The sequence below is a fragment of the Stenotrophomonas genospecies 3 genome (assembly GCF_054473855.1).
This window is the reverse complement of sequence record NZ_JBTMUR010000009.1, coordinates 1-56,863: the sequence shown is the minus strand read 5'-3', so window position 1 is coordinate 56,863 and position 56,863 is coordinate 1. Positions and strand designations below refer to the sequence as shown.

At 66.9% G+C, this 56,863-nt stretch carries 50 protein-coding genes and 1 tRNA gene (1 of these 51 cut by a window edge); 25 read left to right on the top strand and 26 right to left on the bottom strand.

Annotation, left to right across the window (positions count from 1 at the left end):
- Positions 1-141: the final stretch of a pyridoxal-phosphate dependent enzyme gene (locus ACX9OT_RS13220; protein WP_459002491.1), read on the top strand. It extends 822 nt beyond the left edge of the window; 141 of the gene's 963 nt are visible here — the last part of the coding sequence; its start codon lies off the left edge, out of view; its stop codon occupies positions 139-141.
- Entirely contained in the window at positions 126-770 is a 645-nt protein-coding gene (locus ACX9OT_RS13215; protein ID WP_277778732.1) for a YdcF family protein, read from the top strand. Before ACX9OT_RS13220 ends, ACX9OT_RS13215 begins: the two co-directional genes overlap by 16 nt.
- 256 nt (positions 771-1,026) lie before the next feature.
- Here ACX9OT_RS13215 and bioC read toward each other — a convergent pair whose 3' ends face one another.
- From bioC to ACX9OT_RS13185, 6 genes are all read right to left on the bottom strand, one after another.
- Positions 1,027-1,911 carry a malonyl-ACP O-methyltransferase BioC gene (gene bioC / locus ACX9OT_RS13210; protein ID WP_164080493.1) on the bottom strand — a complete coding sequence of 295 codons (885 nt, stop codon included), beginning with the start codon at positions 1,909-1,911 and terminating at the stop codon, positions 1,027-1,029.
- A 12-nt stretch (positions 1,912-1,923) separates the two neighbouring features.
- Positions 1,924-2,703, bottom strand: a complete 780-nt coding sequence (locus tag ACX9OT_RS13205; protein ID WP_277778699.1) for an SDR family oxidoreductase — start codon at positions 2,701-2,703, stop codon at positions 1,924-1,926.
- Between the two features lie 29 nt (positions 2,704-2,732).
- Positions 2,733-3,512 (bottom strand): pimeloyl-ACP methyl ester esterase BioH, encoded by a 780-nt coding sequence (bioH, locus tag ACX9OT_RS13200; protein ID WP_049461691.1) that lies wholly within the window; start codon positions 3,510-3,512, stop codon positions 2,733-2,735.
- Between the two features lie 17 nt (positions 3,513-3,529).
- A complete protein-coding gene (bioF, locus tag ACX9OT_RS13195; protein ID WP_049461692.1) occupies positions 3,530-4,753 on the bottom strand; it encodes an 8-amino-7-oxononanoate synthase in 1,224 nt (407 codons plus the stop codon).
- A gap of 67 nt (positions 4,754-4,820) precedes the next feature.
- Entirely contained in the window at positions 4,821-5,864 is a 1,044-nt protein-coding gene (gene bioB / locus ACX9OT_RS13190; protein ID WP_277778698.1) for a biotin synthase BioB, read from the bottom strand.
- 158 nt (positions 5,865-6,022) lie between these two features.
- Positions 6,023-7,429, bottom strand: a complete 1,407-nt coding sequence (locus ACX9OT_RS13185; RefSeq protein ID WP_277778697.1) for a hypothetical protein — start codon at positions 7,427-7,429, stop codon at positions 6,023-6,025.
- A 341-nt stretch (positions 7,430-7,770) separates the two neighbouring features.
- On the opposite strand from ACX9OT_RS13185, the gene ACX9OT_RS13180 reads away from it, so the two are divergent.
- From ACX9OT_RS13180 to ACX9OT_RS13165, 4 genes are all read left to right on the top strand, one after another.
- Entirely contained in the window at positions 7,771-9,111 is a 1,341-nt protein-coding gene (locus tag ACX9OT_RS13180; protein ID WP_277778696.1) for a chloride channel protein, read from the top strand.
- 85 nt (positions 9,112-9,196) lie between these two features.
- Positions 9,197-9,892 carry a ComF family protein gene (locus ACX9OT_RS13175; protein ID WP_277778695.1) on the top strand — a complete coding sequence of 232 codons (696 nt, stop codon included), beginning with the start codon at positions 9,197-9,199 and terminating at the stop codon, positions 9,890-9,892.
- A 58-nt stretch (positions 9,893-9,950) separates the two neighbouring features.
- On the top strand, positions 9,951-10,502 hold the full coding sequence (locus ACX9OT_RS13170; RefSeq protein WP_049461697.1) for an HdeD family acid-resistance protein: 552 nt from the start codon (positions 9,951-9,953) through the stop codon (positions 10,500-10,502).
- Positions 10,499-10,969 carry a SecDF P1 head subdomain-containing protein gene (locus ACX9OT_RS13165; protein ID WP_049461698.1) on the top strand — a complete coding sequence of 157 codons (471 nt, stop codon included), beginning with the start codon at positions 10,499-10,501 and terminating at the stop codon, positions 10,967-10,969. Before ACX9OT_RS13170 ends, ACX9OT_RS13165 begins: the two co-directional genes overlap by 4 nt.
- 51 nt (positions 10,970-11,020) lie before the next feature.
- Here ACX9OT_RS13165 and ACX9OT_RS13160 read toward each other — a convergent pair whose 3' ends face one another.
- From ACX9OT_RS13160 to ACX9OT_RS13135, 6 genes are all read right to left on the bottom strand, one after another.
- The gene (locus ACX9OT_RS13160) at positions 11,021-12,799 is read right to left on the bottom strand and encodes an MFS transporter (protein ID WP_459002486.1); all 1,779 of its coding nucleotides are present in this window, start codon (positions 12,797-12,799) and stop codon (positions 11,021-11,023) included.
- A gap of 152 nt (positions 12,800-12,951) precedes the next feature.
- Positions 12,952-14,079 carry an N-acetylglucosamine-6-phosphate deacetylase gene (nagA, locus tag ACX9OT_RS13155; RefSeq protein ID WP_277778693.1) on the bottom strand — a complete coding sequence of 376 codons (1,128 nt, stop codon included), beginning with the start codon at positions 14,077-14,079 and terminating at the stop codon, positions 12,952-12,954.
- Positions 14,076-14,852 carry a DeoR family transcriptional regulator gene (locus ACX9OT_RS13150; protein ID WP_049461721.1) on the bottom strand — a complete coding sequence of 259 codons (777 nt, stop codon included), beginning with the start codon at positions 14,850-14,852 and terminating at the stop codon, positions 14,076-14,078. Before ACX9OT_RS13150 ends, nagA begins: the two co-directional genes overlap by 4 nt.
- A gap of 33 nt (positions 14,853-14,885) precedes the next feature.
- Positions 14,886-16,220 (bottom strand): D-tagatose-bisphosphate aldolase, class II, non-catalytic subunit, encoded by a 1,335-nt coding sequence (locus ACX9OT_RS13145; protein WP_277778692.1) that lies wholly within the window; start codon positions 16,218-16,220, stop codon positions 14,886-14,888.
- 16 nt (positions 16,221-16,236) lie between these two features.
- The gene (locus ACX9OT_RS13140; protein WP_024958683.1) at positions 16,237-17,175 is read right to left on the bottom strand and encodes an ROK family protein; all 939 of its coding nucleotides are present in this window, start codon (positions 17,173-17,175) and stop codon (positions 16,237-16,239) included.
- A complete protein-coding gene (locus ACX9OT_RS13135) occupies positions 17,168-18,322 on the bottom strand; it encodes an SIS domain-containing protein (protein ID WP_005411499.1) in 1,155 nt (384 codons plus the stop codon). The genes ACX9OT_RS13140 and ACX9OT_RS13135 overlap by 8 nt, the downstream gene beginning before the upstream one ends.
- 322 nt (positions 18,323-18,644) lie before the next feature.
- On the opposite strand from ACX9OT_RS13135, the gene ACX9OT_RS13130 reads away from it, so the two are divergent.
- From ACX9OT_RS13130 to ACX9OT_RS13115, 4 genes are all read left to right on the top strand, one after another.
- Positions 18,645-22,004 carry a TIM-barrel domain-containing protein gene (locus ACX9OT_RS13130; RefSeq protein ID WP_277778691.1) on the top strand — a complete coding sequence of 1,120 codons (3,360 nt, stop codon included), beginning with the start codon at positions 18,645-18,647 and terminating at the stop codon, positions 22,002-22,004.
- Between the two features lie 133 nt (positions 22,005-22,137).
- Positions 22,138-25,113: a TonB-dependent receptor gene (locus tag ACX9OT_RS13125; RefSeq protein WP_277778690.1), complete on the top strand. Its 2,976-nt coding sequence runs from the start codon at positions 22,138-22,140 to the stop codon at positions 25,111-25,113.
- A gap of 65 nt (positions 25,114-25,178) precedes the next feature.
- Positions 25,179-26,534: a Gfo/Idh/MocA family protein gene (locus ACX9OT_RS13120; RefSeq protein ID WP_277778689.1), complete on the top strand. Its 1,356-nt coding sequence runs from the start codon at positions 25,179-25,181 to the stop codon at positions 26,532-26,534.
- A gap of 175 nt (positions 26,535-26,709) precedes the next feature.
- A complete protein-coding gene (locus ACX9OT_RS13115; RefSeq protein WP_277778688.1) occupies positions 26,710-27,417 on the top strand; it encodes a DKNYY domain-containing protein in 708 nt (235 codons plus the stop codon).
- A gap of 12 nt (positions 27,418-27,429) precedes the next feature.
- Here the strand turns inward: ACX9OT_RS13115 and ACX9OT_RS13110 are convergent, their stop codons facing one another.
- The 3 genes from ACX9OT_RS13110 to ACX9OT_RS13100 form a co-directional block, all read right to left on the bottom strand.
- On the bottom strand, positions 27,430-27,843 hold the full coding sequence (locus tag ACX9OT_RS13110; protein WP_033832463.1) for a DUF5615 family PIN-like protein: 414 nt from the start codon (positions 27,841-27,843) through the stop codon (positions 27,430-27,432).
- Positions 27,840-28,544, bottom strand: a complete 705-nt coding sequence (locus ACX9OT_RS13105) for a DUF433 domain-containing protein (protein WP_277778687.1) — start codon at positions 28,542-28,544, stop codon at positions 27,840-27,842. The genes ACX9OT_RS13110 and ACX9OT_RS13105 overlap by 4 nt, the downstream gene beginning before the upstream one ends.
- 137 nt (positions 28,545-28,681) lie before the next feature.
- A tRNA-Arg gene (locus ACX9OT_RS13100) sits at positions 28,682-28,758 on the bottom strand.
- A 149-nt stretch (positions 28,759-28,907) separates the two neighbouring features.
- Between ACX9OT_RS13100 and ubiA the strand changes: the two genes are divergently transcribed.
- The 3 genes from ubiA (at position 28,908) to ACX9OT_RS13085 (ending at position 32,035) form a co-directional block, all read left to right on the top strand.
- Entirely contained in the window at positions 28,908-29,801 is an 894-nt protein-coding gene (gene ubiA / locus ACX9OT_RS13095; RefSeq protein WP_049461703.1) for a 4-hydroxybenzoate octaprenyltransferase, read from the top strand.
- 372 nt (positions 29,802-30,173) lie between these two features.
- Positions 30,174-31,598, top strand: a complete 1,425-nt coding sequence (locus ACX9OT_RS13090) for a short-chain fatty acid transporter (protein ID WP_180862767.1) — start codon at positions 30,174-30,176, stop codon at positions 31,596-31,598.
- Positions 31,599-31,870: 272 nt separating this feature from the next.
- A complete protein-coding gene (locus ACX9OT_RS13085) occupies positions 31,871-32,035 on the top strand; it encodes a hypothetical protein (RefSeq protein ID WP_005414774.1) in 165 nt (54 codons plus the stop codon).
- 51 nt (positions 32,036-32,086) lie between these two features.
- Here ACX9OT_RS13085 and ACX9OT_RS13080 read toward each other — a convergent pair whose 3' ends face one another.
- Complete coding sequence (locus ACX9OT_RS13080; protein WP_049461704.1) at positions 32,087-32,713, bottom strand: YiiX/YebB-like N1pC/P60 family cysteine hydrolase; 627 nt, start codon at positions 32,711-32,713, stop codon at positions 32,087-32,089.
- A gap of 82 nt (positions 32,714-32,795) precedes the next feature.
- On the opposite strand from ACX9OT_RS13080, the gene ACX9OT_RS13075 reads away from it, so the two are divergent.
- From ACX9OT_RS13075 to ACX9OT_RS13065, 3 genes are all read left to right on the top strand, one after another.
- A complete protein-coding gene (locus tag ACX9OT_RS13075; protein ID WP_049461705.1) occupies positions 32,796-33,308 on the top strand; it encodes a hypothetical protein in 513 nt (170 codons plus the stop codon).
- Between the two features lie 73 nt (positions 33,309-33,381).
- Positions 33,382-35,220, top strand: a complete 1,839-nt coding sequence (locus ACX9OT_RS13070; RefSeq protein ID WP_049461706.1) for a M3 family metallopeptidase — start codon at positions 33,382-33,384, stop codon at positions 35,218-35,220.
- Between the two features lie 68 nt (positions 35,221-35,288).
- Positions 35,289-36,629, top strand: coding sequence for a TPM domain-containing protein (locus ACX9OT_RS13065; protein WP_223224683.1), 1,341 nt, complete (start codon positions 35,289-35,291; stop codon positions 36,627-36,629).
- Between the two features lie 3 nt (positions 36,630-36,632).
- Here the strand turns inward: ACX9OT_RS13065 and ACX9OT_RS13060 are convergent, their stop codons facing one another.
- The 3 genes from ACX9OT_RS13060 to ACX9OT_RS13050 are packed head-to-tail and all read right to left on the bottom strand — an operon-like array spanning position 36,633 to position 39,279.
- A complete protein-coding gene (locus ACX9OT_RS13060; RefSeq protein ID WP_049461707.1) occupies positions 36,633-37,304 on the bottom strand; it encodes a VOC family protein in 672 nt (223 codons plus the stop codon).
- A 54-nt stretch (positions 37,305-37,358) separates the two neighbouring features.
- Positions 37,359-38,438 (bottom strand): alpha/beta hydrolase family protein, encoded by a 1,080-nt coding sequence (locus tag ACX9OT_RS13055; RefSeq protein ID WP_149908932.1) that lies wholly within the window; start codon positions 38,436-38,438, stop codon positions 37,359-37,361.
- Positions 38,439-38,451: 13 nt separating this feature from the next.
- Positions 38,452-39,279, bottom strand: coding sequence for an AraC family transcriptional regulator (locus tag ACX9OT_RS13050; RefSeq protein ID WP_049461709.1), 828 nt, complete (start codon positions 39,277-39,279; stop codon positions 38,452-38,454).
- Between the two features lie 201 nt (positions 39,280-39,480).
- Here ACX9OT_RS13050 and ACX9OT_RS13045 point away from each other — a divergent pair, with 201 nt between their 5' ends.
- A complete protein-coding gene (locus ACX9OT_RS13045; protein ID WP_277778686.1) occupies positions 39,481-41,883 on the top strand; it encodes a TonB-dependent receptor plug domain-containing protein in 2,403 nt (800 codons plus the stop codon).
- Positions 41,883-43,184: an aminotransferase class V-fold PLP-dependent enzyme gene (locus ACX9OT_RS13040; protein WP_459002476.1), complete on the top strand. Its 1,302-nt coding sequence runs from the start codon at positions 41,883-41,885 to the stop codon at positions 43,182-43,184. The genes ACX9OT_RS13045 and ACX9OT_RS13040 overlap by 1 nt, the downstream gene beginning before the upstream one ends.
- 223 nt (positions 43,185-43,407) lie before the next feature.
- Here the strand turns inward: ACX9OT_RS13040 and ACX9OT_RS13035 are convergent, their stop codons facing one another.
- Genes ACX9OT_RS13035 through ACX9OT_RS13020 form a run of 4 tightly spaced genes read right to left on the bottom strand, consistent with a single transcriptional unit; the run spans position 43,408 to position 47,280 of the window.
- On the bottom strand, positions 43,408-44,922 hold the full coding sequence (locus tag ACX9OT_RS13035) for an aminotransferase-like domain-containing protein (RefSeq protein WP_277778684.1): 1,515 nt from the start codon (positions 44,920-44,922) through the stop codon (positions 43,408-43,410).
- A 9-nt stretch (positions 44,923-44,931) separates the two neighbouring features.
- Positions 44,932-45,531 carry a DUF6436 domain-containing protein gene (locus tag ACX9OT_RS13030; RefSeq protein ID WP_012481503.1) on the bottom strand — a complete coding sequence of 200 codons (600 nt, stop codon included), beginning with the start codon at positions 45,529-45,531 and terminating at the stop codon, positions 44,932-44,934.
- Positions 45,531-45,809 carry a hypothetical protein gene (locus ACX9OT_RS13025; protein ID WP_019336318.1) on the bottom strand — a complete coding sequence of 93 codons (279 nt, stop codon included), beginning with the start codon at positions 45,807-45,809 and terminating at the stop codon, positions 45,531-45,533. The genes ACX9OT_RS13030 and ACX9OT_RS13025 overlap by 1 nt, the downstream gene beginning before the upstream one ends.
- Positions 45,810-45,864: 55 nt before the next feature.
- Entirely contained in the window at positions 45,865-47,280 is a 1,416-nt protein-coding gene (locus tag ACX9OT_RS13020) for an aminotransferase-like domain-containing protein (protein ID WP_277778683.1), read from the bottom strand.
- A gap of 183 nt (positions 47,281-47,463) precedes the next feature.
- Here ACX9OT_RS13020 and cyoA point away from each other — a divergent pair, with 183 nt between their 5' ends.
- The 5 genes from cyoA (at position 47,464) to ACX9OT_RS12995 (ending at position 52,131) form a co-directional block, all read left to right on the top strand.
- Positions 47,464-48,369 (top strand): ubiquinol oxidase subunit II, encoded by a 906-nt coding sequence (cyoA, locus tag ACX9OT_RS13015; RefSeq protein WP_071227643.1) that lies wholly within the window; start codon positions 47,464-47,466, stop codon positions 48,367-48,369.
- A gap of 5 nt (positions 48,370-48,374) precedes the next feature.
- On the top strand, positions 48,375-50,351 hold the full coding sequence (gene cyoB / locus ACX9OT_RS13010) for a cytochrome o ubiquinol oxidase subunit I (RefSeq protein ID WP_006474876.1): 1,977 nt from the start codon (positions 48,375-48,377) through the stop codon (positions 50,349-50,351).
- Positions 50,348-50,983 (top strand): cytochrome o ubiquinol oxidase subunit III, encoded by a 636-nt coding sequence (cyoC, locus tag ACX9OT_RS13005; protein ID WP_459002471.1) that lies wholly within the window; start codon positions 50,348-50,350, stop codon positions 50,981-50,983. The genes cyoB and cyoC overlap by 4 nt, the downstream gene beginning before the upstream one ends.
- A gap of 1 nt (position 50,984) precedes the next feature.
- Positions 50,985-51,317 carry a cytochrome o ubiquinol oxidase subunit IV gene (gene cyoD / locus ACX9OT_RS13000; protein WP_006399830.1) on the top strand — a complete coding sequence of 111 codons (333 nt, stop codon included), beginning with the start codon at positions 50,985-50,987 and terminating at the stop codon, positions 51,315-51,317.
- Positions 51,318-51,459: 142 nt separating this feature from the next.
- On the top strand, positions 51,460-52,131 hold the full coding sequence (locus tag ACX9OT_RS12995; protein ID WP_049461714.1) for an SCO family protein: 672 nt from the start codon (positions 51,460-51,462) through the stop codon (positions 52,129-52,131).
- 181 nt (positions 52,132-52,312) lie between these two features.
- Here the strand turns inward: ACX9OT_RS12995 and ACX9OT_RS12990 are convergent, their stop codons facing one another.
- Genes ACX9OT_RS12990 through ACX9OT_RS12980 form a run of 3 tightly spaced genes read right to left on the bottom strand, consistent with a single transcriptional unit; the run spans position 52,313 to position 54,672 of the window.
- Complete coding sequence (locus ACX9OT_RS12990) at positions 52,313-52,906, bottom strand: S8 family serine peptidase (protein WP_006399785.1); 594 nt, start codon at positions 52,904-52,906, stop codon at positions 52,313-52,315.
- Entirely contained in the window at positions 52,906-53,367 is a 462-nt protein-coding gene (locus ACX9OT_RS12985; protein WP_459002468.1) for a proprotein convertase P-domain-containing protein, read from the bottom strand. The genes ACX9OT_RS12990 and ACX9OT_RS12985 overlap by 1 nt, the downstream gene beginning before the upstream one ends.
- Before the next feature lie 12 nt (positions 53,368-53,379).
- Positions 53,380-54,672 carry a S8 family peptidase gene (locus ACX9OT_RS12980; protein ID WP_459002466.1) on the bottom strand — a complete coding sequence of 431 codons (1,293 nt, stop codon included), beginning with the start codon at positions 54,670-54,672 and terminating at the stop codon, positions 53,380-53,382.
- A gap of 310 nt (positions 54,673-54,982) precedes the next feature.
- Between ACX9OT_RS12980 and ACX9OT_RS12975 the strand changes: the two genes are divergently transcribed.
- Both ACX9OT_RS12975 and ACX9OT_RS12970 read left to right on the top strand, forming a co-directional pair.
- The gene (locus ACX9OT_RS12975) at positions 54,983-55,423 is read left to right on the top strand and encodes a DUF2231 domain-containing protein (RefSeq protein WP_277778730.1); all 441 of its coding nucleotides are present in this window, start codon (positions 54,983-54,985) and stop codon (positions 55,421-55,423) included.
- Positions 55,416-56,726: a PQQ-dependent sugar dehydrogenase gene (locus tag ACX9OT_RS12970; protein ID WP_277778682.1), complete on the top strand. Its 1,311-nt coding sequence runs from the start codon at positions 55,416-55,418 to the stop codon at positions 56,724-56,726. Before ACX9OT_RS12975 ends, ACX9OT_RS12970 begins: the two co-directional genes overlap by 8 nt.
- The last annotated feature ends 137 nt before the right edge of the window (positions 56,727-56,863 follow it).

Genomic DNA, 56,863 nt, shown 5'->3' with positions numbered 1-56,863 from the left:
AAGCAGGTGGTCGAGCCGTCCTCGGCCACCGTGCTGGCTGCGGTGCTGGCGCAGCCGCAACGTTTCGCCGGACTGCGCGTGGGCCTGGTGCTGTCCGGCGGCAACGTCGACCTGCCAGCGCTGCGCTGGGGCGCGCCGTGAGCCGCGACCGGCAGCGGCCTCGCACCGGCCTGCTGGGCTGGCTGTGGCGGCTGTTTGTCCTGCTGGTGATCTGGCTGCTGGGCGTGACTGCCTGGATCGTCTGGGTCGGCGAGCGTGACCAGGCCGTCAAGGCCGACGCCATCATCGTGCTGGGTGCGGCCGCCTATGACGCCAAACCGTCACCGGTGTTCGAAGAGCGTATCCGGCATGGGCTGGACCTGTACGAGGCCCAGTACGCGCCGCTGCTGATCTTCACCGGCGGCTACGGTGGCACCGGTGCGCGTTTTTCCGAATCGCAGGTGGCGCGGCGTTATGCGCTGAAACATGGCGTGCCGGACGATGCGATCCTGATCGAAACCGCCTCGCGCAATACCGTGCAGAACCTGGTTGAAGCCAAGCGGCTGATGGACCAGCGCGACCTGCACCGGGTGATCATCGTCAGCGATCCGCTGCACATGGCGCGCGCGCTGCGCCTGAGCAAGGCGCTGGGCATCGATGCGCTGGCCTCGTCCACGCCCAGCACGCGCTTCCGCAGCTTCCACACCAGCTGGCGCTTCCTGGTGCAGGAAATCTATTTCTTCCACCGCGACCTGGTGCGCCCGCCGCTGAGTTCGCCGGCCAATACCTGAGGGTGCCGCTGCGCTCGCCGGGCATGGCCCGGCGCTACCCGGTTCACGTGCCGGCCCATACCCGCCTTTGGTAGGTGCCGACCTTGGTCGGCACACTGCTGGCGGCATCGCGATCTGATGGGGTGTGCCAACCAAGGTTGGCACCTACCAGAGCGATTCGCGTACGGCGTGGCATGCGGTAGTGCCGGCCGCTGGCCGGCAGATGCCCAGCATGGAATCATGAAGTTGCCGGCCAGCGGCCGGCACTACGGGACGATCAGCTCTGCTTGCGCCGGATCGGAATTGCCGACACCGGCACCGAGGCCACGTCATGCCCGCCTTCGCGGATCGGTGCGCCCGGGTCCGGCGCCCAGGCGTGCGCATAGATCACTTCCCAGCTGCTGGGCAGCTTGCCGTCGGCGCGCCGCATCGGCTCATATGCCGCTGCCGCAGCGGCGAAACGGCCACGCCCGGTCAGCGTGTGGCGACGGTCGACGCGGGCATTGGTCGCGCCCATCGCGCGCAGTTCGCGCATCAGTGACGGCAGGTCGTCGTAGGTCAGGGTGAACAGGTCGCGGTCCAGCACCGGGTCGCGGAAGCCGGCCATCATCAGCGCATCGCCGAACTGGGCGATCTGCGCGAAGCGGCTCACGTGCGGGCGGTCATCGGCAGCGGCGAATGCTTCGTTGAGTTCGATCAGGGTTTCCGGGCCGAAGGTGGAACACACCAGCAGGCCACCTGGCTTGAGCACACGGCGGAACCCGGCAAACACCGCCGGCAGGTCGTCCACCCACTGCAGGCACAGGTTGCTGAAGATCACGTCCACGCTGTTGTCGGCCAGCGGCAGCGCGGCGGCATCACCGCACAGGCGCTGGAACGGCTTCCACCAGCCGGCCTGGCGCTTGGCCTGGTCCAGCATCGGCAGCGCCACGTCCAGCGCGATCACCTGCGCCTTCGGCCAGCGCTTCTTCATCAACGCGCTGGCATGGCCGGTGCCGGCACCGATGTCCAGCACCACCTCGGGCTTGCGTGCCTCCAGGTAGTCCAGCGATTCGATCAGCCGCGACTGCACTTCGCGCTGCAGGGCGGCGGCGGCGTCGTAGCTGTTGGCGGCACGGGCGAACGCGCGGCGGACGTGGCGGGCATCGAAGTGGGACGGCATTGCGAAAGTCTCTTAGAACGTACCGGGGTAGGCGCCGCCGTCGATCAGCAGGTTCTGCCCGGTGAGGTAACCGGCCTGTGCACTGCACAGGAAGGCGCAGGCGGCGCCGAATTCGTCGGGTGTGCCGAAGCGGCCGGCGGGGATCTGCTGGCGGCGGCGTTCGGCCACTTCGCCGGCGTCGCCGTCCTTGCCCGCACTGTGGGCGAAGTTGGCGCGCAGGCGGTCGGTGTCGAACTGGCCGGGCAGCAGGTTGTTGATGGTGACGTTGTGGGCCACGGTGCGGCGCGACAGGCCGGCGACGAAACCGGTCAGGCCACTGCGCGCGCCGTTGGACAGCGCCAGGATATCGATCGGGGCTTTCACCGCCGACGAGGTGATGTTGACGATGCGGCCGAAGCCGCGCTCGATCATCGCGTCGACGGTGGCGCGGATCAGCGCGATCGGCGCCAGCATGTTGGCGTCCAGCGCGGCAATCCAGTCGTCACGCTCGAAATTGCGGAAATCACCGGGCGGCGGGCCACCGGCGTTGTTGACCAGGATGTCCACCTGCGGGCATGCGGCCAGCGCCGCGACGCGGCCGGCTTCGGTGGTGACGTCGGCGGCGATCGCGCGCACCTCGGCGGCACCGGCCAGCGCGCGCAGCTCTTCAGCGGCGGCCTGCAGGGCGGCTTCACCGCGGGCCACGATCACCACGTTGACGCCTTCACGCACCAGCGCACGCGCGCAGCCCAGGCCCAGCCCCTTGCTTGCGCCGCAGACCAGTGCCCAGCGGCCATTGATACCCAGATCCATGCGTCAATCCCGCGGAATTCGGAAGGCGCTCATTGTCCGCCATCGGCCGGTGACAGGCCGGCAACGAAGTGTTGCAGGGCGACGGCGACCTCGTCGGCATGGCCGAGGAAGGGCGCGTGGCCGCCATGGGCGATGGTCAGCGCCTGTCCGCCCGGGGCCAGCGCTGCAGCGGCCTGCATCGCTGCTGGCGAAACCAGCCGGTCGCGTTGGCCGGCGATCCACAGGCTGGGCTTACCCAGCGTCGGCAGCGCGCCACGCAGGTCGGTGCTTTCCAGCAGCCGCAGGCCTTCCAGCAGCGCGCGTTCGGTGGGCGCACCGCGCTCGACCAGGCGCTGGCGCAGGGTGCGCAGCTCTTCGCGGGCGTGCGCCGAGCCCATCACGTCCAGGGCGAGGAAGCGTTCCAGGGTGCCGGCGAAATCGGTGGCCAGCTCACGCCCGAACTGCTCGAACACGGCCGGTTCCACCGCGTGCGGCCAATCTTCGCCACGTACGAAGCGCGGTGTGGCGGCGATCATCGCCAGCCCACGCACCTTCGGCAGCGTCGCTGCCGCGTGCAGCGCGAACAGGCCGCCCAGCGACCAGCCGCACCACACCGCCGGCGGCGTGGCCGCAGCAATGGCATTGACCACGAACGGCAGGCGCAGCGGCGTGGTGTCGTCGCGGCTGTGGCCATGCCCGGGAAGGTCGACCAGGTGCAGGGTGAACTGGTCTGCCAAGCGCTGCACCAGCGGTGCGAACACGCCGCCCTGCAGGGCCCAGCCGTGGATCAGAACCAGGTCCGGCCCGCGGCCGGTGACTTCAATATGCATGGGGAACTACACGGAACTCAGGCAAAAGCGGGCAGCGGCGGTGGCGCGGCTTCACGCACGGCCAGGGTCACGCGGTCGCGCGCGCTGGCGATGGCCTCGACCAGGCCGCGCACCTGTTCCGGCGTATGCAGTGCGGACAGGGTGACGCGCAAGCGTGCCTTGCCTTCCGGCACCGTCGGTGGGCGGATTGCGCCGACCAGCCAGCCGGCCTGTTCCAGCGTCGTGGACATCGCAACGGCGGTATGGTCATCGCCGCACAGCAGCGGCTGGATCGGCGTTTCCGAAGCCATCAGGTCCAGCCCATGGCGACGGGCTTCGCTGCGGAACAGCGCGATCAGGTCGGTCAGCTTGGTGCGGCGCCAGTGGTCGCGACGCGCCAGGCGCACTGCTTCCAGTGCAGCAGCGGCCATCGCTGGCGGCACCGCAGTGGTGTAGATGTACGGGCGTGCGGTCTCGGCCAGGTGCTCGATCAGGTCGTCGCGGCCCAGCACCAGTGCACCGGAACCGCCCAGTGCCTTGCCCAGCGTGACCAGTTGCAGCGGTACGTCGTCCACGCCCAGCCCGGCGGCGGCCACGGCACCACGGCCATCACCGACCACGCCCACGCCGTGCGCGTCATCGACGTAGAACAGCGCCTGCTGCAGGCGTGCCACAAGCGACAATGCACGCAGCGGTGCGATGTCGCCATCCATGCTGAAGACACCATCGGTGGCCAGCATCGCCGCGCCATCGGGCGCGTGCTTGAGCTGACGCATCGCGCCTTCCGCATCCAGATGTGGATAACGGCGCAGGCGTGCACCGGCCAACCGCGTCGCATCGAGCAGGCTGGCGTGGTTGAGCTTGTCCTGTACGCAGACATCGTTCTCTTCGCTCAGCAATGCCTGCTGCACCGCCAGGTTGGCGGCGAAGCCACTGCCGAACAGCAGCGCACGCGGATAGCCCAGCCACTCGGCCACTTCGCGTTCAAGTGCCTCGTGCAGGGCATGGTGGCCGCAGACCAGGTGCGAGGCACCGGCGCCAGCGCCTTCGCGTGCGGCGGCGTCCTGCAACGCGTTGACCACGCTGAACTGCTGGGCCAGGCCCAGGTAGTCGTTGCTGCAGAAGCCGGTCAGCCACTGGCCGTCCACTTCCAGGCGTACGCCATCACGACGGGTGACCGTGCGCCGCGTGCGGCGACGGCCTTGGGCATCGCGCAGGGCGCGTTGGGCGTGGAGGCGGGCGGTCAGGTCGGGGCGGGCCATGGTGGCTGAATGCGACGACGGGGCGGCTAGGGTAGCGCGTTGCCGCGACGCCTGCCTGCATCCCGTCTCAGGCCGCGTGAGCGCAGCCACAGCCGGGTGCATCGGCGCTGATATCGGCGTGCACGGTGCCGCCGTGGTCGTGGCCCTCGGCATCCACCTGCACCGCCATCGGCTGCAGTCCCAGTCGCGCGAACAGCGCCAGGTCGCGCTCGCTCTCCGGGTTGCCGGTGGTCAGCAGCTTGTCGCCGTAGAAGATGGAGTTGGCACCAGCGACGAAGCACAGCGCCTGCAGTTCATCGCTCATCGCCTCGCGACCGGCCGACAGCCGCACCATCGAGCGCGGCATGACGATACGTGCCACCGCGATCATGCGCACGAACTCGAACGGGTCCAGCTCGGCGCTGCCGTGCAGCGGCGTACCCGCCACCTGCACCAGCTTGTTGATCGGCACCGAATCGGGATGTGCCGGCAGCGTGGCCAGCGCCAGCAGCAGACCTACGCGCTGCGCGCGCGTCTCGCCCATGCCGACGATGCCGCCGCAGCAGGTCTTCAGGCCGGCATCACGCACGTGCTCCAGCGTGTCCAGGCGGTCCTGGTACTGGCGCGTGTGGATGATCGAATCGTAGTAGTCCGGCGCGGTGTCGAGGTTGTGGTTGTAGTAGTCCAGGCCGGCGTCCTTCAGCGCACGTGCCTGTTCGCCACTGAGCATGCCCAGCGTGGCGCAGGTCTCCAGGCCCAGTGCCTTCACCCCGGCGATCATTGCCGCCACCTTCGGAATGTCGCGGTCCTTCGGCGATCGCCACGCGGCACCCATGCAGAAGCGCGACGCACCAGCGGCCTTGGCCTGGCGTGCCTTGGCCAGCACCGCATCGGTTTCCATCAGCTTCTGCGCGTTCACCCCGGTGCTGTAGCGCTGCGCCTGCGGGCAGTACGCGCAGTCTTCCGGGCAGCCGCCGGTCTTCACCGACAGCAACGTGGAGACCTGCACCTGCGAGGGGTCGAAATGCTCGCGATGGACCGCTGCGGCGCGGAACAGCAGCTCGGGGAACGGCAGATCGAACAGCGCCTGCAGTTCGTCGTGTTGCCAGTCGTGGCGGATGGCAGCAGCCATGGCGGGACCTTGGGTACGAGTGGAGCGAGGGCGGCAGTGTGGGTGGGCGTGCGCAGGCTGTCAACAATATTTATGTTCACATGGTTTACAGTGTTTGCACTCCGGGCGATCCCGCCCGGAGCGTTGCTTCTGTCGTCGAGCGCGAAAAGTGATCGGCATCAAGGCGTGTGCGGTGTTTCGCTGATCAACGCGGTCACCTTGCCGAGGATGAAGGGACCGTCATCGAAGTAGCCGTGGCCCCAACCTTCGCGCTGGTCGGCATTGAGGTCATCAAGGGTCCACCAGCTCACCGCGCTTTCTCCTTTCCGGGCGAAGAACGCCTGGCAGGCCGAGATGTCTGCCCACGCCGCAGAGTTGCTATAGACGCTCTCCCGGGTGAAGAAGCGTTCCATGCCGAGCAGAGGCTCGTCGGCGGCATCTTCGAAGATGTTGGACACGATGTAGAGCAGCGAACCGGGAAAGAACAGTGAACGCTCGCTGGCTTCGTCGGCATCCCTCATCGCCAATTGCCGGAACCTCCCGATGCGGTTCTCGTGCTTCGAGATGGCATGCGCGAACCGACGACACGTCACCGCAGGCGCTTCGAGAATAAGGTCGAACGTCAGATCCGGAAGGATCTGCGCTGCCTGGTCCAACAGCTCGCACAGGAAGATGCTGCCGGCGCTGTGGCCGACGAGCGTGATGCGGGGAACAGAGGCTTCGGACTGCAACTGCCTGTGCAGCTCGCGCAGGAATCTGACGCCACCCGATGCCGGGCCGTCGAATGAATCCTGTGCATCCTTCTTCATGGGATTCCACCAGCCGATGCGCCCCACGTCATCGAGATAGAACTCTCGCAGTACTTCTTCCACGATCACGGCGGAGACGGCACCTGGCCGGCCCCGGCCACTGTGCTGGCGTTGCCATACGCGTATCACCAGTCTGGCCACCTTGATGGCCAGCGCGATCCAGTTCAATGCTACGGCCTTGTTGGGTGACGGAGTGCCAAACAGTTCCATTGCCGTGCGCTCGTTGACGATGGCCGCGTGTTCGGCTGGCGGTTCATGTGCCAGCATCTTGTTTACGGGCGTCAGCGTCGCCTCCCTGTAATCCTCCCGGGCCTCGGCAAGGGCCTGGTTCACCTCGGGATCTTCAGCGAACTCCTGTGCGAGATCTGCCGAAAGGCTATCCTCGTCGGGTGGCGCGGCGTTGAGGATCTTCATGCCGGGCGTGAACGCCTGTTCACCGCCGAGCTTTTCCAGAATCTTGTTCTGGACTTTCCTGAAGAGCAGTTTGGCGAGTACTGCACCCAGGATCTCGCCCAGGTTGTTCAACGGAGCTTCGATGTCACCCGTTTCCCAGACGAAGAACAAGGGATAGGCCTGTGCCCGCACATAGGGGTCATGCAGGGTTTCTGCGATGCGCCGTCCACGCTTCTGCGAAACGCGGCCGCCATGTACATGGATGACGATTCCGGAAGGTGACCTGGCCTGCAGCGCGCGACCGACAATCCGGCGAAGGTCTGATTCCTGCAACGTGCCATCACGAAGATGGATGATGTGATCCAGCGGGTCGTAGGCATTCATCTCACACTCCATTGTCATTGAGGATGTCGAGAACGAAGCAATTCACGCAGATGTCGGCACGCAGGTGCTGGCAAGCGCTACCGCGATGACGAGCGGTGGCGGCCTTTCGTTGCCGGCGGAGCTGCACCCCTCCCCAGAGGGCAGCGGCTGCAATGCTACCTCCACGAGGCGCGGTGGACGAACCCGGTAGGAATCGGCCGGCCTTCACGCATGTGGGACGGCGTGCCATTGCTGCCAAAGCATGCGGTTCCCGGTGCGTGAGCGTATTCACCACATCCTGCAAGGCCTTCAGCCACAGTGGCCGCTGCCCAACCAAAGCGCTGGCGCGCAGACTCTGCCCCATGACCGATCTCCATCGCCTCCGCGGCCGCATCACCGCGCTGGTTCTCAGCGAGGCCTGGCGTCGCCGTGCCGCGCTCTGGGGCGGCGCCGTGGCCGTGGCGCTGGTGGCCATCCTGTTCGCCAAGGCCAGTGACGCGGCCTTCCATCTGTTCCAGCGCATCACCGCGCACTCGCCGTGGTGGGCCCTGCTGCTGACGCCGGGCATCTTCGCGCTGCTGGCCTGGCTCACTTCCGGTGTGCTGAAACCCACGCGGGGCAGCGGTATTCCGCAGGTCATCGCTGCGTTGGACAAGCCCGATGAGCCGTTCCGGAAGGTCAATCTTTCGCCTGCGGTCTCGGCGGGCAAGCTGCTGCTGACCTCGTTGTCGCTGCTGGGCGGCGCGTCGGTCGGGCGCGAGGGCCCGACGGTGCATGTGGGCGCCAGCCTGATGTACCTGTTCGGCCGCTGGTTCGGCTTCAAGGACCCGCACGAGCTCTCGCACTTCCTGCTGGCCGGTGGTGCTGCCGGCATTGCGGCGGCGTTCAACACACCGCTGGCGGGTATCGTCTTCGCCATCGAAGAGCTCAGCGGCCGTTTCGAGCATCGCTTCTCCGGCACCCTGCTGACCGCGGTGATCGTCGGTGGCGTGGTGTCGCTTGGCCTGCTGGGCAACTACACCTACTTCGGCCATGTAAGCGCACGCCTGCCGCTGGGCCAGGGCTGGCTGGCGATCCTGCTGTGTGGCGTGGTGGCCGGGTTGCTGGGAGGCCTGTTCGCGCGTGCGGTGCTGGCGAGTGCGGCGGGCCGCCCGCGTTGGCTCGGGCAACTGCGGCAGCGGCATCCCGTGCTGCTGGCTGCAGGCTGCGGCCTGGTGGTGGTGGCGCTGGCGTTGACGTTCGGCGAAGGCGCGTTCGGCACCGGCTACGAGCAGGCGCGCAGTCTGGTGCAGGGGCAGGCGATGGTCGGTCACGAGTTCGGGTTGATGAAGCTGCTGGCGAATCTGGCGTCCTACGTGGCGGGCATCCCCGGTGGCCTGTTCTCGCCGGCGCTGGCGGTCGGTGCCGGCCTCGGCCACAACCTGGCGGTGCTGATGCCGGGTGTGGATCCGCGTGCGTTCGTGCTGCTGGGCATGTGTGCCTATCTGACCGGCGTCACCCAGGCACCGCTGACCTCCGCGGTGATCTCGCTGGAGCTGACCGACAGCGGCGATCTGCTGCTGCCGATCCTGGCCACGGTGCTGATCGCGCGCGGCGTGTCCGGGTTGGTGTGCCGCGTGCCGATCTATCGTGGTCTGGCGGAGGTGTTGATGATGCCCGTCGTGGCGCCGTCGGATGCTGGGGATCGCGAACGCGCGCCCTGAAGGGCGGCGCGGTAACAGATAGCGCTGACACTGCAGCACGCGGTCCGCTGATGGTGAAGCTGACGCAGCGATGGAAGGCTGGCGCATGCGCATCAACTTCCTGCACACGGCAAGCACTGTCCCTCACGCGCTGCTTCGCGTTCTGCTGCCACTGCGTTGCCTGGTCTGCAACGACCCGGGCCACGATGATCTTGACCTGTGCCGCGCCTGCCTTGCCGAGCTGCCGTGGGCCGGCCGCGCCTGCCTGCGCTGCGCATTGCCGCTGCCCGACAACGCCCTGATCGTCTGCGGCAGCTGCCGCGAGGAAGCGCCACCGCAGGCCGCTACCCATGCCAGCTTGTTGTACCTGCCGCCGGTCGACCAGCTGCTGGTGCGCTACAAGTTCCATCAGGATCTCGCCGCCGGTCGCCTGCTGGCGCAGTTGATGCAGCGCGCACCGCCGCCGTGGTCATGCCTACCGCTGGTGCCGGTACCGCTGCACCGGCGCCGCCTGCGCCAGCGCGGCTACAACCAGGCGGCAGAACTGTGCCGCCTGCTGCCGATGCCGGTCTGGCAGGGGCTGTACCGGCGGCGGCATACCGCGCCGCAGTCTGAGCGTACGGCCGAACAGCGCAGGGAAAACCTGTTCGATGCGTTCGATGTACGTGGTCCGGTGCCGCCGCGACTGACCGTGGTGGACGATGTGATGACCACCGGCAGCACGGTGATGGAGGTTGCGGAGACGCTGCGGTGGGTGGGAGCGGACGAGGTGCGGGTATGGGTCTGCGCGCGGGCGCCGTGATCGCCCTCTTCATCACCAGGGGCTAGGATGAGCCCGGTTCCGGATCGAAGGAGTGGCCATGAATTCCCCCTTGTCTCCCCTGTTGTCGGCGGTTGGGCGCAGCTGGTGGATCCTGCTGCTGTACGGGCTCGTCGCACTGGGTTTCGGCATCGTTGCCATCGGCTGGCCGCTGTCTGCAGCCATGGCATTGGCATGGACGCTGGGTGTGATGGCCATCGTTGAAGGTGTCATCAGCCTGTTCGCACTGGTCAGCGGCGGCAGCGGTGCCTCGCGCGGCTGGCTGGCGCTGTATGCCATCGCCTCGCTGGGTTTCGGCATCCTGGCGGTGATCAATCCGCTGGCCACCGCCAGCGTGCTGGTGCTGTTCCTGGCAGCGTGGCTGCTGGTGGCCGGCATCTATCGCATCGTGTTCGCGATCCGCGTGCGCAAGCAGATCCAGGGCGAGTGGCTGCTGATCCTCAGTGGCGTGCTGGCGGTGGTGCTGGGCGTGCTGTTCGCGGCCAACCCGTATGCGGGTGTGGCAGTGACCACGCTGTGGATTGGCATTGGCAGCCTGCTGTATGGGCTGCTGCAGGTGCTGGTGGCATTCAAGTTGCGGAAGTTGAAGTGAGGGCTGCGCTTCCCCTGTTGCTGGGCATGGCGTTGATCCTGACCGGATGTATGCCGGGCGCCACACCCGGTGTCTTGGCAGGCAAGGATCATGCACCACGCCCCGGCGTGGATGTGCGCCTGAGTGCGGTCGATGCAGCCGGCAAGGGCACATCGGTGCAGTGGCAGGGCGAGACCCTCGCCCTGCGCGAGCCCCCGATTGCCGGCAGCGCGGATATTGCCGATGTGCGCTATGTGCTGGATGAAGGCAAGCAGCCGGGCCTGCAGATCCGCTATCGGCCGGAGGCACATCAGCGCATCCACGATGGCACCGCTGCCTTGGTGGGCCAGCGTGCGGCGCTCAGCGTGGATGGCCGCGTGCTGATGGTGGCGACGGTGCAGGGACCGTTCGGCGAATCGATGATGCTGAGCGGCTTGTCCAGCGTTGCCGAGGCGCGGGAGCTGGCGAAGCACATCACTGGCGAATGACGGGCGCGCCATGAACCCGCGCTGCGCGCGGAGGTCGACCCAGGTCGACCGCTACCGGGCGAACCGTGCTTCGATTTCTTCCAGCGACTTGCCCTTGGTCTCCGGCAGCCAGAACGCGGCCACCAGGAAGAACACGAAGGTGCACGCCGCCCAGAACACGAACATGCTGGCGTAGCCATAGTGGCCCACCGTGGGCAGGAAGATCGCGGCGATAGTGGTCGACACGAACTGGTTGATCAGCAGCGCGATGCTCATGCCGTTGGAGCGGATGCGGTTCGGCATCAGCTCCGACAGTGCCAGCCATACGCAGACGCCGGGGCCGACCGCGAAGAATGCGACGAACACCAGGATGCAGGCGGCCACTGCCCAGCCGTGTGCCGGTGGCGGCACCGGGCCGATGCGGGCCTGCTCGATACGCAGCGGTGCCTGCGCTGCAGCGGCCGGATCGGCGAACGGGTTCAGATGCAGTTTGCGGAAGAACGCGCCGATCACGCTGTCCGGCTGCACGGTGCCGGCACGCTCGATGCGCAGCTCGCGGTCGGTCAGGTTGTCGCTGCGCAGGGCGCGCACATTGGTGAAGTCGCCATAGGCATACGACACGGTCAGCTGCAATGGCCGGCCTTCGCTGTCGATGCCAGCGCCAAGGCGCTGCCACTGCGCATCATCCAGTACCAGTTGCAGCCCATCGCCGCTGACCGCCGCCTGCAGCTGCGGCTGCACGTCGGTGCGGCCGCGTTCGGCCTGGAAGAACAGCGTGGCGGCGGCCAGCAGGGCCACGCAGATGCCGCCACTGCCGAGCATCAGCAGGAACTTGCGGCCCTTGCGGTCGACCAGCAGCAGCGCGACCACGGTCATCACCGCATTGAGCAGCTTGATCGCCACGTCGGCACCGTTGGCCACCGAGCCGGACAGGCCGGCCTGGTTGAGGATGTTCACCGCGTAGGCCAGCACCGAGTTGATGCCGGTGGCCTGGGTGCAGGCCAGCACTACGCAGGCGAGCAGGAACGGCACCACGTAGCGGCGGCTGAGCAGCGGGTCGCGCTTGCCGCTGCCGCTGCTCGATTCCGGTGCCTGGATCTGTGCAAGCGTCGGCTCCACCTCCGAAGCGGGCAGCACGCGCTGCAGGCTGCGGCGCGCATCATCGATGCGGCCGCGACGCACCAGCCAGCGCGGCGATTCGGACAACCAGAAGATGCCGGCGCAGAACAGCAGGCCCGGCGCCAGGCAGGTCCAGAAGATGGTGCGCCAGGCGTGGTCCTTCACCGTGAACAGCTCCTGCGCCTGCTGCGCGACCGGCAGTGAGCGCACGGCTTCGGCGGCGGCATCCACGGCGTGGGCGTGGTAGAGGCCGATCAGGGCAGCCAGCACCAGGCCAACGGTCAGCAGCAGCTGGAACATGGCCGCGCCGCGCCCGCGTCGCTCGGGGCTGAGCACTTCGGCCAGGTACAGCGGAATCACCACGCCGATCAGGCCGCCACTGATGCCCTGCAGCAGCCGGCCGAGCAGCAGGGGCGTGTAGCCGGACGCCAGTGCCATGATCGGGATCGAGGCAGTGAACAGCAGGCCGGCCAGCAGCATCGCACCGCGGCGGCCGATCAGGTCGGCAATCATGCCGGCGAACAGCGAGGACAGCACGCTGCCGAGCAGCACTGCCGCGACGACGAAGCCGAGTTGCTGGCTGCTGAGCTGCCAGGCGTGGCTGGCCGTTGCCTCCAGGTAGGGCAGGGCGCCGGCGATGATGCCGATGTCGATGCCGTACAGCAGGCCACCGAGGCCGCCGATGAAGAGCAGGTAGCGTACGGGCCAGCGCGGAGCGGTGCTTGCGGTCATCGGCATATCCCAGGAGGCGTTTCGGTGCGGATTGCCTTCGTAGAGTCGAGCTTGCTCGACTGACCGTGCGGGGCGCGGCAGAGCAGTCGAGCAAGCTCGACTCTACAAAGGCGGTGCGTCAGGCATTTCCGGCGTTAAGGAGCGGCGGCACGTCAGGCGTTTGCAGCGTTCAAATCGACCACGCGCCCACCAACCACCACCTGCTGCAGGCGCAGCTCGGCGTCCAGCACCACCAGGTCGGCGCGGGCGTCGGGCGCGATGCGGCCGCGATCGTCCAGGCCCAGGTAGTCCGCCGGGAAGGTGGAAACACGCTGCGAGGCATCGGCCAGCTCCAGGCCCACGTGCACCAAGTTGCGCAGCGCCTGGTCCATGGTCAGTGCACTACCTGCCAGCGAACCGGTCGCCAGGCGCACGCAGCCGCCGCACTTGTGCACGCGCTGTTCGCCCAGCGCGTACTCGCCATCGGGCATGCCGGTGGCGGCGGTGGCGTCGGTCACCGCGTACAGGCGCGGAATCGCGCGCGCGGCCAGGCGGATCACGCCGGGGTGGATGTGCTGCAGGTCGGGAATGATCTCGGCGTACTGCGCATGCGCCAGTGCCGCCGCCGCAATGCCCGGGCGATAGTGATCGACGCCGGTCATGCCGTTGAACAGATGGGTGAAGCCGGAGGCACCGGCCTGCAGCGCGGCCACGCCTTCCTCGTAGGTGCCAGCACTGTGACCAAGCTGCACGCGGATGCCCATTGCCGAAAGCGCGGGAATCAGCGCGGTGTGCTCGCCGATCTCCGGGGCCAGCGTCATCACCCGGATCGGCGCCAGCGCGTGTAGCTGCTGTACCAGCGCCAGCGTCGCCTCGATGGTGCGGTTGGGCTGCGCGCCCAGCCGCTGCGGGCTGATGAACGGCCCTTCCAGATGCACGCCGGCAATACAGGCGGCCTCGGCGTCGGGTGCCGCCATGGTGGCGGCCACGCCAAGCAGCGCGTGCTCGATCTCGTTGAGCCCGGCGGTCATGGTGGTCGCCAGCAGCGTGGTGGTACCGAAGCGCAGATGGGTGCGGGCGATGGTGCGCGCCACGTCGCCGCCCTGCATCAGGTCCACGCCGGCCGCGCCATGCACATGCAGGTCGATGAAGCCGGGCAGGATCACCGGGAGCTGCAGGTCGTCAGCGCCGCTGTGGTCATCCACCTGCAGCTGGCGCACCTGCGAATCGAAGTGGACGTGGCCACGCCGCCAACCCAGCGGAGTGAGGATGCGGCCATGCAGGGATCGGCTGTCGGTCATGCGGTGGGCTCGGCGATGATCACTTCGATGCCCAGCCGCTGCAGCCCCTCACGGGTTGCATCGTCAATGCCGGCGTCGGTGATGATGGCGTGGATCTGATCCAGCAGGGCGATGCGATGCAGGCTGACGCGGCCGAATTTGGAGGCGTCGGTCAGCACCACGATACGGCGCGCACGCTCGACCATGCGATGGTTGAGGCGGGCTTCGGCTTCATCGTGGGTAGTCAGGCCGAACTGCAGGTCCAGGCCGTCCACACCCAGGAACAGGGTGTCGAAGCTGTACGAATTGAGGCTGGCTTCGGCCTGGCTGCCCTGCAGCGACAGCGACTGCTGGCGCAACAGGCCGCCGGTCAGCAGCACGTTGATGCCGGCCGCGTTGGCCAGTTCCCAGGCGATGTTCAGCCCGTTGGTCATCACCGTCACGTCGCGCTGCGTGCGCAGGTGGCGGGCCAGGGTCATCGTGGTCGAGCCGGAGTCGATGATGATGTTGTCACCAGGCCGTACCAGGCGCGCGGCACACGCGCCGATCGATTCCTTCAGCGGCAGGTTCAGTGCGTCCTTTTCGTGGATGTCCTGTTCCTGCGGCGGCGTGCGCACCAGCGTGGCGCCACCGTGGGTACGGTTGGCCAGGCCCTGCGATTCGAAATGGGTCAGGTCGGCACGGATGGTCACCGCCGACACGCCGAAGCGCTCGACCAGATCGGCCACCTGCACCGAGCCGTGCTCGATCAGCAGCTGCAGGATCTGTTGCCGGCGGGAGCGGGTGTTGCGCATGGCCATTCTCGGTGTCGCGGGGAAAGGTAGAGATTAGCCGTTCGCAGCAACGGCGGCAGCCGAACCTGCGTGGTGCGAGCGGGTTCCGGCCTGGTTGGCGCTGCAGGCACGGGCGTACTCACCCAGGCACAGGCCGATACGGTGCTGCACCAGTGCGGTGGGGGTGTTGGCCAGGGTGCCTTCGCGCACGGCGCGGTACTGTTCCGGCAGGTACTGGCTGAGCAGCACCAGCGGCGGCGCGTGCTGTTCCAGGTTGGCGAACAGGGTCTGCACCGCCTGTACCAGCGCCGGCTCGCCCCAGTAGTAGCGGCAGCGGTCGCTGAAGGAGTAACTGCGCAGCAGGCGCAGCGCTGCCCCATCGCACTGGTAGTAGGACTGCCAGTACTTCGGCTGCGCCACCATCACCTCGTCCAGCATCTGCGGCAGGCGCGAGCGTTGTGCGGCCGGCAGCAGTTCTGCCTCGATCGCGGCCAGCGCGAACAGCGCTTCGCGGTAGGCGAAGGTCGCCGCCGGGCCGACCTTGAGGATGGCGAAGTGGTCGCGCACCAGCGCGTGCAGGCCGCTTTCGCGCTGGTAGTCGGTGGAGTGCGCCTCGAACACGATGCGTGGCTGCTGTTCCAGGAAGTCGGCCAGCGTGCTGGCGGCGGCCGGGTCGTATTCGTGCACGCTGCTGTGGTCGAAGTCGACGCCCGGCTGCACCACCATCGCGATCACGCGCTGCCACGCATCACGCAGCTGCGGCGTGTCGAACGCCTGCTGGTGGATGGCCAGGGTCTGCGCGGCGGCGGCCGGCGTGGTCACCTGCAGTCCCTCGGCAAGCGAGGCTTCTCCACCGGGAATCGGCACCTCGGTACCGATCACGTAGACCGGCGGCGGCAGGCCGTGTTCGGCGGCGGTGCGTTCGGCGATCTCGGCCAGCTCGGCCGAGCGTGCGGCAACGATGGCATCGGGCAGCGGCACCGGGTCATCGGCGCAGGACATGCTGCAGTCGAGATGGATCTTGTGGAAACCGGCGGCGACGTAGGCTTCGATCAGCACGCGCGCGTGGGTCATCGCTTCGGCAGCCGGGCGCTTCTGCCAGGCATTCGGGCCAAGGTGGTCACCGCCGAGGATCAGCCGCTCGCGCGGGAAGCCTTCCTCATCGGCCAGGGTACCGACGTAGTCGCGGTACTGCGGCGGGGTCATGCCGGTATAGCCGCCGAACTGATCGACCTGGTTGGAGGTGGCCTCGACCAGCAGCACGGTGCCGTGTGCCAGCGCCACGTGCATGGCCGCGCGCAGCACCTGCTCGTTGCTGCAGCAGACGCTGTACAGGCCGACGTTGGCACCGGCGCGGTGGGAGGCAAGCAGGGTCTGCAACGGGGACATGGTCAGGCTCCGGACATCAGGAAAACGAGGGTTGGCAGGCGAGCAGGGCGGCACCACGTGCGCCACCGGCATCGCCGAAGCGCGGCGGCACGATCGGCGGTACCTGCACGCCGTTGAACAGATGGGCAGCGATGGCCGACGGCAGCTGCTGGTACAGCGGCGCGTACTGCGAGAGGCCACCGCCGAGCACGATCACGTGCGGGTCCAGCGCCAGCACCAGCGCGGCCAGGCTGTGGCCAAGCAGATCGCGGTGGATGTCCAACGCCTTGCGCGCACGTGCATCGCCGGCTTCGGCCAGGGCGATCACGGCGCTGGCGTCGGCGGCGCTGCCACCGAGGTGGCGCTCGATCATCGCCACACCGCTGCCGGACACATAGCGCTCCACGCAGCCCTGCAGGCCGCAGCCGCAGTCCAGCAGCGGCAGGCCGTGGCGCTGCAGCAGGTGGCCGGGCACGCTCCAGTGGCCCCATTCGCCGGCCAGGCCGTTGAAGCCGGACAGCAGCCGGCCGTGCAGGCAGAAGCCGCCGCCGGCACCAGTGCCGAGGATGGCGCCGAACATGCTGGGGTAGCCGTCAGCCGCGCCGCCGTGCGCTTCAGACAGGGCAAAGCACTGCAGATCGTTGCCGAAGTGGAGCGGGCGCTGCAGGCGCGCCTGCAGATCCTGCGCCACGCATTGGCCGGTCAGTGCAGGCACGTTCGCGCTGAGCTGGCGGCCGCTGCGGCGGTCACGCACGCCGGGCAGGGCGATGCCGATGGCCGCATCGCTGCGGCCGAGGGCGGCGTCCGCCTCGGCCACCAGCGCCACCACCGCCTGCAGGAAGCCGTCGTAGTCACCCTGTGGGGTGGCCACGCGGCGGCGCCAGGTGACCTGCATCGCCGCATCGCACGCCACCAGCTCGATCTTGGTGCCGCCGATGTCGATGCCGTAGCAGGCGTGGGCGATCAGCTCAGCCATGGTGGATGGTGACGCCCTTGACGACGCGGTTGACGGTGCCATCCGGGAACGGGTTGTCCGGGGTCAGGCCAAGCGCGGCCGAGCGCTGCAGCGCGAACAGCTGCGCGAAGCCCAGCCACACCGGCGCCAGCCACGGGTCGTCCAGTGCCGGCACGGTGAGGGTGTATTCGTCATCGGCGCCGATGTCCGAATGCGGGCCGATCGCCAGCACCTGGCCGGCCACGCCGTCGCGGCGCAGTTCTTCCAGCAGGTCCTGTTCGTAGCGGCGCGCCAGCGGCTGCACGCTGCGCAGCACCACCACCAGGGTGTTGCCATCCAGCGTCGACTTCGGCCCATGACGGAAGCCCAGCGGGGTGTTGGCCAGCGCCAGCACGCGGCCAGCGGTCAGTTCCAGCACCTTCAGCGCGCACTCGCGTGCCAGCGCTTCCAGTGGGCCGCTGCCGAGGTAGATGATGCGGTTGAACGGGCGCTGCGCCAGCGCCGCCACCGGTGCGTCCCACTGCGCCTGGCCTTCGCGGGCCAGCGCGGCGATCTGCTTCAGGCGCGCCACGCGCGCATCCCACGGCGAACGATCGAACACGGTCAGCGCGGCCAACAGCATGCAGGTCAGGCTGCTGGTCATGGCGAAGGCGCGGTCGCAGCTGGCCGACGGCATCAGCAGGGTGCAGGTATCGGCACGGCCGGCGCCACGGCGGGCCAGTTCGCCATCGGCGTTGCAGGTGATGTCGAGGAAGCGCGCGTCATCCACGTCGCTGCGCACGCGGTCAACCGCCGCCACGCTTTCCGGGCTGGAACCGCTGCGGCCGAACGAGACCAGCAGGGTCGGGCGGTCGCGCTGCAGGTACAGCGCCGGGTGGGTCAGCAGGCTGGTGGTGTGCACCACGCGCACATCGGCTGGCCACTGCGCGTTGATCGCGTCGGCCACCATTTCGGCGATGAAGCCGGAGCTGCCGGCGCCGGTGAACAGCACGCGCTGGTTGGGATCGTTGAGGCTGTCGCCGAGGAAGGCCTGCAGGCGGTCGCGGGCACGCGACAGGTCCTGTGCAAGGGCTTCCCACAGCGCAGGCTGCTGGGCGATTTCGGTAGCGGTATCGGCTCCGCCAAGGCGCTGCCAGGCGGACACATCGGAAAGCAGGGTGACGTCCATTCGGAGGTTCCAGTTGGGCCAGCGCACCATCTGCGTTTTCTTTCGAAATGTCAAATAGCGAAAGTAAAAAGAAAGAAAATGTGACGCCGACTTCGCTCTGCCTGGAGCACGTCGGAAAACGCAAGAATCCGCCGAATGCGTTATCGCACAATGCTTAACAGGCGACTGCAAGCGATTACACAAAGTATTGCGTCGCAACAACTTTCGTTTCAATGGAATATATCTTCCTTTTTCCTTTCAATTTGTTGACATCTTTCGAATCGCTGCCCTAGAGTCGGCCCAATCGCTTTCGAAACGCCCGGTGAACGGGTTGGGAGTCCGCGTGGAAAACTGCGTTCGTCGCTCGCCGCTGATGCTGGCCCTGTTGCCGGCATTGATGCTGGCGTCCATGCCGGCCCAGGCCGAGCCGGTCGGCAACCTGCGTTCGGTCGCCGCCAGCGCCAGCGGCGACGGCGTGCAGGGCTGGGACCTGCAGACCGACAAGGGCGCGCGCATCCGCATCGAACTGCCGGCCACCGACATCATCCGCGTGCAGGCCGGCCGCAACGGCACGCTGACCGGTGCCGGCGACAAGGCCGCACCGATCGTGCTGCCGCAGCCCAAGGCGAACGTGAAGGCGCAGCTGGAAGAAGACGCACAGGAAATCCGCGTGCGCACCTATGCACTGGTCCTGCATGTACAGCGGCAGCCGCTGCGCATGCGCCTGGAACGCCTGGACAACGGCCAGCCCACCGCGCTGTGGCAGGAACTGCAGCCGCTGGACCTGGATGCCACGCAGAGCGTGCAGGTGCTGTCCTCGCAGGCTGATGAGGGCTACTTCGGTGGCGGCCAGCAGAACGGCCGTTACCAGTTCAAGGGCCGCGAGCTGGACGTGTCCTACTCCGGCGGCTGGGAAGAGGGCGACCGCCCCAGCCCTGCACCGATGCTGCTTAGCAGCCGTGGCTGGGGCATGCTGCGCAACACCTGGAGCGATGGCAGCTACGATCTGCGCGAGGCCGACCAGGCCACGCTGCTGCACCGCGAAGACCGCTTCGATGCCTATTACTTCGTCGGCGCCGACCTGCCTAAACTGATCGAGCGCTACACCCAGCTGACTGGCCGCCCGAACATGGTCGCGCGCTGGGCGCTGTCCTACGGCGATGCCGATTGCTACAACGACGGTGACAATGCCAAGAAGCCCGGCACCGTGCCCGAAGGCTGGAGTGACGGCCCCACCGGCACCACGCCGGATGTGATCGACTCGGTGGCCAAGCAGTACCGCGCCCACGACATGCCCGGTGGCTGGATCCTGCCCAACGATGGCTACGGCTGCGGTTACAAGAAGCTGCCGGAAACCGTGCAGGGCTTGGCCAAATACGGCTTCCGCACCGGTCTGTGGACCGAGAACGGCGTCGACAGGATCGCCTGGGAAGTGGGCAAGGCCGGCAGCCGCGTGCAGAAGCTGGACGTGGCCTGGACCGGCAAGGGCTACCAGTTCGCGATGGACGCCAACCGTCAGGCGTTCAACGGCATCCTCGACAATTCCGATTCGCGCCCGTTCCTGTGGACGGTGATGGGCTGGGCCGGCATCCAGCGCTACGCCGTAGCGTGGACCGGCGACCAGAGCAGCAGTTGGGATTACATCCGCTGGCACGTGCCGACCCTGGTCGGTTCGGGCCTGTCCGGCATGGCCTACGCCAGTGGCGATGTGGATGCGATCTTCGGCGGCAGCGCCGAAACCTTCACCCGCGACCTGCAGTGGAAAGCCTTCACCCCGGTGCTGATGGGCATGAGCGGCTGGTCGTCGAACGCACGCAAGCACCCGTGGTGGTACGACGAGCCCTATCGCAGCATCAACCGCGATTACCTGAAGTTGAAGATGCGCCTGACCCCGTACATGTACGGGCTGGTGCACGAGGCCGCGCAGACCGGTGCACCGCCGGTCCGCGGCCTGATGTGGGACAACCCGCGCGACCCGCATGCGCAGGATGAAACCTACAAGTACCAGTTCCTGCTTGGCCGCGACCTGCTGGTGGCGCCGGTGTACCGCAGCCAGGCCGCCAGCCGTGGCTGGCGCCGCGACATCCACCTGCCGGCCGGCGGCTGGATCGACTACTGGGACGGCCGCCGCGTGCAGGCCGCCGCCGATGGCCGCCAGCTCGACCGCCAGGTGGACCTGGCCACGCTGCCGGTGTTCGTGCGTGCCGGTGCGATCCTGCCGATGTACCCGTCGATGCTGTTCGATGGCGAGAAGCCTCTGGATGAAGTGACGTTCGACCTGTACCCGCAAGGGGATTCGCAGTACGCGCTGTACGAGGACGACGGCAACACCCGCCGCTACCAGCAGGGCGAATCGAGCACGCAGCAGATCCGCGTGCAGGCGCCGGCGCAGGGCAGCGGCCCGGTGCAGGTGCAGATTGATGCCGTGCAGGGCCAGTACAACGGCCAGCTGGCGCAGCGTCGTTATGGCCTGCGCGTGCTCAGCCGCCAGGCGCCGCGCGCGGTGCAGGCCGGTGGTCGCGCGCTGCCGGCGCTGGCCGATGCCGCTGCGTTCAACAACGCCAGTGAAGGCTGGTACTTCGATGCCAAGGAGCGTCGTGGCACCGTGCATGTGCGCACCGCCGCCCAGGACATCCGCCAGCCGCTGCAGTTGCAGCTGGACTTCGCGGTGGCTGCCGCGGCCGCCGACGATGCCTATCCGGCCGCGCCGGTGCTGGGCCGCGAACTGCCGGCCGACAGCCTGCTGGTGGTCAACCGCCCGGCCGAAGAACCCGGCCATGGGCTGGAAAATGCCTTCGATGATGATCCGGGCACCTGGTTCCGCAGCGTGCGCAACCAGGCCGTGCGCACCGGTGCGCACGAGTGGGTGATCGGCTTCGGCGAGCGCAGGATGATCGACGGCATCGACATCGCGCCGCGCAACGACAAGAACTGGAAGCACGGCCAGGTCCGCGACTACGAGGTGTACCTGGGCGACAGCAATGGCGAGTGGGGCGAACCGATCGCCCGCGGCCGCCTGCAGCTGAAGGAAGGCGTGCAGCGCATCGACTTCCCGGCCCACGCCGGCCGCCTGCTGCGTTTCCGCGTGCTGAGCGTGCAGAACCCCGAAGGCGACGGCGCCAGCAGCACCGACCCGATGGTCATTGCCGCACAGGGCAGCGCCCGCGCCTTCGACGCATTGCAGCCGCGCGATGTCGGCCCGATCGCCTTGTCCACCTTCCACATCCTCGAACACCAGGAACCGGAGCGACCGGCCCGGCAGCGCTATCTCTCCGAGCTGCCGGTGCCGGCCGCGCTGGCCAGCCAGGTGCGCACCGACCAGTCCTTCCGTGGCGACGCCGGCATGCGCATGAACGGCCTGCAGTTCCGCCGTGGCCTGGGCGTCGGCGCCAACAGCCGCATCGACCTGCGCCTGCAGGGCGGCTGGCACCTGCTGCGTGCCGACCTCGGCATCGACGACGCCTGCCGCACCGCCGGTGGCCTGCAGTTCCAGGTCTGGGGTGACAACCGCCTGTTGTATGACAGCGGCCTGGTGAAGGCACCCGGCGTGGTCAAGCCGGAGCTGGACATCCGAGGCCTTTCCACCCTGAGCCTGCGCACGCTGGGTGCGCAGGGCAGTCAACCCGCCCAGGTCTGCGCCAACTGGGCCAATGCCGTACTGATCGGCCAGGAGGGCGACTCCGCCAGCATCGTCGCCCCATGACCCCCTCGTAACACCGCTCCTCCCCCCGCCCATTCCGACTACGGCCCTCGTGGCCGTGGCCCGGGAGCGTTTTGCCCGCCGAACGCCCACGCGCTCACCTATTGCGCTGCACCCCTGCCAGGAGAGAACCCCGATGTTGCCCGCCCGCCACCACCGCCCCCCCTGTCGTTCGATCGCTCCGCTGTCGCTGGCCATCGCCGGCGTGCTGCTGTCGGTCGCCGTTCCTGCCCTCGCCCAGGAGAGCAAGGACAAGGCCACCGACCTGGCCCGCATCGAGGTCACCGGTTCCAACATCCGCCGCACCGACGTGGAAACCGCCTCGCCGGTGCAGGTGATCAGCAAGCAGGACATCCAGAACATGGGTGCGCGCACGCTGCTGCAGGTGCTCGACAACCTGCCCGCCGCCCGCCCGGCGCAGCAGGACGCGCGTTCGCTGTTCACCGGTTCCGATGGTGCCTCGCAGGCCAATCTGCGTGGCCTCGGTGCCCAAGGCACGCTGGTGCTGCTGAACGGTCGCCGCCTGTCGTACTACGGTGCACCGGCCGGCTTCCAGACCCAGTTCGTCAACATCGATGCGATCCCGGCCGCGGCCATCGAGCGCATGGAAGTGCTGACCGACGGCGCCTCGGCGGTGTACGGCACCGACGCGGTGGCCGGCGTGATCAACGTGATCACCAAGCGCAACTTCCAGGGGGCCGAGGTCAGCTTCACCAACGACACCTCTTCGCGCATCGACTCCTACGGCGAACGCCAGGCCAGCATCACCGCCGGCTTCGGTGACCTGGCCGAGAACCGCTTCAACATCTACGGCGCGGTGAACATGTACCGCCGCGACGCGATCCCGCTGAGCGATTTCTACGACAAGCGGCCCGACCAGTACTACGTCAACAATCCGAACTACCTCAACAACCTGCGCCTGGGCGTGGGCAGCAAGCCGGGTGAATTCAATCCGGGCACTTACTTCGCCTTCGATCCAGTCACCGGCCGCCGTGTGCAGGAAGCTGCGCCGGGTTGCAGGAACGTGCTGACCAGTGAAGCGGCCGGTCCGCGTTGCGTCTGGGAAACCTGGATGAACAACGAGATCGACGCCGGTGCCAAGTCCGAGCGCAACACCGCCTACCTCAACGGCACCTTCCTGGTCGGTGACAGCACCGAGATCTTCGCCGAGGCGACCTACACCGACATCGACCTGCGTGCCAACGGCGGCACGCCGCGCACCTACGGCACCACCACCGGCAACCCGACCAGCTGGTTCTCGCGCAATACCGGCAACACCGTCAACCAGTTCCTGTACCCGTTCCTGGGCCCGAACAACGAATACAACCACGCCAGCCCGCAGATGAAGGCGATGATGGGCGGTGTGGTCGGCCTGAACTACCTGCTGCAGGATGCCGGCCCGAACTATTTCGGCCAGCGCAATACCGACAAGAGCTACCGCGTGCTGGCCGGTGCGCGTGGCAACCGGGGTGACTGGAACTGGGAGACTGCCTTCGCCAGTGCCGGTACCCACTCCACCACGTACCAGACGATCAACGTCAACATCAAGGGCTTCGAGAAGGCGTTCGGCCCGTACTCGGTCGATCCGACCACCGGCCGCGTGATCATCTCCGACCACCCGGCGTACAAGTTCGGCGAGATCAGCGAAGCCAACGCCGCGCTGATCCGTGAAGCGTTCCCGACCTTCGACATCCAGTCGTGGACCCGCCTGCACACCCTCGACGGCAAGATCGAAGGCCCGCTGTTCCAGCTGCCGGCCGGCGAGATGCGTGCGGCATTCGGCTTCAACGCCAGCCGCGAAACCTTCTACACTCCGGGCAACGCCGACGCCGCCAACGGTCTGATCACCCAGCAGGGCGGTTCCTGGTTCGACGGCAAGCGCAACACCTACGCGCTGTTTGCCGAAACCGTGGCGCCGATCACCGACAAGCTGGAACTGGATGCGGCGGTGCGCGTGGACAAGTACCCGAACTTCAGTGCCAACGTGGCACCGAAGATCGGCTTCAAGTACCAGGCGTTCGACCAGCTGATGCTGCGCGGTACCTACTCCACCGGCTTCCGTGCACCGAGCCTGGCCGAGTCCGGCAATGGCGGCGTGTTCGCCCAGCTGGGCGGCTTCCGCGACGAGCTGCGCTGCAACGAGACCAACGCCATCGCGAACCTGTTGCTGAAGTCGCAGCGGCCGGGTGATGTCGACCTGGGCAAGAACATGCTGAACGTCGACTGCAGCCGCACCGTGGCCCGCATGACCCAGCCGAACAAGGACCTGAAGCCGGAGAAGGCGAAGATCGCCACCCTCGGCTTCGTCTACGAGCCGGCGAGCTGGCTGTCGGTGTCGGCCGACTACTGGTTCATCTACCGCAACAACGAAATCGTCGCGCCGGACTATCGCCGCATGGAAGACATCATCTCGATGTCGCGCTCGCCGATCACCGACAGCGACCGCGCCAACCTGGCGCAGCTGGCGGCCATGTGTGCCGACCCGGCCAGTGGCGTGAGCTGCCCGTCGGTGCTGCCGGGCTATTCGGCCGGCAACGTGGCCAGCGTGGTGGGCCAGTACAAGAACCGAGGCAAGACCCTGATCGACGGCTTCGACATCGATGCGCGCAGCCGTTTCTCGCTGGGCGACTGGGGCAACCTGAACATCGGCCTGGCCGCCACCATCGCCAACCGCAACCGCTTCTACATGGATGCGGAGAACGGCTGGTACTACGGCGACGTGGTCGGCTACTACAACAACCCGCGCCTGCGTGCCACGCTCAATGCCGACTGGACCTACAAGCAGGTGACCACCAGCATGTTCGTCAACTACGTGGGCGGCACCAAGTGGGCCACCGACCAGGTTGATGAGGTGAGCAACAACAAGGAAACCTGCACCGGCGGCTACCTGGCCCTGCAGAAGAGCAAGTGCGATGGTGCGCCGTCGTGGTGGACTGCCAACATGAGTGTCACCTGGCGCCCGGATGACGCGTGGAACCTGAGCTTCACCGTCAAGAACCTGTTCAACCGCCTGCCGTTCTACGATCCGAACAGCTTCCTGGGTGACTCCAGTGACTACGCCACCATCTTCGGTCGTGGTTACAGTGTGACCATCGGCTACCGTTTCAAGTAATTCCGTTTGCGTGACCCGGCGGGCCGGCTACGGCCGGCTCGCTGCCAAGAGGAGAGATGTTTGCCATGAAGCGTAGGGAATTCATCGCGGCCAGTGCCGCTGTCGCCGCCAGCAGCCTGCTGCCGCAGACCCCGGCGTGGGCACGCGGGCGCAAAGTGCGCCTGGCCATGATCGGTACCGGCATGCGTGGCCTTGTGCTGCTGAAGGAGCTGGTGCGCCGCGACGACGTCGAAGTGGTTGCCGTCTGCGATATCGAGCCGATCATGCTCGGACGCGCCGTGGAGATGGTGACCAAGGCCGGCAAGCCCGCGCCGAAGACCTACGGCCAGGACCGCGATACCAACGCCTGGAAGCGCCTGCTGGAACAGAAGGGCATCGATGGCGTGATCATCGCCACGCCGTGGGAGTACCACGCACCGATGGCGATCGCCGCCATGCAGGCCGGCGTGGCCGTGGGCTGCGAAGTGGTGGCCGGCATCACCCTGCAGGACCACTGGGACGTGCTGAAGACCCAGCTGAGCACCGGTACCCCTTACATGCTGCTGGAGAACGTCTGCTACCGCCGCGACGTGATGGCCGCGCTGCAGATGGTGCGCCAGGGCCTGTTCGGCGAGCTGGTGCATCTGCAGGCCGGCTACCAGCATGACCTGCGCGGTGTGAAGTTCAATTCCGGCGACCCGAACCAGCCCTACGACAGCGGCGTGGAATTCGGCCCCAAGGGCTGGAGCGAAGCACACTGGCGCACCGAGCATTCGGTGGAACGCAACGGCGAGCTGTACCCCAGCCACGGCATCGGCCCATGCGCGATGTACACCGGCATCAACCGTGGCAACCGCTTCACCCATATCAATGCCTTCGCGACCAAGGCGCGTGGCCTGCACGAGTACACCGTTGCCAAGAGTGGTGGCACCACCCACCCCAGCACCAAGGTGAAGTTCAAGCTGGGCGACATCGTCACCACCACGCTGGCCTGCGAGAACGGCGAGACCATCCTGCTGCAGCACGACACTTCGCTGCCGCGCCCGTACTCGATGGGCTTCCGCGTGCAGGGCACCAAGGGCCTGTGGATGGACGTGAACCATTCGATCCACATCGAAGGCCGCAGCCCGCCGCACCAGTGGGAAGAGTTCAAGAAGTACCAGGACGAGTACGAGCACCCGCTGTGGAAGCAGAACGCCGACACCGCCGCCAGCGCCGGCCACGGTGGCATGGACTGGTTCGTCATCCATGCCTTTGTTGAAGCGCTGAAGGCCAAGGCGCCGATGCCGATCGACATCTACGACGCAGTGACCTGGAGCGCGATCACCCCGCTGAGCGAGCAGTCGATCGCCAACAGCTTCCAGACCCTGGAGTTCCCGGACTTTACTGCTGGTGCGTGGAAGCAGCGCAAGCCGATCTTTGCGTTTGATGGGAAGTACTGATCTGCTCTGTGTAGAGTCGAGCCATGCTCGACTGCTTTGAACACAACGCCGGGCCATGCCCGGCGTTGCTGTCTGCATCGGTGCATTGGCACCCGTAGAGCCGAACCCACGCCCGGCTGTCTTTCCCGCCGACCGCATTAAACTAACGGCCCCGCCGTTGGCGGAGCCCCATACCATGCCATGGCAGAAGATCAGCGAACTTCCTGACCAGCGATTCGTCGGCCCCTACGGCACCGAATTCTGGCGAATCCACGAAGGCCAAGTCTTCCACCAGGGTCGGTTGCTGCGCAAGGCCGACGCGGCCAGTTTCGAGTTCATCCCCGAGCACTATTTCATCGCGCGCGATTCGCACGCCGTCTACCACGCCTGGACCCGCCTGCCTGCGATTGACCGCGACAGCTTCCGCCAGTGCGGCGATTACTGGCTGGACAAGCGCAATGTCTACTTCGAATACGAGACTTCGCTGAAAGCCTTGGCCGAAGCCAATTGCGCCACTTTCCGCAGTATGGGCGGCGGCTACGGTGCCGACGATCACGGCGGCTGGTACTGCAGCCGACGCATGAAGCATTGCCTGCGCGGCGACCTGCTGCAGACAATCCCGCAGGACCCGCTGTACGCCGTTGACGACAGCAGCGTCTACTGCGACGGGAAGCCTCTGCCCGGCGTGGATCACGCGCGCTGGCGGCTGCTGGACGGACACTTCTCGGGCGATGGCAGCTGTGTCTACTACTTGGAACGGAAGCTGCCGCGCGTAGATGTGGCGTCGTGGCGTCTGTTGCAGGGGAGCTGGTCGCGGGACCATAAACACCTGTTCCATATGTTCATGATCGAGACCGACCCGATGCTGCGTGCACAGCATGGTTTCACGGATGAAGAGGGTTGACGCGCGAAGCGGCTACCGTGACACCTTGATCTGCGTCAGCCGCCCCCCGGACGCCCTGGCATGCGGTACGCGGAACATTGCACCAGGTTGCACGAGTTCGGCCTGCTGCATCATCTTGGGCCACCACTCCAGAAGCCGCGCTGCGCGCTCGTAGTGGTTGAACGTGCTCCAGCCCTTGGCCAGAACGAATACGGTCAGGCCGAGGCGTGCGATCGCCTCTCGCTCTGCGGGCTTGCGATGATGATGGTCCTGGGTAACGTGTACGCGGATGCCACGCTGGGTGGCCGCGTCGAAGAGCTCCAGGTCAGTAGTGCCGGGCATCACGAACTCCCTTACGTGGAAGACTTCGTGTTCGTCCGTTCCTGCAATGGCGTCGATGGCCCGGGCCAGCGCGGGCGGAAGATTCTCATCGATCTGCGCCTTCAACGCGCGGCTCGATTCTCGAACTGCAGTGCTTTCTTCACTGCAGTCAGAGATAGGTCATACAGCTTGGCCACGCGACGCTCGTCGCCACCTTCGGCGCGCAGCGCCTCGACAATGGCGATGGTAGGAACGCCCGATTCGGCAAGGATGGGCTGACCAAAACTGCGCTGTGGATCAAATACCACCGCACGGGATCCCTTCAGTGGGAACCATCGTTCGGCACGATCATCGATGCCCAGTTCGATGCCGTCACGCAGCGAAGGTGCGATGACCTTGCGCATCACGTCCTGGCGCTTCACCACATCCACCAGTGCTGCATCGCCGCTGTCGCCCACGAGCTCCATGAAAATGCGGCGCCCATCAGTCTTGAAGCTCGTGCTGGTGAAGGGGTACTCCTTACCGAGCCGCTCGTTCAGCTCGACAATGGTTCGCCGCACCAGGTTGAGTGGCACGCCACATGCGACGAATGTGCGGACGAAGCGCAGCTCGATCAGATCGCGAAAGCCAATGCCGTCGATCTCTGAATCGGCCCATTGCGACTTCCACAGGGGAGGGTGGGCTTCCGGATTCCCGTGCTTCCGACCCTGATAGCCCTTCAGCCACCGGCGCAGTTCCGACGAGCTGCCGCCAATGAAGCGCGCAGCATCGGCGTAGGAATAGAGACCGACGCCGAGGCTGTCCTGTGCTGGCAAGGCGATACCCATGGCGCCGAGTCTACTCAATCCAAATGGAGCTGGAGTACAGAATCACATTCTGCGCCCTGCGGGACTCATAAACTGAGAACGGAGACATGCGCGGGCGAATCTGCCCGGTGATTGGCAGGCCGAAGCCGACAAGAAGATGGCGCGCCCGGAGGGATTCGAACCCCCGACCAATGGCTTCGGAAGCCACTACTCTATCCGGCTGAGCTACGGGCGCGTTGTAGAACTGCCGCGCCGTCGGCCAGTGCCGGGGCGGGCATCGCAGCGCCATGAGGCGGTGCGGGACCGGCATTCTATCCAGTTTCGCCGAACAAATCTCCCCCCACCGGCAAAGCCCTGCCGGAGGGGCAGGAGTATCCTATCGCCATGGCTGATACCCCCCTCACTTCGCCGCAGTCGCCGGCGACGCCGCGTTGGCGGCATTACTGGAGTCTGATGCGCGCTGATCGCCCGATCGGCACGCTGCTGCTGCTGTGGCCCACCTGGTGGGCGTTGTGGCTGGCTGCTGGCGGCCTGCCGCCGCTGTGGACGCTGTTCGTGTTCACAGCAGGCGTGTGGCTGACCCGCTCGGCCGGTTGCGTCATCAACGACTACGCCGACCGCTGGCTCGACCCGCACGTGGAACGCACCAAGGCGCGTCCGCTGGCCACCGGCGCAATCAGCGGCCGCGCCGCGCTCGCCCTGTTCGCGGTGCTGATGCTGGTGGCGTTCGGCCTGGTGCTGACCCTGAACGGGCTGACCATCGGCCTCAGCTTCATCGGCGTGTTCCTGGCGGCCAGCTACCCGTACCTGAAGCGCTACACCCACCTGCCGCAGGTCTACCTGGGCATGTCGTTTGGCTGGGGCATCCCGATGGCCTTCGCCGCCGTGCAGGGCGAGGTGCCGATGCTGGGCTGGCTGCTGTACGCCGGCAACATCCTGTGGTCCACCGCCTACGACACCTGGTACGCCATGGTCGACCGCGAGGACGACCTGAAGATGGGCTCGCACTCCACCGCGATCCTGTTCGGCGACCTCGACCTGGTCATCCAGGGCGTGTTGTACGCACTGTTCCTGGCCACCATGGCGCTGGTAGGCGTACGCGGCGGGCTGGGTGGGTACTACCTGGCCGGCGTGGCGGTGGCCACCGTTCTGGTGGTGTACGAGTTCTGGATCTGCCGAAACCGCGAGCGCGGCCCGTGCTTCAAGGCGTTCCTGCACAACAACTGGGTGGGCGCCGCGCTGTTCGCCGGCATCGCCGTGGATCTGGCGCTGCGTTGAGCCCAAGGTGAGGTAGAGCCGGCCGCTGGCCGGCTGCACCCGTATGCGATCCCGAGGTTGCCGGCCAGCGGCCGGCACTACCGCCTTCCACCACCTGCGATGATGCTTGGATCTGGTAGAGCCGGCCGCTGGCCGGCTGCACTCGTGCGCGATCCCGAGGTTGCCGGCCAGCGGCCGGCACTACCAGCCTCCGCCACCTACGACGATCCTTGAGTTTGGTAGAGCCGGCCGCTGGCCGGCTGCACCCGTGCGCGAACCCGAGGTTGCCGGCCAGCGGCCGGCACTACCATTCCGCCACCTACGACCAATAGGTGGCAGACAGCCTGCACCCCACCGCCCAGAATCGATCCATCGAACCTGGGAGGGTAGGCGATGGCCTCGACGGCAGCAGTACAGGACGGCTGGATGGCGCGCGCTGCGCTGCGCTCGGCCGCCTGGGCGGAAAAATGGTTCCCCGATGCGTACGTGTTCGCGGTGCTGGGCGTGGTCATCGTCGCGGTGGCCGCGATGGGCTTCGGCTCGACTCCGCAGGCCACTGCCAGCGCCTTCGGTGACGGCTTCTGGAGCCTGATCCCCTTCACCATGCAGATGGCCTTCGTGGTCATCGGTGGCTACGCCGTGGCAACCGCACCGGTGGTTGCACGCTTCATCGACTTCCTGGCCCGGGTGCCGCGCACCGGTCGCGGTGCGGTGGTGTACGTGGGCCTGGTCAGCATGCTCGCCTCGCTGCTCAGCTGGGGCTTCTCGCTGGTGTTCGGCGGCCTGCTGGTGCGCGCGCTGGCCCGCCGCACCGAACTGCGCATGGACTACCGCGCCGCCGGTGCGTCGGCATATCTTGGCCTGGGCGCGGTGTGGGCCATGGGGTTGAGTTCCTCGGCCGCACAGCTGCAGGCCAACCCGGCCAGCATGCCGCCGGGGCTGGTGGAGATCACCGGCGTGTTGCCGTTCACCGAAACCATTTTCCTGTGGCAGTCGATTGCGCTGACTGCAGTGCTGATCCTGGTCTCGCTGCTGATCGCCTGGCTGACCGCACCGGCTGCCGGCAGTGCGCGTACTGCCGAGGAGTTCCCAGGCGCTGCGCAGGCCGAGCCGGAACCGCTGCAGCGACGCACGCGCCCGGGCGAATGGCTGGAATACAGCCCGCTGCTGACCGTGCTGCTCTCGCTGCTGGCGTTCGGCTGGCTGTTCAACGAGTTCGCCAGCAAGCCGGTGGTCACTGCCATCGCCAACCTCAACACCTACAACTTCCTGTTCATTTCGCTGGGCCTGCTGCTGCACTGGCGGCCGCGCAGCTTCCTCAACGCGGTGGCCAAGGCGGTGCCCAGCACCACCGGCGTGTTGATCCAGTTCCCGCTGTACGGTGGCATCGCGATGATCCTCACCCATGCTGCTGGCGGCGACGGGCAGACACTGGCGCACCGCCTGTCGAGCCTGTTCGTGCACGTGGCCAGCACCGATACCTTCGCGCTGGTGATGGGCGTCTATTCGGCGGTGCTGGGCTTCTTCGTGCCCTCCGGCGGTGGCAAGTGGATCATCGAGGCGCCGTACGTGATGCAGGCCGCCAATGAACTGAAGGCACACCTGGGCTGGGCGGTGCAGGTCTACAACGCGGCCGAAGCGCTGCCGAACCTGATCAACCCGTTCTGGATGCTGCCGCTGCTGGGCGTGCTGGGCCTGAAGGCACGCGACATCGTGGGCTTCACCTTCATCCAGCTGCTGGTGCACATTCCGCTGGTGCTGGGCCTGCTGTGGCTGCTGGGCATGACCCTGGCCTATGTGCCGCCCGTGATGCCCTGAATGCAGGGTTGGCTTCCCTGCGTGCGTTGGGAAGCCAACCTTGTTCAGCGCGTGTTTCCGGCGGCGAACGCCATGAATGCGTGCAGGCTGACGATGGCATGAGCACATGCCGAACCCGCATGAATCCTTCAGCCGCTTGTGCCACAAGGGCTTCTGCGCGTTCATTCACACGCGTACACACAGATGTAGCCGCCCACCCACGCGTGATTAACCATTCGCTGCAGACGATGGCCACGTCCACCGCATTCCGCGAGTGGCTTTGGAGATCGGACATGGCACAGCAGAACCAGAACCCGAACCAGAAGCAGCAGGGCCAGCAGAACCAGCAGGATCAGCAGCAGGGTCGTGGCCGCGACCAGCAGCAGCAACAGCAGCAGGAACAGCAGCAGCGCAACCAGCGCAACCAGCAGCAGGGTGGGCAGGACGAGGAAGAGTGACCTCGCCACCAGCTCCGGTGATGCGAAGCCCCGCCCCGTGCGGGGCTTTGCTTATTCCAGCATGCCGATGCGCTGCAACACCGGCGCCGCCGACATGTCGTTCGGATTGGTGCCGGGCTGATCCTGCGGCACGTCCATGCCCATGCCGCGGTACAGATCCACCCAGCGCTGGGCGATCTCCCCGGTCTGCGGGTTACGGAAATTCATCGGCTGCAATGCGAACACGTGGTGCGCACGGAAGGCGCGTTCGATGAAGTCCGAGCAGTAGTAGCTGTCCTCGTTCAACACATACGACGTGTTGTACGGCTTGCCCAGCATCGTGCGCGCGGTGGCGACCGCATCCCTGATCGCTGCCTGCTGCGGCGCGCGCAGGCGATAGACCACGATCTGCCGCTGCTTGGCGCGCGCTTCCTGGCGGAATTCGACCAGCGATTGCCGGCGCGATCCTTTCTCGTCTGCATGCAATACCTCCCAGCCCTTCGGCGCGGAGGCGACCAGCGCGACGTGATCGAAGCTGGGCGCGCCCTGCTTGCCGGTGGCATCGTCGATGGCCGCACTGAGACCGCTGCGGCCGGCGGTGACGAACAGAAGGTCGCCTTCGTGGACATCGACGGCCCTCGCCACCGCCGGCCACAGGGCGGGCAGCAGCAGGCCGATCAGGAGCAGGAGGCGATGCATGAGGACTCTCGGACAAGCGGAATGCCTGAATTGTAGGGTGCGCGGTAGCATGGAGCGACCGGACCGGATTCAGGATGTGCCCATGTGTCGATACCGTTTTGCCGCAGTGCTGATGCTTGCCTGTGGCGCGGTGCTGGCAGCCTGCGCGCCAGTGCCGCAGGCACCGCAGACCGCGACCGAAGCCTCACCTGCCGCAGCGGCGCCGGCGACCACCGTCGCCGAGCCAACAGCTGTGGCTGCACGCAGTGAGTGCCCCTACCCGGAATTCGATACGTTCCTGAAGCATTTCGGCAACGAGATCGCGCTGCAGGAAAAGACCACCGCCGATCCGCTGCTGGACAGCTACATCGATGCCGAGGCCGAGCCGGAACCGCGCAAGGTGGAAAGCCGGCTGGCGCGGGCCGATGTCGAGTGGCCGGTGATGCCTGATCCCGCCGCACTGGCCGGGCAGGGCCGCGAAATGCAGGTCAGCCTCCTGGCCGATGGACAGCGGCAGGTGCAGATCCGTACGCAGGACAGCAGCGACCAGCAGACCTATACCTTTGCGCAGGCGCCGTGCTGGACGCTGGTCAAGCGTGAGGATGAGTCGATCTGATGGCTGATCCGGCACAGGCGCGGCGGGCCAGCGGCTGCTAGGCTCGATCCCTGGTCCAGGCAGGGAGACGCCGATGCAGGCTTTCAGGAAGCGCACCACCACCGCCGCCATCGCAGCTGTGCTGGCGATAGCCTCCCTCAGCGGCGCCCAGGCACAGTCGGTGCATGCCGATGACCGCGCCTACTTCGCCAATGCCACCGCCGAACAGACCGCGCGTGACGCACTGGGCAAGCGCGTCGAGGCTCTGCAGCAGGCGTCCACCGTTGCACCCGCGGAACGCTTCCGGCAGGCCGAGGTACTGGAGGCGCAGTGCCTGCGCCATCACAGCTACCTGCACCTGCAGGCCGCCCGCAATGCGCGTGATCAGCGTCCGGCCCAGGCGCTGGACCAGGTGATGGGGCTGTGCAGCCGCATTGCCCGCAGCGGCCGCGCCGCTCTGCGCGAGGCGCCCGCAGATGCGGCGTGGGCAGCACCGTATGGCTTCCTGCGCACTCGGGCGCTGAAGGAGGCTGCCACCCCGGCCAACGTCGCGCTGGATGAGGCCGTGGAGGCACTGGCCGATCCGGCGCTGGACAGCTTCGCGCGCCTGCGCGGGCAGATCCTGCGCAGCGCCGAGTATCCGCAGATCGAGCACGGCGGTCGTCACTGGGACACCGGACGCGACAAGCAGCTGCTGGCCCAGCAGCCCGACCGCGCCCTGCGCGAGGCCGGCTGGAAGGGCTACTGGCAGGGGTTGCACTCGCGCCGTGAGCCGATGGCCTCGGTGCTGCTGGGGCTGGTGCAGGTGAATGACGCCGCCGCACGCCTGCAGGGTGACGGCTCGGCGCCGGCATATGGCTACCAGCGCATGGGCCTGGATACTGCCGCAGTGGATGCAACGCTGGTGGCGATCGAACAGCACGCCGGGGACCGCCGTGCCTACCAGGACATGCTGCTGCGCCACGCTGCGCGATCCGGCATCGACGCGCCGCAGATCTGGGATACCACCGTGCCCGATGCCGGCTATACGCCACCAGTGCTGACGTTGGCGCAGCTGCGTGACAACGCCGCCGATGCCATGCAGCACCTGGGACCGGCGTACGTCGCCGAACTGCGCGCGCTGCTCGATCCGGCCAACCAGCGCATGGATCTGGCCACCGAACGTGGTGACCGCAGCCAGGACGCGTTCCCGGTGAGCGCTCCCGGTGTGCCGGCAATGCTGTTCGTTGGCCTGCGCCGTGGTGATCTGGAAAGCGACGTCGAGATCGCCCATGAAGCCGCTCATGCCGTGCACGGCGAGTGGATGCAGCGCGGTCATGCGTCGCCGCTGCAGCGTAATGGCAGCCAGTGGCTGACCGAGGCGTTCGCGATCTACAACGAGCTGCGCTTCCGCGACCAGCTGTACCAGCAGGCAGAGGATCCGCGCGCCAAAGCCTATTACCTGAAATCGCTGCTGGACGACATGGTGCTGCAGCTGTTCACCTCTTCCGAGGAAGCGCAGCTGGAGCAGTCGATCTATCGGGGCGTGGCCGCCGGCACGCTGGGCACCGCCGATGACCTGGACGCGCTGACCGGGCAGGTGCTGGCGCGCTTCGGCCAGCAACCGGAGCGCTACCCGCAGCTGCGCAACACCTGGATCGGCAAGCGTCTGATGTATGAAGACCCGAATTATCTGGTGAACTACCTGTATGCGGGGCTGTTGGCCGTGCAGCTGTACGTGCAGGACCAGCGCGACCCCGAAGGGTTCCGTGAGCGCTATCTTGCCGTGCTTGGCGAGGGCTTCGACCGCGCGCCGAACGAGCAGGTGGCGCAACTGCTGGGGCACGCGCCTGACTGGGCGGCCCTGGTGGATGCCGATCTGCAGGTGTTCAACCAGACGGCGGCGCAGCTGCAGGCGCTGCATGCGCAGATCGAGGCAGGGCAGGGTACGTGAACCCGGCGCGCCCCTTGCAGCAGGCGGCCGCCACCGTGTGGCTGCTGTTGCTGCTGTGCCTGCTGCCGATGGCAGCGCTGGCGGCAATCCCGGTCCCGGCGCTGGACGATCCCGTGGTGGACACTGCCAACGCGCTGTCCGCTGAAACCCGCGCCACCCTGCGCAGGCAGGCGCTGCAGCTGCAGGCACGGAAAGGTGCACAGCTGCAGGTGCTGGTGGTACCCAGCGTGGGCAGCGAAGGCATCGAGGCCTATGCACAGCGGGTGTTCGATCAGTGGCAGCTGGGTCGCGCCGGTGTCGACGACGGTGTGCTGTTGCTGGTGGCGGTGCAGGACCGCCGCGTACGCATCCAGACCGGCTATGGCCTGGAAGGAGCGCTACCGGACGCGTACGCCGCTCGCATCATCGACAACGCGATCGTGCCGCGTTTCCGTGAGGGCGATGTCGACCAGGGCGTGCTCGATGGCACGACGATCATGGTGGCGCTGATCGATGGCGAGGACCTGCCGGCATGGGAAGAACCGTCGGCCAGCAACGTGCTGCCTGCGGACTGGCGACGCGCAGACTCGGTGGTGGCGTTGACCCTGCTGGCCGGCTTCCTGGCCGGGCTGTGGCGCTCGCCGCCGCCGCTCCCGCCGGCGAAGGCCGAGGATGATTTCAGCGGCAGCCGTCGGGAGCGGCGGCGCAAGGCACTGGCCGCCAATGCATCGGCACCAAAACCAACCTGGCCGACCTTGCCGGCCTGGGGCCGCCCGATGCTGTTGACCGCTGTTGTGGGTGCGGGCGTGCTCTCCGTGGCGCTGCTGCTGCCACGCCATGTGCTGCCGGGCCTGTGCTTCGTGCTGGCGCTGGGTGTGCCGGTGGCGGCCCTGCTGGGCTGGTGCTGGCGCCGCAGCCGAAGTGTGCGCATCGTGCTGTGCGGGATGCTGATGCTCAGCGTGCTCTTCCTTGTGCAGGCGCTGCTGCGTGGCCAGCTGCCACCGAGCCTGGCCCGGCACCTGCTGCTGCAGGCCGCCGCGGGCGTTGTCACCCTGATGGTGTTCCTGCTGGTGCAGGCCTGCCGCACACGCTGGAAGAAGAACCGCAGCAGCTTCATCGTGCGCATGACGGTGCTGGTGCTGTTGACCCTCGGCTATGCCGCGGGCGCGTTGCTGGCGATCCATCGTGCCGAAGGTGACGATCCACGGCTGCTGGCAATGATCGTGTCCGGTGTGTGTGGCGTGCTGCTGTACTTCGTATGGTTGTTCACCATGCTGCCGGGCGAGCGCGCACGTGGCCGGGTTTCATCATCCCGCGAACGCACGTCGTCCCGTTCGTCGTCCTCGTCGAGTTCGTCGTCGAGCAGTTCCAGCAGCTGGTCTGGAGGCGGCGGCCGCAGCGGCGGAGGCGGCGCGTCCGGCAGCTGGTAGTTCTCAGGCCGCCTGCACCCGCCAGCCGAGCGAGGCGTCCTCCACAATACCCGGGCCGGCCACGTCGCCGACCTGCAGCTGCAAGCCGCGCGCGTTCGGCAGGTCCTTCTGCTCGGGGAACCAGCGTCGATCCGCAGCGACCACGATCAGCAGGCCCTCGTCGTCGCCCATCGGCGCGAACTGCGACGAAGGCGGGCTGATCGGTTGCAGGCCGAACCGCAGGCTGGACTGTTCGCGCACAGCGTCGACATCGTGGCTGGGCAGGCCGACTTCGCTCAGGCAGCTCAGCTCGCTGCCGTGGAAGGCGCCCTGATGCGCACTGGCCGGCAAGCGGCGGCGGCCGATCAGTTCCAGGATCAGGCCGTCAGGGCCAGTGAAGTACACCGACTGCGACTGCCAGCTGCTCTCCAGCGCGAAGTAGTCCAGTCCCGCCGGATTGCGCTGCAGTGGCGTGCGTTCACGCAACCAGGTCATCGCCTCGCCGAAGCGGTTGTCCGGTACGTTGAAGGCCAGGTGCACGCCACCGACCGGATGATCAGCCGCCGGCTGCAGTTCGATCGTGCTCCAGCCGATGTGCACATGATTGCCGACCACGCGCTGCTGCAGCACATCGTGGAAATACGCGGCGACGGTGGTGACGTCGGACACTGGCAGGGTGAGGTGAAGCAGGCGCATGGCCGATCCTCCGTGGATGCGCCCACTGTAGCGCCGGGCCATGCCCGGCGGCCACTACCGCAGTGCTTCGGCGAAGAATCGCACCGCGGCATCCACTGCCTGCGCGTGGGTGTCCGCCTTCGGAACCGAACTGCTGCAGAGCTCGGGCAGCCTCTGCACACCAACCGCTGTACAGGCCGCCAGGAAGTCGTAGTGACCGACATCCGGCAGACGCTGCAGCACAGCGCCCGGAATCAGTGTCTGTGCAGCCTCGCCATTGCTCTGCGGTTGCGCAACCGTGTCAGCCTCGCCCAGCACGATCGACACTGGCTGCCTCAGCGAGGACAGCTGCTCGGGCGCGAACGCCTGCACGATCGCGGGTGCCAGCAGGAATGCCGCACGCACGCCGGGGATCGCGCGCGAGTCGTTGGCGTGGGAGATCCAGGGAGACATCGCGGGTGAGCCCGCAGCGGCAACACGCGCGTCCATCGTGTGCGTGGCGGTTTCCTGTTGTGGCCGGCAGACGCCGTCATCCGGGTGCGCGCGGCAGAAGGCCAACAGCCGCTGCAGGTCGGGGCGTGCACCGGCGGCCAGCAGCGCGGTGTAGCCTCCGGCCGAGAACCCGGCCACACCCAGTCGCTCAGGGTCGACATGCGGACCCAGCAGCGGATCGGCCTGTACTGCAGCGAGTGCCGAGCGCAGGTCATCCGCACGCAACCAGCTCAGTACGCTGCCGGGCAGGGTCATCTCGTCCACGCCGTTGTTGCCGGGATGATCGACCGCGATCACCAGATACCCGGCGCGCGCCAATGCCGTGCCCAGCCAGCCCATCATGCGCGCGCTGCCGCCGTTGCCGTGGGAGAGCAGCAGGGTCGGCAGGCGCTTGCCCGCGATCGGGGCATCCATGGCTGAGCGGCCGACGTCGAACAGCGGCGCATCGGGCGGACCGATGGTCAGGGCGGTTTCCGTGCTGCCAGCGGGCGCGGGATACCAGACCGTGTAGCGCAGGGCGTCGCGATGCTGCGCATCGCGCACCGCGGCGCTGGCCACTGTGGTGATGCCGTGGCGTTCGCCTGCTTTCCAAGGCTCGCCAGCGCTGGCGGCCCCCGCGGAGGCCATCAGCATCATTCCCATCACAGTGGCTGTCATGCGCATCGTCGACTCCTTGTCAGCGTGGGCGTTCGTCCACCGGCAGCCAGATCTCCACGCCGCCGTTGCCGCTGTGCTCATCGAAACGCATGTCGTAGCGTTCCAGATCGGGGGCATCGGCCAGGCTGAGACCGGAGCCGGGCAGGTAGTGATCCAGCAGCCAGAACCAGGTCGAGCGGATGGTCGAGATGTGCCCGCCGTGCCAGGCCACCAGGTAGCGACGCGGCGGAATGTCCACGCGTTGCCAGTGCGCAGGGACGCTCGGCACCGCGCTGGCCGGCAGTGCGGCGATGTAGTCGAAGCCGCCATCGTCATCATTGTTGCAGCACACGCCGAAGCTGATCGGCGCCGGCGCCGGCCATTCGCGGTTGAGCTGCGCCCACTGCCCAGGAATCGCACCGCCGCTGTCGCGGGTATGCCGCATGCCGATGCCCGCCACCTGGAAAGCGGGCGTGTCGAGCAGGCGCGGCGCTTCACCGCAGGCAGCCGGCGCCTCGTCCACGCGGATCGCCTGCACCAGCGCCAGTCCATCAGTACCTTGTTCGCGTACCCGCTCCGGGGTCTGCCCGAACTGTTCGCTGAAGGCGCGGGTGAACGCGGCATGGGTGGTGTAGCCCGCGCCCAGTGCCACCTGCAGGATGTCGCCCGCCCCGTTGGCCAGCCGCTGCGCGGCAGCGGTCAGGCGCCGTCCCCGCAGATAACGCACCACCGAGGTGCCGGTGCGGGCCTGGAACAGGCGCGACAGATGGAACGGCGACAGCCCCGCCGCAGCGGCAATATCGGCCAGTGCCAACGGCTGGTCCGCATGGGTTTCGATGTACCACAACGCCTTGCCTGCCGCGCTCATCCAGCCGTTCCCCGATTCCGATGCCGGGCACAGTAGCGGATCGACAGGCAGCGCGTTTAGCAGTTCTTGCGCTCCAGCGGCATCAAGCTGTCGCACTGACGTCATGGCTCCTTCACAGATCGCGCCGAGACTGCGCGCCTTGTCCAGGCCTGCGATATCCCTGCAGGTGCTGGCCCTGTCGCGTCCTCCCGGAGCCCTGCCGTGCATCGTTCGAAGCTTTCGCGTTCCATCCTCCTCGCCCTTTCCATGGCCAGCGCAGGAGGCGCGATCGCAGCGGAGGCCGATGCGGTCGATGCCCCGGCGGGCAGCCGTGCGGCGCCCACCCAGCTCGACGCGATGCTGGTCACCGGCACCCGCGCCTCCAACCGCACCCAGTTCGAAACGTTGGCGCCGGTGGACGTGTTCACCAAGGAAGATATCAAGTCCGTTGAATCCACCGACCTGAAGGACGTGCTGGCGCAGCTGGTGCCGTCGTTCGTGGTGCAGCGCCTGCCGATGGCGGACGGCCAGGTGTTCGTGCGCCCGGCCACGCTGCGTGGCCTGTCGCCGGACCAGACCCTGGTACTGGTCAACGGTCGTCGCTTCCACCGCAGCGCGCTGCTCGGCAACCGTGGCGCGCAGGCGGCCGACCTGGCACAGATTCCGACCAGTGCGATCAAGCGCATCGAAGTGCTGCGCGATGGTGCGTCGGCGCAGTACGGCTCGGATGCCATCGCCGGCGTCATCAACATCATTCTCGAGGATGGCCCGGGTACCGAGATCACCGCTGGTTATTCGCAGTATGCGCAGGGCGATGGCGCCTCGCGCGATTTCAGCGCACGCACCGGCTGGTCGCTGGGTGACTATGGCAGCCTGGTTCTGTTCGCCGAATCGTCCAACTCCGACGCCACCTCGCGCACCCGCCAGCGCCCGGATGCGATCGCCTTCCAGGCCGCGCATCCGGATCTGGACGTGCCCAACCCGGTGCAGCGCTGGGGCCAGCCGGAACTGGAAAGCCGCCGTGTCGGCTTCAACGTGAAGGCCAATGCCAGCGACACGCTGGAGTTGTATGCCTTTGGCCTGTACAGCCACAGCGATGGCGTCAGCGATTTCAACTGGCGCAATCCGGATACCACCACCGGTGCCTACCGCACCACCGCGATCTTCCCCGGCTGGAACCTGCGTTCGATCTATCCGGTGGGCTTCAGCCCGCAGTACGGCAACGTCCAGAACGACCTGCAGCTGGTCGGTGGCCTGCGTGGCGAGATCACGTCCAAGCTGCGCTGGGATGTCAGCGCCTCGTACGGCCGTAACGCGATCGACTACAGCCTGAAGAACTCGATCAATGCCTCGCTCGGCCCGGCCAGCCCCACCGCATTCGATCTCGGCCGCCTGACCCAGACCGAGAAGAACGCCAACGCCGACTTCAACTACGAGTGGGACGTAGCCGCGCTGTCCAAGCCGATCAACGTCGCCTTCGGTGGTGAGTTCCGCCAGGAGACCTACCAGGTGCGCGCGGGTGATCCGGCTTCGTACGCGGTGGGGCCGGGCGCAGCGGCGGGCCTGGAAGCCAACTCCAACGGCGCGCCGGGCTTCTCGGCCAGCCAGGCCGGGCAGTGGAGCCAGCGCAGCAAGGCCGCCTACGTGGATATGGAAGTGCCAGTGGGTGAGCGTTGGAGCATCGGTGCAGCCAGCCGCTACGAGGACTTCTCCAGCTTTGGCAGCACGCTGGACGGCAAGCTCTCGGCGCGTTTCGCGATCACCCCGGACGTGGCCCTGCGCGGTACCGTGTCCACCGGCTTCCGTGCACCGACCCCGGCGCAGCTCAGCACCACCAGCACCACCCAGGGCCTGGATACGCGCACGCTGCAGATCTTCACCAGTGGCCGCCTGTCGCCGAACGATCCGCTGGCGCAGCTGCTCGGTGCCAAGCCGCTGAAGCCGGAGGAATCGCGTACCGCGTCGCTGGGCCTGACCTGGCGCACCGACCTGGGCCTGTCCGGTTCGGTCGACGTCTACCAGATCAAGCTCACCGACCGCTTCAGCCAGTCGGCCAGCTTTGCCATTCCGGCTGGTACTCCCAATCCGCTGGGCTATACCTCGGTGAACTACTTCACCAACGATTTCGATACCACCACCACCGGCGTGGACGTGGTCGGCAACTACCTGCGCGACCTCGGCGCGGGTCGCATGACGCTGACCCTGGCCTACAACTACAACCGCACCCGCGTGGACAACGGCAGCACCTCGGTGGCCACCAACGAAACCCAGCGCGTGCTGTTCGAAGACCGCCTGCCCGAGCACAAGGGCAGCCTGACCGGCAGCTGGGACATCGGCGCCTGGTCGCTGATGGCACGCATGCGCTACTACGGTGCCTGGACCGACGCCAGCGGCAATGCGGTGGGCGACATCTACCAGCGCTTCGGCGCGATGAGCTTCCTCGACCTCGCCGTGGGGTATCGCATCAACGAGCACCACAGCCTGCGCGTGGGTGCAGACAACGTGCTCGACCGCTATCCGGATGAGGCGGTGTTCCAGGCCAGCCGCGGCCTGGTCTACTCGCGCAACGCGCCGTACGACACCGATGGTGCCAACCTGTACGCGCAGTACCGGTTGAGCTTCTGATGGACCGCACGCGCCGCTCCCTGCTGCGTGCCGGCACCCTGCTGCCGGCCGCAGCCGCACTGTCTTCACTGCCGGCCAAGGCGGCCGCGCGTTACGCTGCGCCCATGCAGATTCCCGCAACGACCGTGGCGCCGGACGTGCTGGCCCGCGATGAAGGCTATTGGGCCTCCGTGGCCAGCCACTTCGACATCACCGACGAAGTGAACCACCTGGAGAACGGCTACTGGGGTGCAATGGGCCGCGAGACGCTGGCGAGCTACCAGCGGCACACCGCTGAAGTGAATCGTGGCAACGCCTGGTACGGCCGTCGTGAGTTCCCGGCGCAGTACCTGGCGGTGCAGCGGCAGGTAGCCGAGCTGCTGGGCGTGGGCGTTGATGAAATCGCACTGACCCGTGGTGCCACCGAGGCGATGCTGGCCCTGATTGGCGGCTACAACCGCCTGCAGCCCGGCGACCAGGTGCTGTATGCCGACATCGACTACGACAGCATGATCGGCGCGATGCGCTGGTTGCAGCAGCGTCGCGGCGTGCAGGTCGAGCGTATCGCGCTGCCGGCGGTGCCGGACCACGCGCAGATCCTGCAGGCGTATGAGGACGCATTCGCGCGGTTGCCGCGTCTGAAGCTGGTGCTGCTGACCCAGGTCAGCCATCGTCATGGGCTGGTGCTGCCGGTGGCCGAGATCGCCGAACGTGCGCGTGCACGTGGTATCGACGTGATCGTCGATGCGGCGCATGGGTTCGGCCAGATCGACTACGCGGTGCCGCAGCTCAAGGCTGATTTCGTCGGCATCAATCTGCACAAGTGGATCGGTGCGCCGGTCGGCGTCGGCGCGATGTACGTGCGCAAGGGCCGTGTGGCCGATCTTGACCCGTACATGGGGGAGACCGACGACGGCCGCGTGGGCAGCCGCGTGCATACCGGTACGGTCAACTTCGCCGCCTACCTGGCGCTGCCGGAAGCGATTTCCCTGCACCAGCGTATCGGCGTAGCCAACAAGCAGGCGCGCCTGCGTTACCTGCGCGAGCGCTGGACGGTACCGGCGCGGCAGATGGCACATATCGAAGTGCTGTCCTCACCGGATCCGGCGTTGGCGAGTGCATTGGCCAGCTTCCGCCTGCGCGGGCGTACCAGCGTGGCCGACAACATCGCGCTGCAGAAGCGCCTGCTGGATGAGCATCGCGTGTTCACCACGCATCGTGACGGTTTGGACTCCGGCGCCTGCGTGCGGGTGACGCCGTCGGTGTTCACCCGGCCGGAGCAGATGGACGCGCTGGTGCAGGCGCTCTCCGCCCTGGCCTGACTCTGCTTTGGTGGGTGCCAACCTTGGTTGGCACATTCCGTCCGTGCCGGGGAATCTTCCGCCGGGCATGGCCCGGCGCTACCGATCCTCCTCCAGCCTGGTGGGTGCCGACCGTTGGTCGGCACATTCCATCCACGCATGGCGTGCACGGGCATTGCCAACCAAGGTTGGCATCTACCGAAGCGGGTCCCGTAGATCCACGCCATGCGTGGATGCTCTCCACCTACCGCTCGATCGCCGGCAACGCATCCGACAACAACAACCGGTCGATCCTCCGCAGCGCACTTTCCAGCTGCCGGCGATCCGCCGCCAGCCCCAACGACAGCCGCACGCCGCTCTGGTGCGATACCCCCGGCAGGCAGAACGCCGATGACGGCGCGATCGCCAGCCCCTGCAGCTGTGCGGTACGCACCAGCGTGGCGTCGGTCCACGGCGCCGGTATCCGGCACCAGGCATGCAGGCCTTCGGCGCGCTGCAGCAGCGACGGCGCCAGCAGGTAGCGCGCCATGCGCATGCGCTCGCGCGCCTCGGTGCGCACCTGCGCCAGCAGTGACTGCGCCGAACCATCCAGCAGCAGCTGGCTGGCCAACGCCGAGACCAGCGGATGGCCCATCAACCGCGTCGCCCGCAGTGCGGCCGTCATCGCCTCGGCATGCGCGGCGCTCGGGCAACGCACGAAGGCGGTGCGCAGGCCGGGGCTGATCACCTTCGACAGCGTCGCCACGTAGAACACATGACGCGGTGCCAGTGTTGCCATCGGTAGCGGCGCATCTTCGGCCAGATGCCAGTACGGATCGTCTTCGATCGCCAGCAGGCCTTCGCTTTCCAGCACACGCGCCAGCGCTTCGCGCCGATGCAGCGGCAGGGTCAGTGCGGTCGGGTTCTGGCAGGTGGGATTGAGATAGACCAACCGCGCGCCGCTTTCGCGTGCCAGCCGCGCCAGTGCATCGGGGCACATGCCGTGTTCGTCGCTGTCCACCGGCAGCAGGCGCCGGCCCAGTGCGGCAGCGGCCTGCAGCAGGCCCGGATAGACCAGTGCATCGCACAGGATCGCGTCGTCGTCGCGGCCCTGGCTGACCAGGATCGACGCCAGCGCCACCTGTGCACCTTCGGTCAGCAGCAGGCAGGCATCGTCCACCTTTCCCAGCATCGGCTGCAGCCAGCGCGCCGCTGCGTGGCGGTCGGTCGGGTTGCCGCCGCCCAGGTGATACGTCATCAGGTTCGGCGCGTTGCTGCGCGCAAGCACGGCGGCGGCACCGCGGCGCAGCGTCTCGGCCAGCGCGTCGGCATCGGGCACCGGCGGCACGTTCATGCTCAGGTCCACCACCTGGTCAAAGCCGGCCTTGGGCGGTGCGATGAAACTGCCCTGTGGTCCACGCGCTTCGATCAGGCCACGCTTGCGTGCTTCATCGAAGGCGCGGGTGACCGTGGTCAGGTCGATACCGAGCTGCTGCGCCAACGCGCGTTGCGAAGGCAGGCGCTGTCCCGGTGCGAGACCACCGCGGCGCACCGTGCGTTCCAGCGAGTTGACGATGCGCAGGTAGATCGGCCCGCTGTGCGCGAGTACGTCCTGCACCCATTCGCGGGCTGCGACATCCGGTCGCGGCATGTACGGAGCATGTCGGGGCGTATCGTTGCTTCCAACGGCGGGAGCCTGTCCATAACCATCGGTCGGTTCGGACAGGTGACCGCCGTTGTTGTTTGCGGCGGCCACGCCGGCCAGCGTCAGTGATGTCATTGCGCGTCCTCAGCGCTTGGCCTGCCACGGGCAGTAGCAGCCCACGGCAAGCAGTCCTTTCGGGCGCACGGTCTCGCCGCGTACCAGTCTGTCCAGCAGCGGTTCGACGAAGCTGTTGGCCGAGTTGCAGACCATGCCGATGCTGTACGGTCCTGCGTAGGCGAGGTGGCCCTGGCGATCCCAGATGGCTACGGCGGGGCTGGCCGGAATGTGTTCGATGCCGTCGATGGTCGGCAGGTTGATCACCTTGTTGCGCAGTGGCTCGGGCAGCTCGCCCTGCGTACCCGGGCGGCGGATGGCATAGAAGTCGATGCCGGCGCGGCGGTACATGCTGATCAGGTAGCTCAGGTGCGCGCCGGTCTCGCGGTTACACACGCCGCAGGCCGGGTCCCAGAAATGCACCACGCGGATGCGGCCGGTATCACCGGCCAGATCGGCCGGCAGGCGCAGCTGCGAATCGTCGAAGACGATGGCCTGTTCGGTGAAGGTGGACTGCGCGCTGTAGCCGAAGTACTGCCACAGCGCAGCTGCCACGCCGGCCATGAACAGGCAGGCGAGGGCGATCATCGTCGGCAGCAGCCAGCGGCGACGCGGCGCGGCTGCGCCCATCAGGAATCTTCCCGGCCGAACTTGTGCACGTACTGCTTGCGCATCTCGCGGCAGGAATCGGCCTGCGCGCGGCGCTGGATCTCGCTACGCGACGGATCCTCGCTGCGCTGCAAGCACTGCTCGATGGCGTGGCGTTCGGCCGCCTGCACATCCACGGTCTGCGGCTGCAGGCAGACCCAGGCCAGCGCGGCCAGCATCAACACCACAAAGCCACCGCACCCGGCCATCACCAGGTGGAATTTCAGTTTCTCGGCGCGCATCGATGCACGTCCCTTCATCCATACATTGCATACAAAATATCATCTTGTATGGATAGAGCGCCATGCGCCCCGTTCAGACGATGGCGTTGTGGCGTGCCTCGGGGGCCTCGGACAGGATCTCGTTCAGCTTGGCCAGCGCCCCGGCCAGCGCGCCCTGGTCGACCGCGCCGCCCAACGACAGGCGGATCGCGTTGCCCGGTGGCGGTTCTTCCACGCTGAAGGCATCGGAGCTGGCAATGCCCAGCCCCTGCTCCTGTGCGGCCTGGATCAACCGGTACTGGTCGAGCCGCGGCGGCAGCGGCAGCCACACATGCAGGCCGGCCGGATGCGCCTGGGCACGGGCCGGCAGGTAACGGGCGGCAATGGCCTGGCGCTCGCGCAGTTCCTGCTGGAAGCGCTGCACCATGTCCTGGGCCTGGCCGCTGCGGATCCACTGCGAGGCCACCGCCACCATCGACTGGGTCGGCATCAGCGCGATTGCGCGCAGCGCATCCAGCACCGGTTCCATCGGCTCGCCGGCCGGCACCACCAGGTAGGCGGTGCGCAGGCCCGGCGCCAGGCACTTGGAAAGGGTGGAGATGTAATAGACCGCGCAGCCCACATCGCGGTGGGCGGCCAGCGGCGGCGCGGCGTCTCCGGCCAGCAACCAGTAGGGATCGTCTTCGATCACGGTCAGATCGTGGCGCTTGGCGACCGCCAGCAGGGCCTGCCTGCGTTGTGCCGACATCGTCGCCGTGGTCGGGTTCTGGATGGTCGGTACCAGGTACAGCAGGCGCGGGCGGCGTAGCTGGCAGGCCTCCTCCAGTGCGTCGGGGAGCATGCCTTCGGCGTCCATCGCCACTGGCACCACGCCCCGCTGCAGCACGCGCGCGGCGGCCAGCAGGCCCGGGTAGGTCAGCTGCTCGGCGGCAATCAGCTCGCCCGGCTGGGTGCGGGCCAGGATCAGCGCGCACAGTGCGGTCTGCGCACCGGGGCAGATCACCACCTGGTCGGCACCGACCGTCCCCAGCATCGGTGACAGCCACTGCACAGCGGCGGCGCGGTCCTCGCGGGTGCCGGCGCCGACGTGGTAGCTCATCAGTTCGCCCTGGCCCAGCTGCTGGCCCACGTGCTGGAAACCGGCCTCCATGCCCTGTGCGAACGGCGCGCTGCCCAGCAGCGGCGGGATGTTCATGCTCAGGTCCACCGAGGTGCTGCGGTTGCCGGCCGACAGCGCGATGAAGGTACCGCCAGCGCCTTGGGCGTCGAGCAGGCCGGCCTGGCGCAGCTCGGCGAAGGCACGGGTGACCGTGGTCAGGTCCACGCCCACCTGCTGGGCCAGGTCGCGCTGCGGCGGCAGGCGGTCGCCCGGGCGCAGCACGCCGTCATCCACCGCCTCGCGCACCTGCTGGGCAATCTGCAGGTACAGCGGGCCGGCGCCCTCGCGGAAGGGGCGAACCCAGGTGCGATTGGGGTGTTTCAGGCGGCGGCCGGCGGCAGGTGGCGTCATCGGTCAGTTTTTTCCATACGTGCAGATGCACAAGTCCATACAATGATGTATCTTGTATGGGCTTGATTGGAGTGGTTCGCCTGCTTGTAGGCGACCTCGTACCCACAGTGTAGCCGCTCCACGCCCGGGCGCTGCGCGCAGGCGAGCCGGTCAAGCGCGCTTCTTCAACAGGGTTGACCTCCAATGAATATCTGCTGGAACCGCATCCGCCTGGCGCTGGTCGCCCTGGCCTGCGTCGGCCTGTCGGGCTGTGACTGGGTGCTGCTGGATTCGAAGGGCATGGTCGGGCTCGCCCAGCGCGACCTGATCCTGATCTGCATCGGCCTGATGCTGATCGTGGTGATACCGGCCATCGTGCTGACCTTCGTGTTCGCCTGGCGCTACCGCGCCGGCAATACCAAAGCCAAATACATGCCTGACTGGTCGCACTCCACCAAGGTGGAGATCGTGGTCTGGGGCGTGCCGCTGATCATCATCGCGGTGCTGGCGGTGATCGTGTGGAAGTCCACCCACGAGCTGGACCCCTACAAGCCGCTGGACGTGGCCGGTGAGCCGCTGCACGTGGACGTGATCGCCACCGACTGGAAGTGGGTGTTCGTGTATCCGGACCTGGGCATCGCCACGGTCAACCAGCTCAACTTCCCGGTCGACCGCCCGCTGGCGTTCAACATCACCTCCAACTCGACGATGAACACCTTCTTCATCCCGCAGCTGGGTGGGCAGATCTACGCGATGGCCGGCATGCGCACGCAGCTGCACCTGATCGCCAACGAGCCCGGCCAGTTCCGCGGCATGTCCGGCAACTACAGCGGGCATGGCTTCTCGAACATGAAGTTCATCGCCACCGCCAGCAGTAACGAAGACTTCGAGCGCTGGGTGGCCGAGGTGCGCAGCGCGCCGGACGCGCTCAGCTTCACGCAGTTCAAGGCGCTGGCCGCACCGTCGAAGAACGCACCGGTGCAGCACTTCTCCAGTGTTGAACCACTGCTGTTCAAGAAGGTCATCGACCAGTTCATCGGCGTTGGTGAGAACACCGCTGCTGCGACCCCGGCGGGCGCTGCCGGCGGTGCCCAGGTTTCCCAGGAGTAACGAACATGTTGGGTAAATTGACGTGGGAGGCCGTGCCGCTGCACGAGCCGATCGTCGTGGTCACATTGGCGGCCATGGTGCTGGGTGGCCTCGCGCTGCTCGGCGCGGTGACGTACTTCAAGCTGTGGGGCCCGCTGTGGCGTGACTGGTTCACCACCGTGGACCACAAGAAGATCGGCATCATGTACGTGGTGGTAGCGCTGGTCATGCTGGTGCGCGGCTTTGCCGATGCGCTGATGATGCGCGCGCAGCTGGCCGCGGCTGGCCCGGGCAGTGACGGCTTCCTGCCACCTGAGCACTACGACCAGATCTTCACCGCGCACGGCGTGATCATGATCTTCTTCGTGGCCACCCCGTTCGTGGTCGGCCTGATGAACATCATCGTGCCGCTGCAGATCGGCGCGCGCGACATGGCGTTCCCGTTCCTCAACGCCTTCAGCTTCTGGATCTTCGTGGTCGGCGCTGCGCTGATGATGATCTCGCTGGGCGTTGGCGAATTCGCCATGACCGGCTGGGTGGCCTATCCGCCGCTGTCGGGCATCGAGTTCAGTCCAGGCGTGGGCGTGGACTACTACATCTGGGCATTGCAGGCTTCGGGCATCGGCACCTTGCTGACCGGCGTCAACCTGTTCATCACCATCCTGCGCATGCGTGCGCCGGGCATGACCCTGATGAAGATGCCGGTGTTCACCTGGACCGTGCTGGTCACCAGCGTGATCATCATCGCCGCCTTCCCGATCCTGACCGTGGCGCTGGGTGCGCTCACCCTGGACCGCTACCTGGACTTCAACTTCTACACCAACACGTTGGGTGGCAACCCGATGATGTACGTGAACCTGGTGTGGGCCTGGGGCCACCCGGAGGTGTACATCCTGGTGCTGCCGGCATTCGGCATCTTCTCTGAAGTGACCGCCACGTTCGCGCGCAAGAAGCTGTTCGGCTACAAGTCGATGGTGGGCGCCACGCTGGCGATCGGCATCCTGTCGTTCATTGTCTGGCTGCACCACTTCTTCACCATGGGCTCCGGTGCCAGCGTCAATGCCTTCTTCGGCATCATGACGATGATCATCGCCATCCCCACCGGCGTGAAGATCTTCACCTGGCTGTTCACCATGTACGGCGGCCGCGTCGAGTTCAGCGTGCCGATGCTGTGGACCATTGCCTTCCTGGTCACCTTCACCATCGGCGGCATGACCGGCGTGCTGCTGGCCATTCCGGGCGCGGACTTCCTGCTGCATAACAGCCTGTTCCTGGTCGCGCACTTCCACAACACCATCATCGGCGGCGCGCTGTTCGGCTACCTGGCCGGCTTCGCCTACTGGTTCCCGAAGGTGTTCGGCTTCACCCTCAACGAGCGCCTGGGCAAGTGGTCGTTCGCCTGCTGGGTGATCGGTTTCTACCTGGCCTTCATGCCGCTGTACATGCTCGGCTTCATGGGCATGACCCGCCGCATGAACCAGTACGACAACCCGGCGTGGACGCCGTACCTGATCGCCGCCTTCATCGGTGCACTGTTCGTGTTCGCGGGCATCATCCTGATGCTGGTGCAGATCTACGTGAGCGTGCGCGACCGCAAGCGCAACCTGGACCTGACCGGCGACCCGTGGAACGCACGCACGCTGGAATGGGCCACGCCGTCGCCGCCGCCGTTCTACAACTTCGCCGTGGTGCCCAAGGCCGATGAGCTGGATGCCTTCCACGAAGCGAAGAAGCGCGGCCTGCCGCCGCCGCCGAAGAAGTACGCACCGATCCACATGCCGAAGAACACCGGTGTGCCGCTGATCCTCAACATCTGGATCCTGGTGTTGTGCTTCGCCCTGGTCTGGCACATCTGGTGGATGGCCGCGGCCAGCTTCATCGCGATGATCGTGACCCTGATCGTGCGGTCCTATGACGAGGACGTGGACTACTACGTCAGTTCCGAAGAGGTGGCGCGCACCGAAGCGGCCAACCTTGCCAAGCTGAAGGAGGTACGCGCATGAACCTGTTGACCCGCCCGGAGCTGGCCAGCGACACGCAGGCGCACGAGGACCACCACGAACACGACCATGGCCACGAGCAGGGCGGCATGAAGGTGTTCGGCATGTGGGTCTACCTCATGTCCGACCTGGTGCTGTTCGGTTCGTTGTTCGCCTCGTACGCGGTGCTCAGCACCGCCTACGCCGGCGGCCCCACCGGCAAGGACCTGTTCTCGCTGCCGTTCGTGATGGCCGAGACCTTCCTGCTGCTGGTTTCCAGCATCACCTACGGCCAGGCCGTGCTGGCGATGCATCGTCACGACACCTCGGCAGTGCTGCGCTGGCTGGGCGTGACCTTCGTGCTCGGTGCCTCGTTGATCGGCATGGAGATCTACGAGTTCTCGCACCTGATCCACGAAGGCGCGGGCCCCAGCACCAGTGCCTACCTGTCGGCGTTCTTCGCCCTGGTCGCCACCCACGGCCTGCACGTGGCCAGCGGCCTGATCTGGATGGCGGTGGTCATGCACCAGGTCTACAGCCGCGGCCTGACCCCGACCAACATCACCCGCGTGTCGTGCCTGAGCCTGTTCTGGCACTTCCTGGACCTGGTGTGGATCTGCGTCTTCACCTTCGTCTACCTGATCGGAGCCTTCTGACATGGCCCACGTCGAAACCTCGCGCGCCGGCAATGCGCACGGCTCCACCAAGTCCTACCTGATCGGCTTCGTGCTGTGCGCGCTGCTGACCGTGGTGCCGTTCGCGCTGGTGATGAACCCGGTGCTGTCGCGGCCGCTCACGCTGTTCCTGCTGGTCGGCTTCGCGGTGGCGCAGATCCTGGTGCAGCTGGTCTATTTCCTGCACATGGACCGCAAGTCCGAAGGCGGCTGGAACCTGGCCAGCTTCGTGTTCACCCTGGTGATCCTGTTCATCGTCGTCGCACTGTCGGTCTGGATCATCTGGAGCATGCACTACCACATGATGATCAACTGACCGTGGCCGGGGTGATCGGCATGGACCGCGCGATCACCCCGGCACCTCCGTCCTCTTTCCCCCAAGGGCAGGCCTGACCGAGACCCCGCCCGCGTCTGCGTTGGTGGTACCCGTGAAGCGTCCTGCTGCTGTTGCCCGTTCGTTGTTCTCTCCCCGTTTCCGCCTGCCGCTGCTGGCAGGCCTGGCCGTCGGCCTGCTGGCCGGCTGCAGTGCGCAGTCGCGCATGGACTTCTATTCCAAGGACATCGCCTGCGAAGAACTCGGCCAGCAGTGGTCGATGCCCGACAGCCACGGCACCGTGCGTGGCCCGAAGGACCTGCAGGGACAGGTGACCTATCTGTTCTTCGGCTTCACCAGCTGCCCGGACGTGTGCCCGACCACCATGGTCGAGCTCAGCCAGGTCAAGCACCTGATGGGCAAGGATGCCGACCAGCTGCAGGTAGTGTTCGTCAGTGTCGATCCCGCACGCGACACGCCCGAAGTCGCCCGCACCTATGTGGAAGCGTTCGACCCCAAGGCGATCGCACTGGTCGGCAACGAAGCGCAACTGGCCGCGATGGCCAGCGACTTCAAGGCGTTCTACGAAAAGGAACCCGGCCCGGTGCCGGACACCTACACCATGAGCCACATCGCCGGCGGCTACGTGTTTGATCGCCAGGGCCGTCTGCGCCTGTTCGCGCCCTATGGCATGCCGGTGGACAAGCTGTTCTCGGACGTGCAGCGCCTGCTGCTCGAGCCTGGCCATCCGGCCGCCGGCAACGGCCCGCTGGCCAGCTGCCACCTCAAGCAAAGCGACACGCTCGCCGCCGGGTAATCCTGGGCCATGCCCGGCTGATGCCGCCTGTTCGTCGCGCCCGCTGCCCCGGTAGGTGTCGACCTTGGTCGACACGCGGTGAATGAATCTGGTGGGTGCCGACCGTTGGTCGGCACACCCCCACACACCAATCCCCCGACCGGCCAGGAGAGCCAACCGGCCAGGGGCACCACTCAACGCCTTACTTGGTTTCTTCCCACTGCACCACGTCCGGCTCGGCCGCCTTGATGCCGGCGGTCGACAGCAGCTTGGTGGTCGCATCCAGTGCTGCGTTCACCGACGGATACTCCACAATCGCGCGGCCCGAGGCCTTGGATACCTTCACCACTGTGCCGCCGGTGGCGGTGGCCGCACGCTGCGCCGAAGCCGCATCGGTGAAGAACACCTTGACCCGCGAGGTCGCCACGACCGGTGCGCCATCGTTGGAGACAGCGGCCGCAAACTTGCTGGCACCGGCATCCGCACGTGCGGCCACACCGGTAGACGCATCCGTGGACCGCTTGCTGCGGGTGCCGACGGCCGCCGCGCTGGCATCAGCCCCGGTGGTGATCCGGAACTGGCCGCCGCTGGCCTGCTGCACGGTTGCCGACGGCGCCAGCTGGAAGCGCGAGCCGCCCACATTGAACGAACGGCCGGTGGCCTCTGCCTTCAACTGCTGCGTGTCTACGGTCGACAAGGTCTTCGCCGGAGGTGTCTGGCCCGAACTCTGTGCCCAGGCGGTGGTGGTCATCGCCGCAAGGGCGAGGGTGCTCAACAGAATGGTCGTCTTCATCATCAGTGCCCCAGAACGCGGATCTTGAAGAATTCGAGGTTGCCACGCGATGCTGCGTTCGCGGCCTGCCCCAGGTCGGTTACTTCCAGTGTCCAGGTGCCCGTGGCGTTCTCATCCAGGAAGGCATTGCTGGACAGCAGGTCCCAGTTGGTGAAGTTGCGCTGGACGCCGTTGAGGCCAGAGCCGATGGCAGTGAATGCCGGCTGCACCACGCTGCGGGTGCCACTGGGCGAGATCAGCACGAACTGCAGCTGGCGGGTGTTGCTGTGGTTGACGCGGAAGCCGAGCTGCACGCTCTCGATGTTGCGTGCACCGTTGGCCAGCTGGAAGGTCAGGCGCGCCGCGGCCGCCGAGGTATTGCCGATGGCCACGGTACGCGTCGTGTTGCGCCAGCCACTATCCACCAGTGCACCCAGCGGCTGGAAGTCCTCTGCGACCTGTACCGCGCGTGCTGCATTGACCACACCGAAACCGTATCAGTTGCTGTAGGCACGGCCGGCGGCATTCACCGTCCAGCCCGGCACCAGCACGCGGCCGTCGGAGTGGGTCACCGCTGCCCGGTTCGGATCGGTGCGGGTGGCGGTGGTGGCCAGGATGTACTTCACATCGCGGTAGGACAGGTTCGGGTTGGTCTCCAGCAGCAGCGCCGCCACGCCCGACACCATCGGCGTGGCCGCCGAAGTGCCGTTCATCTTGCCTGTGTAGTTGCAGGTGCTGTCGATGGCAGACTGGTCGCCGTCCAAAGTGTTGCGCAGGCTCGTGTTCTTGTTGCTGCCCTGCGCGCAGCCGGTGACATCGGTGGTGAGGATGGCCGGATCGTAGCGGATCGCCAGCTGCCCCGGCACGACCTGCCGCTGCCAACCATTCTCACCGCCGAAGCCGGACACCCACAGCGCCGAGCCGGTGGACGAGTAGGACGAGCGCACGCCATCGGCGCGCACGGCGGCAACGGTGATCACGTTGAACAGGTTGTTACGCGGGTCGCGACCGGCCGGAATGCAACCCGTGTTGCGGTTCTTGGTGTCTGCCGAGCAGATGTCGGTGCCATCCGAGCGTGCGCCGTTGTTGTGGTTGTTGCCTGCGGCCTTCACGTAGATGCCACCGCGGCCGCCACGGGTGCCGGACATGGCCTGCTCATAGGCGGCGATGTCGTTCTGGCTGTAGGCCAGCGGCAGGTTGGGGTTGCCCGGGCTGGAGCCCCAGCTGTTGTTGAAGACCCCCACGTCGGCCACTTCGGCGCCGTCCCACCACGAGTACTCGATGTTGGAATTCGAATTGCCCTGGGCATTGGACGCCAGGAAATTGAAGCCCTTCAGGGTGGCCGCCGAGGCCACGCCGCGCACGCCCAGATTGTTGGCACCTACTGCACCGGCGATGCCGCCGACCATGGTGCCGTGATTGTCGCGGTCCGGATTGGAAGGTGAAGGGTTGTTGCTCTGGTTGGCGAAGTTCTTGCCGGCGACCGCCGCAACGTTGGCGGCCAGGTCCGGGTGTGCGATCTGCAGGCCGTCATCGACGATGGCGATGGTGACGCCTTGGCCACGGATGCCATTGCGGAACAGGCCATCCACGTTCAGATCGTTGCCAGCCACCGGCAGGGTATCGCCCAGTACGGCCTGTCCGGTGTTGAGCAGATGCCACTGACGCCCGGCCAGCGGATCGGCCTGCTGGGCCTGGGCGGTGACGGCCAGGCTGCCCAGCACCAGGGCAGTGGCAAGGGCCAGGCGCGCGGAGCGCGGTGGCGCGGAGCGTTGCGTGTGTCGCTTCATACACGAATCCTTCTGTTGTGAATCGGCATGGCAGGACGGCGGGGCGGAACTGCCCCATCGCAACGAGCCAAACGCGACACAACGAACAACCCCCTACCTCTTCACACTCCCAATCTGCAGATGTGCCGATTGCGTCACAAACACTTATGCCGTGGGGTAATGACGACTGCAGCGGCCCGCATCTGGTAGGCGCCAACCTGGGTTGGTATCCGCATCCACACATGGCGTGGATCCACCCGGCATCATCGCGCGCCCTCACATCCGGCTGTGCTACTACAGCCCGTGCACCCTTCCGCATCGGAGCACGATGATGGTCAACCCTCTGGCCCAGGCCCATCGCGGCCTCGGCACCACGCTGTTCAGCCTGTTGAACCCGATACCCTTCGGCTTCTTCGTCGGCGCGCTGATCTTCGACGCGATCTACCTCAACAGCGCCGAGGTGATGTGGGGCAAGTCCGCCGCCTGGCTGATCACCTTCGGCCTGCTGATCGCCATCATTCCGCGCCTGATCAACCTGTTCGCGGTCTGGCGCCGCAACGGTACCGCCACCCGCATCGACCGCATCGACTTCTTCCTAAACCTGGTCGCGGTGCTGCTGGCGATCTGGAATGCCTTCGTGCACAGCCGCGATGCGCATGCCGTTGCCGTGCCGGGCACGATCCTGTCGGCGCTCACCGTGGCCCTGATCGCCCTGGGCCTGATCATGCTGTCACTGCAGCCGCCGGTGCTGCAGGGAGGTCGTCATGGCTAAGCACATCCTGCCCACCGTGGGCGCCCTGGCGCTGGCCGTGATGCTGTCGGCCTGTGCCGGCAAGGCCGAATACCATCCCGCTGACCAGTCCGGTGCACAACCGCCGTTGCCGGCACCGAAGAACTTCCTGATGCCGCCGATGCAGGTGCCCACGGGCGTCGGCTGGGCCGAGGGGCAGTCGCCCACCGTGGCCGACGGCCTGAAGATCGAACGCATCGCCGCCAACCTGCTGCATCCACGGCGGCTGCTGACCCTGCCGAATGGCGATGTGCTGGTGGTGGAAGGCAACGGCCCCGGTGAAGAACCGGTCACCACGCCCAAGCAGTGGATCGCCGGCAAGGTCAAGGCGCGCTCGGGCAAGGCCGGCAAGGGCGGCAACCGGGTCACCCTGCTGCGCCGCACGCCGGGCACGAACACCTGGACCCAGCATGTCTACATCGAAGGCCTGCATTCGCCGTTCGGCATCCAGCTGATCGGCGACACGCTGTACGTGGCCAACACCGGCAACATCGTGCAGTACCACTACGTGCCCGGTGAAACCCGCATGTCCGACAAGGGCCGCGAGTTCACCGACCTGCCCAGCACCATCAACCACCACTGGACCAAGGAACTGCTGGCCAGCCGCGATGGCCGCAAGCTGTACGTGGGCGTGGGCTCCAACAGCAACATCACCGAGAATGGCCTGGCCGTTGAGTACCGCCGCGCGGTGGTGCTGGAAGTGGACGTGGCCACCCGTGGCAGCCGCATCTTTGCGTCGGGCATCCGCAACCCGACCGGACTGGACTGGGAACCGAGCACCGGCACGCTGTGGGCCGTGGCGAACGAACGCGATGAAATCGGTGCGGATCTGGTGCCCGATTACCTCACCTCGGTGAAGGAAGATGGCTTCTACGGGTGGCCCTACAGCTACTACGGCCAGCACGTGGACGAGCGCGTGCAGCCGCAGCGGCCGGACCTGGTGGCGAAAGCCATCACGCCGGACTACGCCATCGGCTCGCACGTGGCACCGCTGGGCCTGCTGTTCTACACCGGCCAGGCACTGCCGGCGCAGTACCACGGCGGCGCCTTCATCGGCGAACACGGCAGCTGGGATCGTTCGCCGCTGAGCGGCTACGAAGTGGTCTACGTACCGTTCAAGGACGGCAAGCCGACCGGGCGGCCGCAGACCGTGGTCAGTGGCTTCGCCTCCAAGGACGAGAAGACGCTGATGGGCGCGCCAGTGGGCATGGCCATGGATGCCGAGGGTGCATTGCTGGTGGCCGACGACGTGGGTGACGTGGTGTGGCGGGTGTCGGCCAAGTAACTCTGCAGCGTCGAGCCACGCTCGACTGCGTTGGATCTGGCCCTTGTAGAGTCGAGCCATGCTTGTATGTTCCTCCCGGCTCCTACGCGGTATGTAGGAGCCAGGGTGGAGGGACCGTCAAGCATGCATCTGCGGAT

Bases quoted from the DNA above. Each gene is read 5' to 3' on its own strand.
- bioC (WP_164080493.1), bottom strand. From the start codon at position 1,911: ATGCCGTCCCACTTCGATGCCCGCCACGTCCGCCGCGCGTTCGCCCGT.
- ACX9OT_RS13205 (WP_277778699.1), bottom strand. From the start codon at position 2,703: ATGGATCTGGGTATCAATGGCCGCTGGGCACTGGTCTGCGGCGCAAGC.
- bioH (WP_049461691.1), bottom strand. From the start codon at position 3,512: ATGCATATTGAAGTCACCGGCCGCGGGCCGGACCTGGTTCTGATCCAC.
- bioF (WP_049461692.1), bottom strand. From the start codon at position 4,753: ATGGCCCGCCCCGACCTGACCGCCCGCCTCCACGCCCAACGCGCCCTG.
- bioB (WP_277778698.1), bottom strand. From the start codon at position 5,864: ATGGCTGCTGCCATCCGCCACGACTGGCAACACGACGAACTGCAGGCG.
- ACX9OT_RS13185 (WP_277778697.1), bottom strand. From the start codon at position 7,429: ATGAATGCCTACGACCCGCTGGATCACATCATCCATCTTCGTGATGGC.
- ACX9OT_RS13180 (WP_277778696.1), top strand. From the start codon at position 7,771: ATGACCGATCTCCATCGCCTCCGCGGCCGCATCACCGCGCTGGTTCTC.
- ACX9OT_RS13175 (WP_277778695.1), top strand. From the start codon at position 9,197: ATGCGCATCAACTTCCTGCACACGGCAAGCACTGTCCCTCACGCGCTG.
- ACX9OT_RS13170 (WP_049461697.1), top strand. From the start codon at position 9,951: ATGAATTCCCCCTTGTCTCCCCTGTTGTCGGCGGTTGGGCGCAGCTGG.
- ACX9OT_RS13160 (WP_459002486.1), bottom strand. From the start codon at position 12,799: ATGACCGCAAGCACCGCTCCGCGCTGGCCCGTACGCTACCTGCTCTTC.
- nagA (WP_277778693.1), bottom strand. From the start codon at position 14,079: ATGACCGACAGCCGATCCCTGCATGGCCGCATCCTCACTCCGCTGGGT.
- ACX9OT_RS13150 (WP_049461721.1), bottom strand. From the start codon at position 14,852: ATGCGCAACACCCGCTCCCGCCGGCAACAGATCCTGCAGCTGCTGATC.
- ACX9OT_RS13145 (WP_277778692.1), bottom strand. From the start codon at position 16,220: ATGTCCCCGTTGCAGACCCTGCTTGCCTCCCACCGCGCCGGTGCCAAC.
- ACX9OT_RS13140 (WP_024958683.1), bottom strand. From the start codon at position 17,175: ATGGCTGAGCTGATCGCCCACGCCTGCTACGGCATCGACATCGGCGGC.
- ACX9OT_RS13135 (WP_005411499.1), bottom strand. From the start codon at position 18,322: ATGGACGTCACCCTGCTTTCCGATGTGTCCGCCTGGCAGCGCCTTGGC.
- ACX9OT_RS13125 (WP_277778690.1), top strand. From the start codon at position 22,138: ATGTTGCCCGCCCGCCACCACCGCCCCCCCTGTCGTTCGATCGCTCCG.
- ACX9OT_RS13120 (WP_277778689.1), top strand. From the start codon at position 25,179: ATGAAGCGTAGGGAATTCATCGCGGCCAGTGCCGCTGTCGCCGCCAGC.
- ACX9OT_RS13115 (WP_277778688.1), top strand. From the start codon at position 26,710: ATGCCATGGCAGAAGATCAGCGAACTTCCTGACCAGCGATTCGTCGGC.
- ACX9OT_RS13105 (WP_277778687.1), bottom strand. From the start codon at position 28,544: ATGGGTATCGCCTTGCCAGCACAGGACAGCCTCGGCGTCGGTCTCTAT.
- ubiA (WP_049461703.1), top strand. From the start codon at position 28,908: ATGGCTGATACCCCCCTCACTTCGCCGCAGTCGCCGGCGACGCCGCGT.
- ACX9OT_RS13090 (WP_180862767.1), top strand. From the start codon at position 30,174: ATGGCCTCGACGGCAGCAGTACAGGACGGCTGGATGGCGCGCGCTGCG.
- ACX9OT_RS13085 (WP_005414774.1), top strand. From the start codon at position 31,871: ATGGCACAGCAGAACCAGAACCCGAACCAGAAGCAGCAGGGCCAGCAG.
- ACX9OT_RS13080 (WP_049461704.1), bottom strand. From the start codon at position 32,713: ATGCATCGCCTCCTGCTCCTGATCGGCCTGCTGCTGCCCGCCCTGTGG.
- ACX9OT_RS13075 (WP_049461705.1), top strand. From the start codon at position 32,796: ATGTGTCGATACCGTTTTGCCGCAGTGCTGATGCTTGCCTGTGGCGCG.
- ACX9OT_RS13070 (WP_049461706.1), top strand. From the start codon at position 33,382: ATGCAGGCTTTCAGGAAGCGCACCACCACCGCCGCCATCGCAGCTGTG.
- ACX9OT_RS13065 (WP_223224683.1), top strand. From the start codon at position 35,289: ATGGCAGCGCTGGCGGCAATCCCGGTCCCGGCGCTGGACGATCCCGTG.
- ACX9OT_RS13060 (WP_049461707.1), bottom strand. From the start codon at position 37,304: ATGCGCCTGCTTCACCTCACCCTGCCAGTGTCCGACGTCACCACCGTC.
- ACX9OT_RS13055 (WP_149908932.1), bottom strand. From the start codon at position 38,438: ATGCGCATGACAGCCACTGTGATGGGAATGATGCTGATGGCCTCCGCG.
- ACX9OT_RS13050 (WP_049461709.1), bottom strand. From the start codon at position 39,279: ATGAGCGCGGCAGGCAAGGCGTTGTGGTACATCGAAACCCATGCGGAC.
- ACX9OT_RS13040 (WP_459002476.1), top strand. From the start codon at position 41,883: ATGGACCGCACGCGCCGCTCCCTGCTGCGTGCCGGCACCCTGCTGCCG.
- ACX9OT_RS13035 (WP_277778684.1), bottom strand. From the start codon at position 44,922: ATGACATCACTGACGCTGGCCGGCGTGGCCGCCGCAAACAACAACGGC.
- ACX9OT_RS13030 (WP_012481503.1), bottom strand. From the start codon at position 45,531: ATGGGCGCAGCCGCGCCGCGTCGCCGCTGGCTGCTGCCGACGATGATC.
- ACX9OT_RS13025 (WP_019336318.1), bottom strand. From the start codon at position 45,809: ATGAAGGGACGTGCATCGATGCGCGCCGAGAAACTGAAATTCCACCTG.
- ACX9OT_RS13020 (WP_277778683.1), bottom strand. From the start codon at position 47,280: ATGACGCCACCTGCCGCCGGCCGCCGCCTGAAACACCCCAATCGCACC.
- cyoA (WP_071227643.1), top strand. From the start codon at position 47,464: ATGAATATCTGCTGGAACCGCATCCGCCTGGCGCTGGTCGCCCTGGCC.
- cyoB (WP_006474876.1), top strand. From the start codon at position 48,375: ATGTTGGGTAAATTGACGTGGGAGGCCGTGCCGCTGCACGAGCCGATC.
- cyoC (WP_459002471.1), top strand. From the start codon at position 50,348: ATGAACCTGTTGACCCGCCCGGAGCTGGCCAGCGACACGCAGGCGCAC.
- cyoD (WP_006399830.1), top strand. From the start codon at position 50,985: ATGGCCCACGTCGAAACCTCGCGCGCCGGCAATGCGCACGGCTCCACC.
- ACX9OT_RS12990 (WP_006399785.1), bottom strand. From the start codon at position 52,906: ATGATGAAGACGACCATTCTGTTGAGCACCCTCGCCCTTGCGGCGATG.
- ACX9OT_RS12980 (WP_459002466.1), bottom strand. From the start codon at position 54,672: ATGAAGCGACACACGCAACGCTCCGCGCCACCGCGCTCCGCGCGCCTG.
- ACX9OT_RS12975 (WP_277778730.1), top strand. From the start codon at position 54,983: ATGGTCAACCCTCTGGCCCAGGCCCATCGCGGCCTCGGCACCACGCTG.
- ACX9OT_RS12970 (WP_277778682.1), top strand. From the start codon at position 55,416: ATGGCTAAGCACATCCTGCCCACCGTGGGCGCCCTGGCGCTGGCCGTG.